General features: G+C 62.7%; 62 protein-coding genes and 5 pseudogenes. 53 read left to right on the top strand and 14 right to left on the bottom strand.

Annotated elements, in window-relative coordinates:
* The 5 genes and pseudogenes from VFB05_RS12955 to VFB05_RS12935 all read left to right on the top strand — a co-directional run.
* Positions 1-154: pseudogene (locus VFB05_RS12955) on the top strand (Fe-S cluster assembly protein SufB); the annotation flags it as partial.
* A gap of 34 nt (positions 155-188) precedes the next feature.
* On the top strand, positions 189-947 hold the full coding sequence (sufC, locus tag VFB05_RS12950; protein WP_325012919.1) for a Fe-S cluster assembly ATPase SufC: 759 nt from the start codon (positions 189-191) through the stop codon (positions 945-947).
* A gap of 5 nt (positions 948-952) precedes the next feature.
* A complete protein-coding gene (gene sufD, locus VFB05_RS12945; RefSeq protein ID WP_325012917.1) occupies positions 953-2275 on the top strand; it encodes a Fe-S cluster assembly protein SufD in 1323 nt (440 codons plus the stop codon).
* Positions 2276-2279: 4 nt separating this feature from the next.
* Positions 2280-3521 (top strand): cysteine desulfurase, encoded by a 1242-nt coding sequence (locus tag VFB05_RS12940; RefSeq protein ID WP_325012914.1) that lies wholly within the window; start codon positions 2280-2282, stop codon positions 3519-3521.
* Positions 3518-3853 carry a nitrogen fixation protein NifZ gene (locus VFB05_RS12935; protein WP_325012912.1) on the top strand — a complete coding sequence of 112 codons (336 nt, stop codon included), beginning with the start codon at positions 3518-3520 and terminating at the stop codon, positions 3851-3853. Before VFB05_RS12940 ends, VFB05_RS12935 begins: the two co-directional genes overlap by 4 nt.
* A 39-nt stretch (positions 3854-3892) precedes the next feature.
* Here VFB05_RS12935 and VFB05_RS12930 read toward each other — a convergent pair whose 3' ends face one another.
* Positions 3893-4336, bottom strand: coding sequence for a SufE family protein (locus VFB05_RS12930; RefSeq protein WP_325012909.1), 444 nt, complete (start codon positions 4334-4336; stop codon positions 3893-3895).
* Between the two features lie 387 nt (positions 4337-4723).
* Between VFB05_RS12930 and nifD the strand changes: the two genes are divergently transcribed.
* The 8 genes from nifD (at position 4724) to fdxB (ending at position 12456) form a co-directional block, all read left to right on the top strand.
* Complete coding sequence (gene nifD / locus VFB05_RS12925) at positions 4724-6226, top strand: nitrogenase molybdenum-iron protein alpha chain (RefSeq protein ID WP_325012906.1); 1503 nt, start codon at positions 4724-4726, stop codon at positions 6224-6226.
* A gap of 72 nt (positions 6227-6298) precedes the next feature.
* Positions 6299-7858, top strand: a complete 1560-nt coding sequence (nifK, locus tag VFB05_RS12920; RefSeq protein WP_325012904.1) for a nitrogenase molybdenum-iron protein subunit beta — start codon at positions 6299-6301, stop codon at positions 7856-7858.
* Positions 7859-7962: 104 nt separating this feature from the next.
* Entirely contained in the window at positions 7963-9642 is a 1680-nt protein-coding gene (gene nifE / locus VFB05_RS12915) for a nitrogenase iron-molybdenum cofactor biosynthesis protein NifE (protein WP_325012902.1), read from the top strand.
* Between the two features lie 5 nt (positions 9643-9647).
* Positions 9648-11030: a nitrogenase iron-molybdenum cofactor biosynthesis protein NifN gene (nifN, locus tag VFB05_RS12910; protein ID WP_325012900.1), complete on the top strand. Its 1383-nt coding sequence runs from the start codon at positions 9648-9650 to the stop codon at positions 11028-11030.
* A 29-nt stretch (positions 11031-11059) separates the two neighbouring features.
* Entirely contained in the window at positions 11060-11455 is a 396-nt protein-coding gene (nifX, locus tag VFB05_RS12905; RefSeq protein ID WP_325012898.1) for a nitrogen fixation protein NifX, read from the top strand.
* A gap of 7 nt (positions 11456-11462) precedes the next feature.
* On the top strand, positions 11463-11933 hold the full coding sequence (locus tag VFB05_RS12900) for a NifX-associated nitrogen fixation protein (RefSeq protein WP_325012896.1): 471 nt from the start codon (positions 11463-11465) through the stop codon (positions 11931-11933).
* Between the two features lie 7 nt (positions 11934-11940).
* Positions 11941-12141, top strand: a complete 201-nt coding sequence (locus VFB05_RS12895) for a CCE_0567 family metalloprotein (RefSeq protein WP_325012894.1) — start codon at positions 11941-11943, stop codon at positions 12139-12141.
* A gap of 15 nt (positions 12142-12156) precedes the next feature.
* Complete coding sequence (gene fdxB, locus VFB05_RS12890; protein ID WP_325012890.1) at positions 12157-12456, top strand: ferredoxin III, nif-specific; 300 nt, start codon at positions 12157-12159, stop codon at positions 12454-12456.
* A 145-nt stretch (positions 12457-12601) separates the two neighbouring features.
* On the opposite strand, the gene VFB05_RS12885 is transcribed toward fdxB, so the two are convergent.
* Both VFB05_RS12885 and VFB05_RS12880 read right to left on the bottom strand, forming a co-directional pair.
* A complete protein-coding gene (locus VFB05_RS12885) occupies positions 12602-12916 on the bottom strand; it encodes a hypothetical protein (protein WP_325012888.1) in 315 nt (104 codons plus the stop codon).
* A 5-nt stretch (positions 12917-12921) separates the two neighbouring features.
* A complete protein-coding gene (locus tag VFB05_RS12880; protein ID WP_325012886.1) occupies positions 12922-13380 on the bottom strand; it encodes a hypothetical protein in 459 nt (152 codons plus the stop codon).
* A gap of 240 nt (positions 13381-13620) precedes the next feature.
* On the opposite strand from VFB05_RS12880, the gene VFB05_RS12875 reads away from it, so the two are divergent.
* On the top strand, positions 13621-14037 hold the full coding sequence (locus VFB05_RS12875; RefSeq protein WP_325012884.1) for a Rieske (2Fe-2S) protein: 417 nt from the start codon (positions 13621-13623) through the stop codon (positions 14035-14037).
* Positions 14038-14052: 15 nt separating this feature from the next.
* Here the strand turns inward: VFB05_RS12875 and VFB05_RS12870 are convergent, their stop codons facing one another.
* On the bottom strand, positions 14053-14643 hold the full coding sequence (locus VFB05_RS12870; RefSeq protein ID WP_325012882.1) for a hypothetical protein: 591 nt from the start codon (positions 14641-14643) through the stop codon (positions 14053-14055).
* A 286-nt stretch (positions 14644-14929) separates the two neighbouring features.
* Here VFB05_RS12870 and VFB05_RS12865 point away from each other — a divergent pair, with 286 nt between their 5' ends.
* The 20 genes from VFB05_RS12865 (at position 14930) to VFB05_RS12770 (ending at position 25706) form a co-directional block, all read left to right on the top strand.
* Positions 14930-15250, top strand: a complete 321-nt coding sequence (locus VFB05_RS12865) for an iron-sulfur cluster assembly accessory protein (protein ID WP_325012880.1) — start codon at positions 14930-14932, stop codon at positions 15248-15250.
* A gap of 19 nt (positions 15251-15269) precedes the next feature.
* Positions 15270-15563 (top strand): NifU family protein, encoded by a 294-nt coding sequence (locus VFB05_RS12860; protein ID WP_325012878.1) that lies wholly within the window; start codon positions 15270-15272, stop codon positions 15561-15563.
* A gap of 69 nt (positions 15564-15632) precedes the next feature.
* Positions 15633-16766, top strand: coding sequence for an aminotransferase class V-fold PLP-dependent enzyme (locus tag VFB05_RS12855; protein WP_414643193.1), 1134 nt, complete (start codon positions 15633-15635; stop codon positions 16764-16766).
* A complete protein-coding gene (gene nifT, locus VFB05_RS12850) occupies positions 16763-16987 on the top strand; it encodes a putative nitrogen fixation protein NifT (RefSeq protein WP_325012874.1) in 225 nt (74 codons plus the stop codon). Before VFB05_RS12855 ends, nifT begins: the two co-directional genes overlap by 4 nt.
* Positions 16984-17847, top strand: coding sequence for an SIR2 family protein (locus VFB05_RS12845; protein ID WP_325012872.1), 864 nt, complete (start codon positions 16984-16986; stop codon positions 17845-17847). Before nifT ends, VFB05_RS12845 begins: the two co-directional genes overlap by 4 nt.
* A 284-nt stretch (positions 17848-18131) precedes the next feature.
* Positions 18132-19691 (top strand): nitrogenase cofactor biosynthesis protein NifB, encoded by a 1560-nt coding sequence (nifB, locus tag VFB05_RS12840; protein WP_325012870.1) that lies wholly within the window; start codon positions 18132-18134, stop codon positions 19689-19691.
* Positions 19692-19710: 19 nt separating this feature from the next.
* Complete coding sequence (locus VFB05_RS12835; RefSeq protein ID WP_325012868.1) at positions 19711-19935, top strand: 4Fe-4S binding protein; 225 nt, start codon at positions 19711-19713, stop codon at positions 19933-19935.
* A gap of 12 nt (positions 19936-19947) precedes the next feature.
* On the top strand, positions 19948-20274 hold the full coding sequence (locus tag VFB05_RS12830; RefSeq protein WP_325012866.1) for a HesB/IscA family protein: 327 nt from the start codon (positions 19948-19950) through the stop codon (positions 20272-20274).
* A 14-nt stretch (positions 20275-20288) separates the two neighbouring features.
* The gene (locus VFB05_RS12825) at positions 20289-20822 is read left to right on the top strand and encodes a hypothetical protein (RefSeq protein ID WP_325012864.1); all 534 of its coding nucleotides are present in this window, start codon (positions 20289-20291) and stop codon (positions 20820-20822) included.
* A complete protein-coding gene (locus tag VFB05_RS12820; RefSeq protein ID WP_325012861.1) occupies positions 20815-21588 on the top strand; it encodes a 4Fe4S-binding leucine-rich repeat protein in 774 nt (257 codons plus the stop codon). The genes VFB05_RS12825 and VFB05_RS12820 overlap by 8 nt, the downstream gene beginning before the upstream one ends.
* Positions 21585-21905, top strand: a complete 321-nt coding sequence (locus VFB05_RS12815; RefSeq protein ID WP_325012859.1) for a nitrogen fixation protein NifZ — start codon at positions 21585-21587, stop codon at positions 21903-21905. The genes VFB05_RS12820 and VFB05_RS12815 overlap by 4 nt, the downstream gene beginning before the upstream one ends.
* Positions 21902-22141: a nitrogen fixation protein NifZ gene (locus tag VFB05_RS12810; RefSeq protein WP_325012857.1), complete on the top strand. Its 240-nt coding sequence runs from the start codon at positions 21902-21904 to the stop codon at positions 22139-22141. Before VFB05_RS12815 ends, VFB05_RS12810 begins: the two co-directional genes overlap by 4 nt.
* Positions 22142-22155: 14 nt before the next feature.
* A complete protein-coding gene (locus tag VFB05_RS12805; protein WP_325012854.1) occupies positions 22156-22512 on the top strand; it encodes a hypothetical protein in 357 nt (118 codons plus the stop codon).
* A 45-nt stretch (positions 22513-22557) separates the two neighbouring features.
* Positions 22558-22827, top strand: a complete 270-nt coding sequence (locus tag VFB05_RS12800) for a DUF6129 family protein (RefSeq protein WP_325012852.1) — start codon at positions 22558-22560, stop codon at positions 22825-22827.
* Positions 22824-24017, top strand: coding sequence for a DegT/DnrJ/EryC1/StrS family aminotransferase (locus VFB05_RS12795; RefSeq protein ID WP_325012850.1), 1194 nt, complete (start codon positions 22824-22826; stop codon positions 24015-24017). Before VFB05_RS12800 ends, VFB05_RS12795 begins: the two co-directional genes overlap by 4 nt.
* Positions 24018-24050: 33 nt before the next feature.
* Positions 24051-24359: a 2Fe-2S iron-sulfur cluster-binding protein gene (locus VFB05_RS12790; protein WP_325012848.1), complete on the top strand. Its 309-nt coding sequence runs from the start codon at positions 24051-24053 to the stop codon at positions 24357-24359.
* Positions 24360-24376: 17 nt separating this feature from the next.
* A complete protein-coding gene (locus VFB05_RS12785) occupies positions 24377-24604 on the top strand; it encodes a hypothetical protein (RefSeq protein ID WP_325012846.1) in 228 nt (75 codons plus the stop codon).
* Between the two features lie 27 nt (positions 24605-24631).
* On the top strand, positions 24632-25081 hold the full coding sequence (locus VFB05_RS12780; RefSeq protein WP_325012844.1) for a Rieske (2Fe-2S) protein: 450 nt from the start codon (positions 24632-24634) through the stop codon (positions 25079-25081).
* A 5-nt stretch (positions 25082-25086) separates the two neighbouring features.
* Complete coding sequence (locus VFB05_RS12775) at positions 25087-25254, top strand: hypothetical protein (protein WP_325012842.1); 168 nt, start codon at positions 25087-25089, stop codon at positions 25252-25254.
* A gap of 8 nt (positions 25255-25262) precedes the next feature.
* Positions 25263-25706: a group II truncated hemoglobin gene (locus VFB05_RS12770; protein WP_325012841.1), complete on the top strand. Its 444-nt coding sequence runs from the start codon at positions 25263-25265 to the stop codon at positions 25704-25706.
* A gap of 21 nt (positions 25707-25727) precedes the next feature.
* Here the strand turns inward: VFB05_RS12770 and VFB05_RS12765 are convergent, their stop codons facing one another.
* The 3 genes and pseudogenes from VFB05_RS12765 to VFB05_RS12755 all read right to left on the bottom strand — a co-directional run bounded on the left by VFB05_RS12765 (position 25728) and on the right by VFB05_RS12755 (position 27188).
* Positions 25728-25973 carry a hypothetical protein gene (locus tag VFB05_RS12765; protein ID WP_325012839.1) on the bottom strand — a complete coding sequence of 82 codons (246 nt, stop codon included), beginning with the start codon at positions 25971-25973 and terminating at the stop codon, positions 25728-25730.
* 160 nt (positions 25974-26133) lie between these two features.
* Positions 26134-26775 (bottom strand): annotated as a pseudogene (locus VFB05_RS12760) (dienelactone hydrolase family protein); the annotation flags it as partial.
* Positions 26776-26816: 41 nt separating this feature from the next.
* Complete coding sequence (locus VFB05_RS12755; RefSeq protein WP_325012837.1) at positions 26817-27188, bottom strand: DUF59 domain-containing protein; 372 nt, start codon at positions 27186-27188, stop codon at positions 26817-26819.
* A gap of 295 nt (positions 27189-27483) precedes the next feature.
* On the opposite strand from VFB05_RS12755, the gene VFB05_RS12750 reads away from it, so the two are divergent.
* Positions 27484-27717 carry a BolA family transcriptional regulator gene (locus VFB05_RS12750; RefSeq protein ID WP_325012835.1) on the top strand — a complete coding sequence of 78 codons (234 nt, stop codon included), beginning with the start codon at positions 27484-27486 and terminating at the stop codon, positions 27715-27717.
* Positions 27718-27763: 46 nt separating this feature from the next.
* On the top strand, positions 27764-28117 hold the full coding sequence (locus VFB05_RS12745) for a (2Fe-2S) ferredoxin domain-containing protein (RefSeq protein WP_325012833.1): 354 nt from the start codon (positions 27764-27766) through the stop codon (positions 28115-28117).
* A 4-nt stretch (positions 28118-28121) separates the two neighbouring features.
* On the opposite strand, the pseudogene VFB05_RS12740 reads toward VFB05_RS12745, so the two are convergent.
* Positions 28122-28226, bottom strand: a pseudogene (locus VFB05_RS12740) (arsenate reductase family protein); the annotation flags it as partial.
* A gap of 8 nt (positions 28227-28234) precedes the next feature.
* Entirely contained in the window at positions 28235-28669 is a 435-nt protein-coding gene (locus VFB05_RS12735) for a response regulator (protein WP_325012831.1), read from the bottom strand.
* Between the two features lie 410 nt (positions 28670-29079).
* Here VFB05_RS12735 and nifH point away from each other — a divergent pair, with 410 nt between their 5' ends.
* The 11 genes and pseudogenes from nifH to VFB05_RS12680 all read left to right on the top strand — a co-directional run bounded on the left by nifH (position 29080) and on the right by VFB05_RS12680 (position 37851).
* Positions 29080-29964, top strand: a complete 885-nt coding sequence (nifH, locus tag VFB05_RS12730) for a nitrogenase iron protein (RefSeq protein ID WP_325012829.1) — start codon at positions 29080-29082, stop codon at positions 29962-29964.
* A 68-nt stretch (positions 29965-30032) separates the two neighbouring features.
* On the top strand, positions 30033-30767 hold the full coding sequence (locus VFB05_RS12725) for a nitrogen fixation protein NifQ (protein WP_414643192.1): 735 nt from the start codon (positions 30033-30035) through the stop codon (positions 30765-30767).
* A gap of 12 nt (positions 30768-30779) precedes the next feature.
* Positions 30780-31304: a Fur family transcriptional regulator Irr gene (irr, locus tag VFB05_RS12720; RefSeq protein ID WP_325012827.1), complete on the top strand. Its 525-nt coding sequence runs from the start codon at positions 30780-30782 to the stop codon at positions 31302-31304.
* A 153-nt stretch (positions 31305-31457) separates the two neighbouring features.
* Positions 31458-32648, top strand: coding sequence for a homocitrate synthase (gene nifV / locus VFB05_RS12715; RefSeq protein ID WP_325012825.1), 1191 nt, complete (start codon positions 31458-31460; stop codon positions 32646-32648).
* 7 nt (positions 32649-32655) lie between these two features.
* The gene (gene cysE / locus VFB05_RS12710; RefSeq protein WP_325012823.1) at positions 32656-33420 is read left to right on the top strand and encodes a serine O-acetyltransferase; all 765 of its coding nucleotides are present in this window, start codon (positions 32656-32658) and stop codon (positions 33418-33420) included.
* Between the two features lie 12 nt (positions 33421-33432).
* On the top strand, positions 33433-33780 hold the full coding sequence (gene nifW / locus VFB05_RS12705) for a nitrogenase stabilizing/protective protein NifW (RefSeq protein WP_325012821.1): 348 nt from the start codon (positions 33433-33435) through the stop codon (positions 33778-33780).
* 197 nt (positions 33781-33977) lie between these two features.
* The gene (locus tag VFB05_RS12700; protein ID WP_325012819.1) at positions 33978-34820 is read left to right on the top strand and encodes an electron transfer flavoprotein subunit beta/FixA family protein; all 843 of its coding nucleotides are present in this window, start codon (positions 33978-33980) and stop codon (positions 34818-34820) included.
* Between the two features lie 13 nt (positions 34821-34833).
* On the top strand, positions 34834-35943 hold the full coding sequence (locus tag VFB05_RS12695; protein WP_325012817.1) for an electron transfer flavoprotein subunit alpha/FixB family protein: 1110 nt from the start codon (positions 34834-34836) through the stop codon (positions 35941-35943).
* A gap of 22 nt (positions 35944-35965) precedes the next feature.
* Entirely contained in the window at positions 35966-37273 is a 1308-nt protein-coding gene (locus VFB05_RS12690) for an FAD-dependent monooxygenase (protein WP_325012815.1), read from the top strand.
* 35 nt (positions 37274-37308) lie between these two features.
* Positions 37309-37605, top strand: a complete 297-nt coding sequence (locus VFB05_RS12685) for a ferredoxin family protein (protein ID WP_325012813.1) — start codon at positions 37309-37311, stop codon at positions 37603-37605.
* Positions 37606-37645: 40 nt separating this feature from the next.
* Positions 37646-37851: pseudogene (locus VFB05_RS12680) on the top strand (TOBE domain-containing protein).
* On the opposite strand, the gene VFB05_RS12675 reads toward VFB05_RS12680, so the two are convergent.
* Genes VFB05_RS12675 through modA form a run of 4 tightly spaced genes read right to left on the bottom strand, consistent with a single transcriptional unit; the run spans position 37835 to position 41070 of the window.
* Entirely contained in the window at positions 37835-38428 is a 594-nt protein-coding gene (locus VFB05_RS12675) for a DUF2478 domain-containing protein (protein WP_325012811.1), read from the bottom strand. The pseudogene VFB05_RS12680 and the gene VFB05_RS12675 sit on opposite strands and share 17 nt — an antisense overlap.
* Before the next feature lie 24 nt (positions 38429-38452).
* On the bottom strand, positions 38453-39625 hold the full coding sequence (modC, locus tag VFB05_RS12670; RefSeq protein WP_325012809.1) for a molybdenum ABC transporter ATP-binding protein: 1173 nt from the start codon (positions 39623-39625) through the stop codon (positions 38453-38455).
* A complete protein-coding gene (gene modB / locus VFB05_RS12665; protein ID WP_325012807.1) occupies positions 39622-40308 on the bottom strand; it encodes a molybdate ABC transporter permease subunit in 687 nt (228 codons plus the stop codon). Before modB ends, modC begins: the two co-directional genes overlap by 4 nt.
* Before the next feature lie 6 nt (positions 40309-40314).
* A complete protein-coding gene (gene modA / locus VFB05_RS12660; RefSeq protein ID WP_414643191.1) occupies positions 40315-41070 on the bottom strand; it encodes a molybdate ABC transporter substrate-binding protein in 756 nt (251 codons plus the stop codon).
* 235 nt (positions 41071-41305) lie between these two features.
* Here modA and modD point away from each other — a divergent pair, with 235 nt between their 5' ends.
* The gene (modD, locus tag VFB05_RS12655; RefSeq protein WP_325012805.1) at positions 41306-42190 is read left to right on the top strand and encodes a ModD protein; all 885 of its coding nucleotides are present in this window, start codon (positions 41306-41308) and stop codon (positions 42188-42190) included.
* Between the two features lie 713 nt (positions 42191-42903).
* Here modD and VFB05_RS12650 read toward each other — a convergent pair.
* Positions 42904-43320 carry a hypothetical protein gene (locus VFB05_RS12650; protein ID WP_325012802.1) on the bottom strand — a complete coding sequence of 139 codons (417 nt, stop codon included), beginning with the start codon at positions 43318-43320 and terminating at the stop codon, positions 42904-42906.
* Positions 43321-43416: 96 nt separating this feature from the next.
* Here VFB05_RS12650 and VFB05_RS12645 point away from each other — a divergent pair.
* The 5 genes and pseudogenes from VFB05_RS12645 to VFB05_RS12625 form a co-directional block, all read left to right on the top strand.
* Positions 43417-44482, top strand: a pseudogene (locus VFB05_RS12645) (IS630 family transposase).
* 95 nt (positions 44483-44577) lie between these two features.
* Positions 44578-45240 (top strand): phosphoribosyltransferase, encoded by a 663-nt coding sequence (locus VFB05_RS12640; RefSeq protein WP_325012800.1) that lies wholly within the window; start codon positions 44578-44580, stop codon positions 45238-45240.
* Positions 45241-45265: 25 nt separating this feature from the next.
* Positions 45266-46621 carry a nicotinate phosphoribosyltransferase gene (locus VFB05_RS12635; protein WP_325012798.1) on the top strand — a complete coding sequence of 452 codons (1356 nt, stop codon included), beginning with the start codon at positions 45266-45268 and terminating at the stop codon, positions 46619-46621.
* A 24-nt stretch (positions 46622-46645) separates the two neighbouring features.
* Positions 46646-47758 carry an alanine dehydrogenase gene (ald, locus tag VFB05_RS12630; RefSeq protein ID WP_325012796.1) on the top strand — a complete coding sequence of 371 codons (1113 nt, stop codon included), beginning with the start codon at positions 46646-46648 and terminating at the stop codon, positions 47756-47758.
* Between the two features lie 78 nt (positions 47759-47836).
* On the top strand, positions 47837-48340 hold a 504-nt coding region (locus VFB05_RS12625), incomplete at its 3' end, for a helix-hairpin-helix domain-containing protein (protein WP_325012794.1).

Raw genomic sequence — 48340 nt, 5'->3', positions numbered from 1 at the left:
GTTCTACTGCACCCAGCGGGGCTTGAGCCAAGAGGAGGCCGTCGGCCTCGTCGTCAACGGCTTTGTCAAGGACGTGCTGCAGCAGCTGCCGATGGAGTTCGCCGTCGAAGCGCAGAAGCTCATCTCGATCTCGCTCGAGGGCAGCGTGGGCTGATGATCATCAATCGAGTGAGGCAAGGAGATTTGTGATGGCGGCTCTGCTGGAAATCCGGGATCTTCAGGCCGAGATCGACGGCCGGCAAATCCTCAATGGGCTGACGCTGACTGTCAATCCCGGCGAGATCCATGCGATCATGGGGCCGAACGGCGCCGGCAAGTCGACGCTGTCCTATGTGCTCGCGGGCAGGCCGGGTTATGAGATCACGGGCGGCCAGGTTCTGTTCCGCGGCGAGAACCTGCTCGCGATGGAGCCGGATGAGCGCGCCGCCAGGGGGGTGTTTCTGGCCTTCCAATATCCGCTCGAAATTCCTGGTGTGGCAACGCTCACGTTCCTGCGCACAGCGCTCAACGCCCAGCGTAAGAAGCGTGGCGAGGTGGAGATATCTTCGCCCGACGTCTTGAAGCGTGTGCGCGAGCTTGCGAAGGAGCTCAGCATCGACGCCGAAATGCTGCGGCGTCCGCTCAATGTCGGCTTCTCCGGCGGCGAGAAGAAGCGCAACGAGACGCTGCAGATGGCGCTGTTGGAGCCAAAGCTCTGCGTGCTCGACGAGACCGATTCGGGCCTCGATATCGATGCGCTAAAGGTTGTCGCGACCGGCGTCAATCAGCTGCGCTCGCCGGAGCGCGGCATGATCGTGATCACCCATTACCAGCGGCTGTTGGACTACATCGTGCCTGACGTGGTCCATGTGCTCTCCGCAGGCCGCATCGTGCGCACCGGCGGCAAGGAGCTGGCGCTGGAGCTGGAGGCGACGGGTTACGCACAATATCAGGGAGAGGCGGCCTGACGGTCATGAACGCCACGCTTCGCCCCATCAAGACCAAGGCCGAATTGGGATTGGCCGAACAGTTCGCCGCCGCCGGACCAACGCTGCCTGGGGGACCTGCGATTTCGAAATTGCGCACGGTTGCCTTCGACAGGTTCGCTGCGGCAGGGCTACCGCATTCGCGCGTCGAGGCGTGGAAATACACCGATCTGCGCCGTCTGATGGCGGATGCCAAGCCGCTCGCTTGTGCGCCCGATGCGGCGGCGAGGGCGGGTGCGGCTGGCACGGGCTCATTGTTTACGGGTCTCGGCTTTCGACGGCTTGTCATCGTCGATGGATCGTTCATTCCCGAATTGTCCGACCTCGCCGATGTGGAGTCCGGGCTGACCATTCAGACCATGGCGAGTGCATTCGCCAGAGACGACTTCGTCCAGGCACAGCGGCTGAGTCCCGCGGCCGACGGTGGCGTTGCGGTTTCGCTGAACGCCGCGCTCGCTGCGGATGGCGTCGCGATCGAGATCGCGCCCGGAACGAAGGTCGAGCGCCCCATCCATCTGGCTTTTGTCACCACAACGGAATCTGCGGCTTTCGTCAAATCGCTGGTCGTGATCGGCGACAGTGCCCGCGCGACTCTGGTGGAGAGCCATGAGGGGCCTGATGGCTGCGGCTATCAGGTCAATAGCCTCCTCGAGCTGCTGGTCGGTGACCGCAGCGTGGTCGAGCATATCAAGGTGATCCAGGAAGGCGACGCGGCGCTTCACGTCGGCACCTTGTTGGCGACCGTTGGTGCCCAGGCGGTTGTCCGCAAATTTGGCCTTGTCACGGGCGGCGCTGTCGTCCGTAACGAGCTGACATTGCGGCTTGCCGGCGAGGGCGCGACGGTTGCGGCCCATGGGGCGAGCCTGTTGGCCGGCCGGCAGCATGCCGATACGACGCTTTTGGTCGATCACCAGGCGCCTCACGGCGAGAGCCGGGAGATCTTCAAAGCCGTCATCGATGACGAGGCGCGCGCCGTGTTCCAGGGCAAGATCACAGTGCAGCCCGGCGCCCAGAAGACCGACGGAAAGATGATGGCGCGCGGGCTGTTGTTGTCTGATACGGCCGAATTCGACTGCAAGCCCGAGCTCGAGATCTTTGCCGATGATGTCCAGTGCGGCCACGGTTCCACCACCGGCGCCCTCGACGGCGAGCTCAAATTCTATCTGCAGGCGCGCGGCATTCCGGAAAAGCAGGCCGAGGCGCTCCTGATCCATGCGTTTGTCGGCGAGGTGTTCGAAACCGTTGCACATGACGGCAGTCGCGACGCGCTGCTTGCTGCCATGACGGCTTGGCTCGACGGACGAGGGTAGGGGTATGCATCCGGCGGTCGTTAACGGCGGCTACGACGTCCATCGTGTCCGGGAAGATTTTCCGATCCTGTCGATGCGGGTGCACGGCAAGCCGCTGGTCTATCTCGACAGTGGTGCCTCGGCGCAGAAGCCGAAGGCGGTGCTCGAGCGCATGATGCAGGCCTATACGTCCGAATACGCCAACGTGCATCGCGGGCTGCATTACCTCGCCAATGCCGCGACCGAGGCCTATGAAGGCGCGCGCGCCAAGCTCGCGGGCTTTCTGAACGCCGCACGCAGCGAGGAGATCGTCTTCACCCGCAGCGCGACGGAAGCGATCAATCTGGTGGCCCAGACATTCTGGCGGGCGCGCATCCAGCCCGGCGACGAGATCGTGCTGTCGATCATGGAGCACCACGCCAACATCGTCCCCTGGCATTTCCTGAGGGAGCGCCATGGTGCCGTGATCAAATGGGCGCCGGTGGACGACAACGGCAATTTCCTGCTCGATGAGTTCGAGCGGCTGCTGACCGATCGCACCAGGACGGTTGCGATCACGCAGATGTCGAACGTCCTCGGCACCATAGTGCCGGTCAAGGACGTGGTGCGGATGGCGCATGCGCGTGGCATCCCGGTCCTGGTCGATGGCTCTCAGGCCTGTGTCCATCTCGACGCCGATGTCCGCGACATCGACTGCGATTTCTATGTGGTGACCGGCCACAAGCTCTACGGCCCGACCGGTATTGGCGTGCTTTATGGGAAATACGAGCATCTTGCTGCAATGGCGCCGTTCAACGGCGGCGGCGAGATGATCCGCGAGGTTTCGTGCGAGACCGTCACCTATGGCGAGCCGCCTCACCGGTTCGAGGCCGGTACGCCGCCAATCGTCCAGGCGATCGGACTCGGTGCCGCCATCGACTATGTCAATTCGATCGGCAAGGGGCGGATCCGCAAGCATGAGAGCGCGCTGCTGGCCTATGCCCACGACCGGCTGCGCGGCATCAATTCGCTGCGGATCATTGGTACGGCCGAGGAGAAGGGCGCAATCATCTCCTTCGACATGAAGGCCGCGCATGCGCACGACTTTGCGACCGTCATCGACCGGTCCGGCATTGCCGTTCGTGCCGGCACCCATTGCGCCATGCCGCTGCTGCAGCGCTTTGGCGTGCCGGCGACCTGCCGGGCGTCCTTTGCTCTCTACAACACCCATCAAGAGGTCGACGCGCTCGCGGAAGCGCTGGTGAAGGCACAGGAGCTGTTTTCATGAGCCGACAAGCAAGCGTAAGAACGACGACGCGCATTGCCCATGACGTTCGGTTGCGCAAGGCGGCCGGCCGCCCCGAGCCGCATGCCGGCCGCGAGTTTCGCGCCGGCGAATGGGTCCGGTCGGTGACGCTGATCAGGAACGACGGGGTGTATCCGCACAAGGATATCGGCGAGCCGCTGGTCTATCCCGGCGATACCGGCACCGTCCAGCAAAGCTGGCGCTTCCTGGGCGATGTCTACTACACCGTCGAGTTCATGGCGCGCGCCGTCTTTGTCATCATGCGTGGCCGCGAGATGGAGAGTGCCGCCGAGCGTGTCGACCTGAGCGCGTGACAAAGGCGCATCGGGCAAGGGGCGAGTCCGTCGGATCGGCTATTGCGTCAACGCCGCCTCCGCATCTGCGCGCATACGTGCGACCATGGAGCGGAAGCCGTTGGAGCGCTGCGGTGTGAGGTGCTCGCGCAGGCCGAGCGCCTCGAATATGGCAACAGGATCGGCGGCAACGATTTCGCTTGCCGGCCGGTCCGACAGCATTGCGATCAGGATGGCGACCAGGCCGCGAACGATGTGCGCGTCGCTGTCGCCGATAAACGTCAGAACCGTCTGCCCGCCGCGCCGCTCCACTGACGTCGCGAGCCAGACCTGGCTGACACAGCCGGGCACCTTGTTGGCATCCTTGCGCGCGCTGTCGGGAAATGTGCCGAGGCCCCTCCCGAGCTCGATCACATAACGATAGCGCTCGTCCCATTCCTCGAGCAACGAAAAGTTCTCGATGATGTCGGCCATCGATGGCGCGATCGCGACGAACTGGTCCATCGGTTTACCTCTGCCGGCGATGAGCCCGGTAGGCTCGTTGACATGGATCAATTCAAGCAAGCTTCGTACCGGATGCGAAAGCTGCGCTGGCAGCCTGAATTCGTGCCGCGTCATTCGGCGGCGGGGCAGACATTGTTTTATTTCGAACAGGAACGGGGGCGGACGACGCGTGTCACATTGTGATGTCGGCTTTGCAACATCGCCGTATTGCGTGGCTATCTATTTCAAAAGACGCCGATTTTTGCGCCTGATCGGCGCTGGCATGGTCGTTGCAAAACTCTTACGCGAAAGGCGCGGGTGCTGATCTCTGCTGTCGCGAAGACGCGAACGCAAGCCACTGCTCCGCGGGAGACGAACGAGGCAACAGGAAGATCGAGGACAACAGCAATGAGTCTCGCCACGACGCAGAGTGTCGCTGAAATCAAGGCCCGCAACAAGGAGCTCATCGCGGAGGTCCTGAAGGTCTATCCGGAGAAGACCGCCAAGAAGCGCGCCAAGCACCTCAACGTGCACGAATCCGGCAAGTCGGATTGCGGCGTCAAGTCCAACCTCAAATCCATCCCCGGCGTGATGACCATCCGCGGCTGCGCCTATGCGGGCTCGAAAGGCGTGGTCTGGGGGCCGATCAAGGACATGATCCATATCAGCCATGGCCCGGTCGGTTGCGGTCAGTACTCATGGGCGGCGCGTCGCAACTACTACATCGGCACGACCGGCATCGACACCTTCGTGACCATGCAGTTCACCTCCGATTTCCAGGAAAAGGACATCGTGTTCGGCGGCGACAAGAAGCTCGCCAAGATCATCGACGAGATCCAGGAGCTGTTTCCGCTCAACAACGGCATCACCATCCAGTCGGAATGCCCGATCGGCCTGATCGGCGACGACATCGAGGCGGTGTCGAAGGTGAAGTCGAAGGAATATGACGGCAAGACCATCGTGCCCGTCCGCTGCGAGGGCTTCCGCGGCGTGTCGCAATCGCTCGGGCACCACATCGCCAACGACGCGGTGCGGGACTGGGTGTTCGACAAGGTCAAGCCGGACGCCAAGCCGAGCTTCGAGCCGACCCCTTACGATATCGCGATCATCGGCGACTACAACATCGGCGGCGACGCCTGGTCGTCACGCATCCTGCTCGAAGAAATGGGCCTGCGCGTGATCGCACAATGGTCCGGCGACGGCTCGCTTGCCGAGCTCGAGGCGACACCGAAGGCCAAGCTCAACGTCCTGCACTGCTACCGCTCGATGAACTACATCTCCCGCCACATGGAAGAGAAGTTCGGTATTCCCTGGTGCGAGTACAACTTCTTCGGTCCCTCCAAGATCGCGGAATCGCTGCGCAAGATCGCCGGCTATTTCGACGACAAGATCAAGGAAGGTGCCGAGCGGGTGATCGCGAAATATCAGCCGCTGATGGATGCGGTGATCGCCAAGTACCGGCCGCGGCTGGAGGGCAAGACCGTGATGCTGTTCGTCGGCGGCTTGCGCCCACGGCACGTCATCGGGGCCTATGAGGACCTCGGCATGGAGGTGGTCGGCACCGGCTACGAGTTCGGCCACAATGACGACTATCAGCGCACTGCCCAGCATTATGTCAAGGACGGCACGCTGATCTACGATGACGTCACCGGCTACGAGTTCGAGCGCTTTGTCGAGAAGATCCAGCCGGACCTGGTCGGCTCCGGCATCAAGGAAAAGTACGTCTTCCAGAAGATGGGTGTGCCGTTCCGCCAGATGCACTCCTGGGACTATTCGGGTCCGTATCACGGCTATGACGGGTTTGCGATTTTCGCTCGCGACATGGACATGGCGATCAATTCGCCGATCTGGAAGAAGACCAAGGCGCCCTGGAAGAACGTTCCGAAGCAGACGCTGCTGGCTGCCGAATAGCCGGACACCGGCCCGGCTCTCGGCAAGAGAGCCGGCGCCGCCATCGATCACGAGATTTGAAAGGGTACTACCATGGCGCAGAATGCAGAGCACGTGCTCGATCATTTCGAGCTGTTCCGCGGTCCGGAATACCAGCAGATGCTGGCCAACAAGAAGAAGCTGTTCGAGAATCCCCGCGATCCCCAAGAGGTCGAGCGCATCCGTGAATGGGCCAAGACGCCCGAATATCGCGAAAAGAACTTTGCGCGCGAGGCGCTGACCGTGAATCCGGCCAAGGCCTGCCAGCCGCTCGGCGCCGTCTTCGTCGCGGTTGGGTTCGAGGGCACGATCCCCTTCGTCCACGGCTCGCAGGGGTGCGTCGCGTACTATCGCAGCCATCTGTCGCGGCACTTCAAGGAGCCGAGTTCCTGCGTATCCTCGTCCATGACCGAAGACGCTGCGGTGTTCGGCGGCCTGAACAACATGATCGACGGGCTTGCCAACACCTACAACATGTACAAGCCCAAGATGATCGCGGTCTCCACCACCTGCATGGCGGAAGTGATCGGTGACGACCTCAACGCCTTCATCAAGACGGCGAAGGAGAAGGGCTCGGTGCCCGCTGAATACGACGTGCCGTTCGCTCACACGCCCGCTTTCGTCGGCAGCCACGTCACCGGCTACGACAACGCCATGAAGGGCATCCTGGAGCATTTCTGGGACGGCAAGGCCGGCACGGCGCCGAAGCTCGAGCGCAAGGCCAATGACAAGGTGAACTTCATCGGCGGCTTTGACGGCTACACTGTCGGCAATATCCGAGAGATCAAGCGCATCTTCGGACTGATGGGCATCGATTGCACCATTCTCGGCGACAATTCAGAGGTGTTCGACACCCCGACCGACGGCGAGTTCCGCATGTATGACGGCGGCACCACGCTGGAGGACGCTGCCAACGCGGTCCACGCCAAGGCGACGATATCCATGCAGCAATGGTGCACGGAAAAGACGCTGCCGTTCATCGCAGCCCACGGCCAGGAAGTGGTGGCTTTCAACCATCCGGTCGGCGTCTCCGCGACTGACGAAGTGCTGATGGCGCTGTCGCGCATCACGGGCAAGGAAATCCCGGAGGAGCTGGCACGCGAACGCGGCCGTCTGGTCGATGCGATGGCCGATTCCGGTGCGCACATCCATGGCAAGAAGTTCGCGATCTATGGCGATCCCGATCTCTGCTATGGCCTCGCAGCATTCCTGCTCGAACTCGGCGCGGAGCCGACCCATGTGCTGGCGACCAACGGCAACAAGCACTGGGAAGAGAAGATGCAGGCGCTGTTTGCCAGCTCGCCGTTCGGGGCGAACTGCCATGCCTATCCGGGCAAGGATCTCTGGCACATGCGCTCGCTGCTGTTCACCGAGCCGGTCGACTTCCTGATCGGCAACACCTACGGCAAATATCTCGAGCGCGACACCGGAACGCCTTTGATCCGGATCGGCTTCCCGATCTTCGATCGCCACCACCATCACCGCTATCCGGTCTGGGGCTATCAGGGCGGGATGAACGTCTTGGTGAAGATCCTCGACAAGATCTTCGACGAGATCGACAAGAACACCAACGTTCCGGCCAAGACCGACTACAGCTTCGACATCATCCGTTGATGAGCACAAGGACCATCGCCGGCCTGGCAACCGCCTGGCCGGCGATGGAGGCGGCGCGGCTTTGGGCCGATCTACGGCAACACCTCGGTTGAGAGGAGAAACAGATGAGTTCGCTTTCCGCCACGATCCAGGACGTCTTCAACGAGCCGGGCTGCGGCAAGAACGCGAACAAGACCGAGGCCGAGCGCAAGAAGGGCTGCACCAAGCAGCTGCAGCCGGGCGGGGCGGCCGGCGGCTGCGCCTTCGACGGCGCCAAGATCGCGCTGCAGCCCTTCACCGACGTCGCCCACCTCGTGCACGGCCCGATCGCCTGCGAGGGCAATTCCTGGGACAACCGCGGTGCGGCGTCCTCCGGCTCCAGCATCTGGCGCACCGGCTTTACCACCGACATGAACGAAACCGACATCGTGTTCGGCGGCGAGAAGCGGCTCTACAAGGCGATCAAGGAGATCATCGAGAAATACGATCCGCCGGCGATCTTCGTCTATCAGACCTGCGTTCCCGCCATGATCGGCGACGACATCAACGCGGTCTGCAAGGCAGCGTCGCAAAAACTCGGCAAGCCCGTGATACCCGTCAATTCACCCGGCTTTGTCGGCCCGAAGAACCTCGGCAACAAGCTCGCGGGCGAAGCGCTGCTCGATCATGTCATCGGCACCGTCGAGCCGGACTATACCACGCCCTACGACATCAACCTGATCGGCGAATACAACCTGTCCGGCGAGTTGTGGCAGGTGAAACCGCTGTTCGACGAGCTCGGCATCCGCATCTTGTCCTGCATCTCGGGCGACGGCAAATACCGCGAGGTCGCCTCGTCGCACCGGGCGCGGGCTGCGATGATGGTGTGCTCGAAGGCGATGATCAATGTCGCGCGCAAGATGGAGGAGCGCTACGGCATTCCGTTCTTCGAGGGTTCGTTCTATGGCATCCAGGATTCCAGCGACTCGTTGCGCGAGATCGCACGGCTCCTGATCGAACGGGGCGCGCCCGCCGAGTTGATGGAGCGGACGGAGGCCGTCATCGCCCGTGAAGAGGCGCGCGCCTGGGCTGCGATCGAGCCGTACAAGCCGCGCTTCAACGGCAAGAAGGTGTTGCTGATCACCGGCGGCGTCAAATCCTGGTCAGTGGTGGCCGCGTTGCAGGAAGCCGGGCTAGAACTGGTCGGCACCAGCGTCAAGAAGTCCACCAGGGAGGACAAGGAACGCATCAAGGAGCTGATGGGGCAGGACGCCCATATGATCGACGACATGACGCCGCGCGAAATGTACAAGATGCTGAAGGACGCCAAAGCGGACATCATGCTGTCCGGCGGCAAGTCGCAGTTCGTCGCGCTGAAAGCGGCGATGCCTTGGCTCGACATCAATCAGGAGCGCTGCCACGCCTATATGGGCTATGTCGGCATGGTGAAGTTGGTCGAGGAGATCGACAAGGCGCTGTTCAATCCGATGTGGCAGCAGCTGCGGACGCCGGCGCCGTGGGACAATGACGGCGACAGCTGGCAGGCCAAGGCAATGGCGCAAATGGACGCGCAGGCCGCAGAGATTGCTGCCGATCCCGTTCTGGCCGAAACGAACCGCCGCGCCAAGAGGATCTGCTTCTGCAAACAGGTCGACCTTGGCACCATTGAAGATGCGATTCGGAGGCATGGGCTGGCCAGCGTCGATGCCGTCAAGCAGCACACCAACGCCTCCGGCGGCTGCGGCGCCTGCAAGGGACGGGTCGAGGACATCCTGGCTGCGATGCCGATCCCAGAGCCGACCACCATGCTGCAAGCTGCGGAATAGCCGCCATGGCCATCGTCACCACGCCAAAGAAAGCCTGTGCGGTCAATCCGCTGAAGATGAGCCAGCCGATCGGCGGTGCCTTCGCCTTCATGGGACTGCGCGGCGCCATGCCGCTCCTGCACGGCTCGCAGGGTTGCACATCCTTTGGCCTCACGCTGTTCGTGCGGCATTTCAAGGAGGCCGTGCCGCTGCAGACCACCGCCATGAGCGAGGTCGCGACCGTGCTCGGCGGCTATGAGAATGTCGAGCAGGCCATTCTCAACATTTATAACCGCACCAAGCCGGAGATCATCGGCATCTGCTCGACCGGCGTCACCGAAACCAAGGGCGACGACGTCGACGGCTTCATCCGGTTGATCCGCGAAAAGCATCCGCAGCTCGCAAGAGTCCCACTGGTCTATGTCTCGACGCCGGATTTCAAGGATGCGTTCCAGGACGGCTGGGAAAAGACCGTGGTGCGAATGGTCGAAGGGCTGGTGGAGACGCCGGCCGCGGACGTCGTGCGCGATCCGGCGCGGGTGAATGTGCTCCCCGGATGTCATCTCACGCCTGGGGACCTCGATGAGATCAGGACTATCGTGGAGGATTTCGGCCTGAAGCCGTCGTTCCTTCCTGATCTCGCGGGCTCGCTGGACGGCCATATCCCCGATGAATTCACGCCGACCACGATCGGCGGCATCGGCGTCGACGAGATCGCAACCATGGGTCAGGCCTCATGGACCATCGCGATCGGTGCGCAGATGCAGCGGGCGGCGGAGACGATGCAGGCCAGGACCGGCGTCCCGTTCCGCCTCTTCGAGCGGCTGTGCGGCTTGCTGCCCAATGACCAGTTCATGTCGTTCCTCAGCGAGATCAGCGGCCGGCCCGTGCCACTTAAATACCGGCGCCAGCGCGGTCAGCTCGCCGACGCCATGCTGGACGCGCATTTCCACATCGGCGGCCGCAGGCTTGCGATCGGCGCGGAGCCCGATCTGCTGTTCGATTTATCCAGCATGCTGCATGAGATGGGCGCACAGGTGGCGGCTGCCGTGACGACGACGCAATCGCCGGTGCTGGAGCGGATCAAGATCGATGAGGTGCTGATCAGCGATCTCGAGGATCTCGAGGAGCGCGCCAAGGCGAGGGATTGCGACCTTCTGATCACGCATTCACATGGCCGGCAGGCGGCGGCGCGGCTGAACATTCCGTTCTACCGGGCGGGCTTTCCGATGTTCGATCGGCTCGGGGCAGGGCACCTTCTGTCGGTCGGCTATCGCGGCACCCGAAACCTGATCTTCGATATCGCCAATCTCGTCATTGCCGATCGCGAGCAAAACCATCAGCCGACGCTGGATAGCTGGCGGACCACCGACGCCGGCCTGCAGGTCAGACCGCCGCAGTTGCACTGACGCGGGACAGCACAGAGAGGTCGCTTCCGATGAAGGTCGCATTCGCCACCCAGGACTTGAAACGTGTCGATGCCCATTTCGGCTGGGCCAAGAACATCGCCATCTACGACATCAATCCCGACGGGCACAAATTCGTCGAGGCGATCCAGTTCGACGGCGATCTCAGGGAAGACGGCAACGAGGACAAGCTCGCGCCCAAGATCGAGGCGATCAAGGACTGCGCCATCCTCTATGTTGCCGCGATCGGCGGCTCGGGTGCCGCACGGGTGGTCGCCAACAATATCCATCCCATGAAGGTCAACCAACCCGAGGACATCCTGAGCCTGGTCGAGAAGCTCGAAGGCGTCCTGAAGGGGACGCCGCCGCCCTGGCTGCGCAAGGCCCTGGCCAAGGGCCAGGAGCGCAGCCTCGATTTCGATGAGTGAGGACCAGATGGCCGAAGCCGCAGACCTAGTTCAACCCGATAGCGCGCTCGACGCGCCCTTTGTCCGGGAGCTCGTCAAGATCTGGCGCGCCCAGGACAGCCACGGCGCCTGGGAGAGCAAGAGCGATTTCGATCTGCTCGAGCCTTACATCCTGGACAAGGAGAAGCGCCGGGCCTTGCCGATCGTAGGCGATCCCGACCCTGATACGATCTGGCGGCTGGAGCTGTTCTTCAACGCGGTCGCGCTCTCGATCGAGAAGGCGACGGGGGTGATGATCCAGCCGATGCTGAAGATGCATCACGAAGGCTTTGGCCGCATGGTGCTGATCGGCGGGCGGTTGATCGTCGTTAACAAGCAGCTGCGCGATGTCCATCGCTTCGGCTTCGACAATCTCGCCAAGCTCGCCGCCGAGGGCGACAAATACGTCAACGGCGGCGTCGAGATGATCCAGAAATTCCCCGACGTGGCGAACTATTGAGGCTGACATGAGCGATCTCGAAACCCTGAAAACGGAAATCAAGAAGCTGTCGGCCAAGGCGACCCAGGCCAAGATGGATTTGCACGACCTGTCCGAAGAGTTGCCGATCAATTGGACCACGATCATGAGCGTGGCCCAGAAAGCGCATGACGCCTTTGCCGAGCTCGAGCGCAAGCGCGAGGACTTGAAGACGCTGGAAAAGGCCTGAGCAGCAGGACGGAACATGTCGACTGCAACGCGCGATGGGCGCAACTGGACACCCGATTACCTGGTCTCGATCGATCCGAAGAAGTGCATCGGCTGCGGCCGCTGCTTCAAGGTGTGCGGCCGCGATGTCATGACGCTGAAGGGCATCAACGACGAGGGCGATCTGATCGACCTCGATGACGACGAGGACGAAGAGGTCGAGAAGAAGGTCATGGTGATGAATGACGAAGGCGCCTGCATCGGCTGCGGCGCCTGCGCCCGGGTCTGCCCGACCAACTGCCAGACTCACGCGCCGGCGGCTGCGGAAGCGGCTTGACGGATTGTGGGAGGCGGGTGGCGAAATTGTAGGGCGGGCAAAGGCGCTGAAGCGCCGTGCCCACCATCTATCTCGATGACGCCGACCAATGGTGGCCACGCTGCGCTCTGCCCACCCTACGGTCCTTCTTAGGAATCTTAAGAATTTATTCAATCCCCTGTTCGCGGGCCTTCCTCATCGCAGCGATACGAAATCGCTCGTTGATAGCAACTGGATTGGCGAGGATCTCCGACTCAGCCCTGCTGAACGCACTATTGACGATATCGGCTTCCGCTTGCGTCAGCGGGACCCGGCCGGCGATGTGCGTGGCGTCTGGCACCGCAGCCCAGATTGCGCGCCGGTTTGGATGCGCCTTCACCTCGATGAGCTCGAAAGCCTCCAGCTTGCCGTCGAGGCAGATGGCGAGCCCGACCACTTCGAGGCGCCGCCCGTCTGCCGTGGTCTTGACCAATGTCGTCATGGCAGTCAAGGAATCATCGGCATGGCAAAGCCCGGCCGCGGATGGCTGTCGTAATACTCGGGGCGCTCCGGCCAGCCGCCCTCGGCGTCGAATCGGAACGAAACGATCTTCACCGGGGCGCCCTGCGAGCAGGATACTTCGGCAAACTTGACCTCGCGATTACCGGGGCCTGCCGAAAAGTCCGCAACCGTGGTGCCGTCGGCCCGGCGGGCGCGTGCAAACCCGGGTGTGCCGACGCTGACCCCGGCAACGGAGTTGGCGGCGAACACCGGCGTCTCCTTGCCCTCCGCCGCAGGACCGAATGCCGGCGTGGCAAAGGTGAACGTCGCCAGGACTTCGCTGCGATCGACCGCATGGTCGGCGCTGATTGGACGCGCGACCGAATAGACGGTCAACGTGCCACCATCGAGCAACGCCTTGATGTCATCAAGCGAACAGCCGGCGAATTCGGCCGCAACGTTCATGCGTATCTCCATTCCTGAATGTGCCGCTAGGAAGACATCAAATTCCGTGCCAAAACGAGCAGCGCGTTTTCAACGCTTCCGACAGGCTTTACGCGCGAATTTCGCAGCTTGGCGCATGCCTTGTCCGTGAGCCGGTGCGGTCGCGACGCCCTCCACGTCGGATTTCGTACAAGAGGCCGCTTCCTGCGGTTTGCGCGATTCTTGCAGGGCTTGAGGAGGTAGCGACAGAAGGCCTTTGTCATGACTGAGGAAAGCACCGCGCCGGATACCGCCTACGCCATCTGCGGCTTCAATGACATTCCGAGCCGCCGCGCAGTCGGCTTTCACTTGGTGATCCAGGATGAGGACGGCACGCATCGGCCCTGGCCAATCATCGTGGTCCGCTGGGGCAAGCAAGTGTTCGGCTATCTCAACCGATGCCCACACAACGACGTCAATCTCGACTGGGAGCGGAACCAATTCCTGGATCCGAACGGACTGCGGCTGATGTGCGGCAAGCACGGCTCGAGCTTCGAGATCGGCACCGGCCGCTGCGTCGACGGCCCGTGCAAGGGCAGCGGCCTCACGCCGGTTGCGCTTGCCGTGCTCGACGGCGACATCTGCGTGACCGGCGTGACATTGGTCGAGGATGACCAGAACTCGCCGGAAGAAGGCTGAAGCCGGGCCGGGCGCTCAGACCGGCCGGTTCTCGTTGCGGTTCTTCACGGGCTCCATCTTGGCGAGCCCCTCCTCATAGCTGATCTCGGCATAATCGGCATCCACGCCCTTCGCGGCGTCCAGTAGATAGTCGAGCTTGCCGGCGGTATCGAGCTTCTTGATGTCGTTCTTGTCGACACTGACCAGGTCGAGCATCTCCTTCCACACGGTGGATTCGTCGCAAGGCAGCACATGGAAGGTGATGTTGCCGAGCTTGGTGCGGTATTTCGCGAGCAGGTCGATATTGTTGCAGAACATGAAGTAGCTGCCGTCAGGGCTCAATGCACCATCGAGCACGGTTGCGACATCGGCGAGATAGGCAAAGGAATGCAGGTAACCGGCCAGCACGGGGATCGTGTTTTCGCCCTCCTGCGCGACCGTCAGCACCTGCTCGATCGAATAGTCCGGCGGCCGCTTTTCATCGGCGACCTGGGTCTGGAATTTCAGCGCAATATCGCCGCGAAAGCCGAACCGCCCAGGTTTCGTCGTCTCGCTCTTGAGCACGGCGTTGAGGAGGCGCCCCTCTTTGTCCAGCCGGCCAAGCGCGGTGTTCTCGATTGTAGTCATTCGTCGTCCTCGATTGTGACAATCACCGGACGTGTTTGCCGGCCAGGCCAGTGATGCAAATTTTCTGCCGCCGCACCGGCGCAGCCGAACACGCTGCCATCCGTGCATTTTTTTTGAGAGCAGCCCGATCAGACGCCGGCGTCCGCGAGGCGCTTGTCGGAAACCCGACAAGCGTCCGAAAGCCAACAGGGGTGGTTTGGAAAGGCCAACATTATCAAATGCCTATTGGCTGGCATGCGATTTGCCAATTCCTCTCGCAACGGACGAAGGACATGAAGGGTGAGCCATGATCAACCTGACGGACAGCGCGGTGAATGCAGTCAAGAGCGCGATTTCAACATCGGCGCAGCCGGCGAGCGGGCTGCGCATCATGGTCGAAGCGGGCGGCTGCGCCGGGTTCAAATACATGATGGGCCTCGCCGATGAAGCCAAGCCCGACGACACCGTGATCGAGCGCGACGGCGTCAAGGTGTTCGTCGACAACAAGAGCCACGAGCACTTGGCCGGTACCACCATCGACTTCGTGGTCGCGCTGGAGGGATCAGGCTTCACCTTCGACAATCCCAATGCCCGCTCGAGCTGCTCCTGCGGCAAGTCCTTCAGCTGATCAAGAGAGATACAAGCGCATGCTGGTTGAAACCGGAGATTTGAAACAACTGCCGGCCGTCGAACAAGATCGCGAGCAGGTCATTCGCGCCGTGATCGACGAGGTCAGGCCCAACCTGCAGCGCGACGGCGGCGACTGCCAGCTGGTCGAGATCGATGGCAACAAGATCATGGTCAAGCTGACCGGCGCCTGCGTGTTCTGCAAGCTGGCAGGCGCTACGGTCGAAGGCATTCAGGCGCGGCTGATCGAAAGGCTCGGCGAGTTCGTCCGCCTGATTCCGGTTGCCGGCCCGGCCAAGCCGCGGCCGAGCTGAACGAGGCGCGGAGTGATCTATCTCGACAACAATGCGACGACGCGCACGGATCCTGCCGTGGTCGACGCGATGTTGCCGTTTTTCTCCGAGCAGTTCGGCAATGCCTCCTCATCCCACGCCTTCGGCAGCGAGGTCGCGGGCGCAATCCGTCAGGCGCGACGCAGCCTGCAGGCGCTATTGGGGGCAGCGTTCGATCATGAGATCGTCTTTACCTCCGGCGGCACCGAATCCAACAACACTGCCATCCTGTCAGCGCTCGCGACCCAGGACGGCCGGAACGAGATCGTGACCACCGCGGTCGAACATCCGGCTGTCTTGGCGCTGGTCGAGCAGCTCGCAAGCAGCGAAATCAAGACGCACCTGATCCCGGTTGACTCACTCGGCCGGCTCGACATCGAGGCGTTTCGCCACGCACTCGGGCCGCGCACGGCGATCGCCTCCGTGATGTGGGCGAACAACGAGACCGGAACGCTTTTTCCAATCGCATTCCTCGCCAAAATGGCGCGCGCCGCCGGCGCGCTGTTTCATACCGATGCCGTCCAGGCCGTGGGCAAGGTGCCGATCGACCTGAAGGACAGCGAGATCGACATGCTGTCGCTGTCCGGACACAAGCTGCATGGTCCCAAGGGTATCGGCGCGCTTTACCTGCGCAAGGGGACCAGGTTCAAGCCACTGATCTCCGGCGGGCCACAGGAGCGCAGGCGCCGCGGCGGCACGGAGAATGTGCCTGCCATCGTGGGCCTAGGGAAAGCCGCCGAGCTCGCGGCGGCTGCTCTTCAGGTCGAGCGGGGTCGGGTCAGCGCCTTGCGCGATCGCCTGGAGCAGGGCGTGTTGCGACTCGGCCAATGCGTCGCGCTGGGCGACATCCGCAATCGCCTGCCCAACACCGCCAATATCGCGTTCGCTCATCTCGAAGGTGAAGCTATCGTCCATCGCCTCAACCGCGCCGGCATTGCCGCCTCGCTGGGCTCGGCCTGCAGCTCGGGCTCGATGGAGCCTTCGCATGTGCTGCGCGCCATGAACGTGTCGGCGGAGTGCCTGCGGGGCGCCGTGCGGTTCTCATTGTCGCGCGAGACCACGCCAGAGGAAATCCACCGGACCGTGCGCGAGCTGTCAGACATTGTCCCCGGCCTGCGAACGATGTCGCAGGAGAAGGCGGCGCCACTTTCTCATTCGTCCCGATCCACGGAGTTGATCTCATGAAAGTTATGATCCGGCGCTCTCCGGAGGCGGGCCTGTCGATCTATGTGCCGAAGAAGGATCTCGAGGAGCCGATCGTGGAATCCGAGCATGAGACCCTGTGGGGCGGCTGGATCAAGATCGCCAATGGCTGGGTGCTCGACCTGCCGCAGATGGCAAGCGACACGCGTCTGCCGATCACGATCAATGCCAGGAAGCGCGGCGAGGAGGATGACGAGCGATGAACGCCATTCCCAAGATCGATTTTGTGAGCGCAGCGGATGCCGAGGCGACGCTCGCCGCCGTCGCCGCACGGCTGCGAGAGGGCCACGTCGTGCCCTACCTCGGACCCGGTCTCGCCGAGCTGTCGAAGCCGGATGTCCCGATGACGCCGGAGGCGCTGGCCGCGTTCTTCGGCACCAAGGTCGCGCTGCCGCGACGCACCAGGGGCAATGCTTGGGCGTCGGCCCAGCACATCGAGAGCAACAAGCACCGCTCGACCGTGACGGCACTGATGGCGCAAGCCTTCGGCTCGCCGGTCGCGGCGACCGCGCTGCACCGGCATCTCGCCGAGATGCGGCTGCCGATGATCATCGACACCTGGTATGACGGCGCCATGCGTTCGGCGCTGGAAGGCCGCGACAATTGGGGCGAAGTCCAGGGCATCACCCGCGCCGGGATTGGCGAGGACCGCTGGTATCGCTTCTACGACGGGCAAGGAAAAGAAGTCGATCGTGCCGCAGCAAAGGACTGGACGACGCTCCTTTACAAGCCGCACGGCAGCGTCGTGCCTACGAAGAACTTCCTGATCTCCGACGCCGACTATGTCGAAGTCCTGACCGAGATCGACATCCAGACCCCGATTCCCGACATCGTCAAGGAGAGACGAACAGGCCGAAACTTCCTCTTCATCGGCTGCCGTTTCAACGACCAGCTGCTGCGGACCTACGCGCGGCAGATCAGCAAGCGGTCGGCGGATGCGCATTATGCGCTGGTCGAGCCCGACGCGCTTTCCAAGAATGAGCTGCGCTTCCTGGTCGAGCAGGGCTTGACGCCGCTGGCGGTTGCGCTGCCGCGTGCAGTGGAAATCCTGCTCGCAAGCTGAGACGTTGTCCTCGCATCTTGACAGACGCGCAGCGTTCGCGCCACGCGTTACATTCGCATGTCAATAGGCAGCACGGAAGAAGCACATCACGACTGATGTCGGGGTCGCGACGCCTGTCATATTTCGAACATTTCCAAACACCGCAACGCCGGCGCCTTGAATTGAAGTCGTATCAAGGAGTGCAGCTAACTCCTTGAGCTTAGCCGCAAATGTCGACGGCGCCGATCATGGCATATGAGTTGCTAATCGTTCTCCATGACGCGGTCTCGCATGGAGAACTGAACATGGACAGCCTGGCGCAGCACGAAATCACCTCGGGGAATGCCGTCGACGTCGGCGAGATCATGCAGGCGATTGCCGAGCACAAGGGTTGCGGCACCTCGGGCGGCAGCGGCAAGGCGAGCTGCGGGTCGGCGGCGGGGCAGGGCGACCTGCCGACCGAAATCTGGGAGAAGGTCAAGAACCATCCCTGCTACAGCGAAGAGGCGCATCATCATTACGCCCGCATGCATGTCGCGGTCGCACCCGCCTGCAACATCCAGTGCAACTACTGCAATCGCAAATATGACTGCGCCAACGAATCCCGGCCGGGCGTCGTCAGCGAGAAGCTCACGCCGGAGCAGGCGGCAAAGAAGGTGCTGGCGGTCGCCTCGACCATTCCGCAGATGACCGTGCTCGGCATCGCCGGCCCCGGCGATCCCCTGGCGAACCCGGAAAAAACCTTCAAGACCTTCGAGCTGGTGGCGCAGACCGCACCCGACATTAAGCTGTGCCTGTCGACCAATGGCCTGGCATTGCCTGATCATGTCGACACCATCGCCCGCTTCAACGTCGACCATGTCACCATCACCATCAACATGGTCGACCCCGAGATCGGCGCCAAGATCTATCCGTGGATCTTCTACAAGCACAAGCGCTACACCGGGGTGGAGGCCGCGAAGATCCTGACAGATCGCCAGCTGCAGGGGCTTGAGATGCTGACCGAGCGCGGCATTCTCTGCAAGATCAACTCGGTGATGATCCCCGGCGTCAATGACCAGCACCTCGTCGAGGTCAACAGAGCCGTCAAGTCCCGGGGTGCCTTCCTGCACAACATCATGCCGCTGATCTCCGCGCCCGAGCACGGCACCGTGTTCGGGCTCAACGGCCAGCGTGGCCCGACCGCGCAGGAGCTGAAGGCGTTGCAGGATTCCTGCGAAGGCGAGATGAACATGATGCGGCATTGCCGGCAGTGCCGTGCTGATGCCGTCGGCTTGCTCGGCGAGGACCGCAGCGCGGAGTTCACCACCGAGAAGATCATGGAAATGGAGGTCAAATACGACCTCGAGACGCGCCAGGCCTATCAGGCCAAGGTCGAGGAGGAACGCGTCGCCAAGGTCGCCGCCAAGCAGGAGGAGCTTGCCGATCTTGCCGGCGAGAGCAGCGACATCAAGCTGCTGGTTGCCGTGGCGACCAAAGGCTCGGGCCTCATCAACGAGCATTTCGGACACGCAAAGGAATTCCAGGTCTACGAACTCTCGACGTCCGGTGCCAAATTCGTCGGCCACCGCCGCGTCGATCTCTATTGCCAGGGCGGCTATGGCGAGGAAGACAGTCTTGCGACCATCATCCGCGCCATCAACGACTGTCACGCCGTGTTCGTGGCCAAAATCGGCGGTTGCCCGAAGAGCGATCTTGTTCAGGCCGGCATCGAGCCGGTCGACCAGTACGCCCACGAGTTCATCGAGAAATCGGCGATCGCCTGGTTCAAATCCTATCTCGACAAGGTCAACAGCGGGGAGATCCAGCACGTCGAGCGTGGCGACGCGGCGATCCGTCAGGGCGCGCTGATTTCAGCCGCCTAAGAATTCATGGAGACGATCAATGCCGTTCAAGATCATAGCCTCGCAGTGCACCAGCTGCTCCGCCTGCGAGCCCGAATGCCCGAATGTCGCGATCTTCGAGAAGGGCGGGACATTCGTGATCGATCCCAAGAAATGCACCGAATGCATCGGCTATTTCGACGAGCCGCAGTGTGTGGCCGTGTGCCCCGTCGACAACACTTGCGTCGTGGATGCGTCGCTGCCGCGCTATCAGCCGCGGGCCTAAAGGGAGAGATCAATGAATTTCACACTGACCCCGGCTGCGGAAAAATTCATCCGCTTCATGCTTCGCGCGGACGGCGCGGCGGGCTCGGGCTTCCGACTCGCCGTCACTCCGGGCGGATGTTCTGGCCTGTCGGCCGATATCGCTGTCGCCGCCACGCCAGCTCCTGGCGAAGCGATCGTCGAGCGCAACGGGCTCAAGCTGTTCCTGAACGCGGAAAGCCGGCTTCTGCTCGATGGCGTCACCATCGATTTCGCTGACAGCGCCGCCCACACCGGCCTGGTGTTCAATGACCCGAAGCAGGTGTGCTGCTCGAGCCAGCCAGGCAGAAGCACGCATTAGACCGGAACACGCCGATGACTCCTGATGTGCAGGACAATCCGCTGTCGGCCGCAGAGGGGGCGCTGATCGCGCATTCGCTGCTCGGTGAGAGCCTGCCGCCGGAAGCCGAGGACCATCTCTGGCAGGCCGGGCTGTCCTACCATCTGGATGAGATTGCGGAGAGGCATCTGCACGAAGCCGAGGTGCTGGCGCCCGGGCATGCCGCGGTGCTGATCGGGCTCTATCGCTTCTATTTCTACAAGGGGCGGCTCAAGGAGGCGCTCGAGATCGCGGAACGCTGCATCGCGAAGGCGGCGCAAGAGAATGGGCTTGCGAGTGATTGGCGTCTGGTCGCGGCGAGTGACGCGCCTTTCGGCCATTACGAGAACATCCTGCCGCGTTTCTTTCTGTTCTCGCTCAAAGGCTACGCCTACCTGCAGATGCGGCTCGACCGCCTGGAAGAGGGACGGCAGGCCGCGGCCAAGCTCTTGGAGCTGGACCCCTCCGACAAGATCGGCGCCAAGGTCCTGCTCGACGTGCTCTCGCGGATGGGGCAGGACGATGAGTGACGACATCGACGAGGCCCGGGACTGGAGAGGTAACGAGGTCGATTGCGTCGCCTGCGCGCATGTCGAGCTCAGAAACGCAGGCGGTTGCCGGTTGATGCATGCCTGTGTCAACGACCGCTATGCCCGCCGCATCGACCGCTTCTTCAACTGGCATCCGGAGCTGGCGGACGGCTATGTCGCTCATCCGCATTTCGAGGTGCGCGCGATCGCCGCCAAGCACGCCAATCTGTTTGTGTTGCCGCCGCTGCTCGATGACCCAGAGGAAACCGTCCGCTGGAATGCGGCACGCCGCCTGCCCAAGCGCTTCGTGTTGCGGCTGCGCAACGATCCGCATCGGGAGGTGCGAATACGCGTAGCGACCCTGCTCGAGGGCGAGGAGCTGCTGCCGATGGTGGCGGATCAGGACTACTACGTTCGCCTGGTGGTTGCCCGTCGCATTGCGCCGGCGCTGCTCGGCCGCCTGATGACGGACGAGGAGGTGGAGGTGCGCCGCGTTGTTGCGCGCCGCATTCCCTATGACTGGCTGCTCGGCATGGCCACGGACGCCGATGCGACGGTTCGTATCGAGGTCGCGAAACGGCTGTCCCCGAATTCGCTCGCCGTGCTCCGCCGCGACCCGGATTGGCGCGTCCGCTACGAGGTTGCGAGCCGGATCGCAGCCGGCGAACTGGCCGGCCTCACCGAGGACCAGGACAGCATGGTCCAGGAAGTGGCCCGCGCCCGCGTGGCCGTCAGGCCCGAGCGGCCGAGAGGGAGTGGCGCATGAGCAATATCGTTCGCGACAGCGACGTGGTCGAACTGAGCGGCCCGCCATTCTTCAGCTTTGGCGAGAAGGTCCGCGCCAAGCGCACCATCCGCAACGACGGCACCTATGCCGGCAAGGAGATCGGCGACATCCTGGCCAAGAAGGGCGAGGTCGGCTACGTCGTCTCCATCGGCACCTTCCTGCAGCAGTTCTACATCTATGGCATCGAGTTTCTCGAAAGCGGCAACCGGGTCGGAATGAAGCGCAAGGAGCTCGATCCGGTCAATGCGCGCGACGAGCTCGAGGACCTGCCGTTGCCCGAGGAGGCCGCACCATGATCGAGCCGAGGCTGCCGAAGTACCAATGGGGCCAGCGCGTGAAGGCCGCGATCGACCTGCGCAACGACGGCTCGTTCCCCGATGCGCCGACCGATGGACTCCTGGTCGGGGTCGGCGGCATCGGCGAAATCGTCCAGGTCGGAACGCATACCGAAGCCAACCTGCCGGTCTATCTCGTCGAATTCGGCGAGCGGCTGGTGGTCGGTTGTTTTGAAGAAGAGATCACGCCGCTCTAGGGAAGCGATGCAGGATGAATGCCGCGGTGCTGAAGAGACCGGTCGGGATGCCCGCCCATCCCAACGAGCTCGACCTCAAGCGCATCGAACGGGCGCTTGCTGCGCGCAAGCGCTATCGGTACGTCTCGCCCGACGTCAGGGCGGTCACCGGCGGCTATCTGATCCAGAGCCCATGCTGCTCGCGCAATATCGACGCGGACGGCGGCGTGATCGATATCGCGCTGCTGCACCACGACGCCATGGGCGGCACCTGGAAGCTGTTTTGCAAGGATCACAAGCGCGGAACCTGGGAGTTTCATAGCGTCCATCAGCGGCTGAATTCGGCCACCGACGAGCTGAACGCCGATCTCGAGCGGGTGTTCTGGCAATGAGGCGCTTCTGATGGTTTCGAGACACGGACAACGACAGGATCTGTCATGGCACTCGGCGCAGACGAACTGACGGAAATCGAACGCATAGTCGCAGCAGCCGAGGCTGGTGCGAGCCCGCTGGCCGGGCTGCGCCAGCGCTTTCCGCATTTGGCATGGACGCGCTGCGACGCCTCCGACGTGAGTGAGGTGCCGTTCAAGAGCCTGCCGCGGTTCGATCTGCACCTGATCGATGGCTCCGATCATTGCGTCCAGATCACATCTGATCTGGAGCGGGCGACCGGGGTCGTGCTGGCGGCGCGGAGCACAAAGCCATGACCGGCCTTGCGCTCGCGGCGGCTGATCCGGACGATGGCGACGCCGTAGCGTCGTTTATTCCGCTGTCCGATCCTGATATCACGCTGGCGGAGATCGGCGCAGTCGAAGCGGTGCTGCGGTCGCCGCGGCTGTCGACTGGGTCATTGGCCGAGTCGTTCGAGGCGGCATTCGCCGGCTATATCGGCCGCAAATACGCGATCGCAGTTCCGAGCGGCACGATCGGACTTCTGCTCGCACTGAGGGCGGTCGGCATAGGTGCCGGAGATGAAGTCATCGCCTCGTCGTACGCGTTCCGCGAGACGGTCCATGCGATCAGCCTCGCTGGCGCACGGCCGGTCTTCGCCGACATCGATTATTGGTCCGGCGCGCTGGCTCCCAGCAAGGTCGAGGCGCGCATCACCACGAACACGCGCGCGATCGTCGCCGGCAACCCCAACGGCCATCCGGCGCCCTGGTCGGAGCTGCGTGAGATCGCGCAAGCGCATCAGCTGCCGCTGCTGGAAGATTCCACCGAGGCGATCGGCTCGCGATACAAGGGCGTGCTGGTCGGCAGTTTCGGCGATGTGGCCGTGTTCGACTTCGCCCAGCCTGCGGCACTGACCTGCGGCGAGGGCGGCATGGTGGTGACCGACGATATCGACATTGCGGTGGCGTTACGCCGCCACCGGTCGCACCGGCTGGATGAGCGGGCCTCCGTCGTGGTCAGCAGCGCGGCCGCCTTCCAGGCGTCCATGAGCGATCTTTCGGCCGCGCTTGGCCTGGCGCAGCTTCGGCGGCTCGACGAGATCCTGGAGCGGCGGCGGCTGACCGAGCAACTCTACAACGCACATGTTCAGTCCTTCGAGGGCATCAAGCCGCCTTATGTCGCCCCCGATGTGACCGAGGTGAACTGGTTTCTCTATCTCGTCCATCTCGGGACCCGCTTCGCGCGCTCCAGCCGCGATGCGATCGTGGATGATTTGCGTGTCGAGCAGGTCGAGGCCGCCGCCTACTGCAATCCCCTGCATCTGCAGCGGCATTATTTCGACCTCGGCTATCGGCATGGCGATTTTCTGGTGACGGAGAAGATCGCCGACCGGGCCGTGGCGCTGCCGTTCCACACCCATCTGACTGACGACCAGATCGCCTTCATCGTGGAGACGATGAAGGACGCATCCATCAATGTCGGTGCGGGTGCTGCGATCTATTGAGGACAACCGAAGCTGACACCAAAGGAGGGTTGAATGTCGACACTAACAGTTCTGCCGGCAGGCAAGACGATCGAGGTAGGCGAGGGCACGACGATCTTGGCTGCCTTGCTCGGGGCAGAGATCGGCATCCTGCATAAATGCGAGGGCCAGGCCAAATGTGGCTCCTGCCACATCTTCGTGCAGGAAGGCCGCAAGGGGCTTTCCAAGATCGCGCGCGAGGAGAACGAGAAGCTCGACAGCATTGTCGGCGTCAGCTCGAAATCGCGGCTCGCCTGCCAGGCCAAGGTGCTCGGAACCGAGAACATCACAATCGAGCTCCTGGGCTTCGGCTCAGGTCTCTGACGCGAACGGGGAAGGACATGGAGACAGAAAAAGACAGGGTGATCATTCACGCCCGCTTCGCGCCGAACGGTGCGGTGGTCGAGATCAGCGAGCGGCCGGCCGCACTGACGCCGCAGGACTGGTTCAATTTCCTGAGCGAAAAAGCTGGCGACGTCTATCAGACGCTCGCCGGCGGCCGCGGCGTATTTCGGCTGAGCAGGGCCAGGGTCGACGCCTTGAAGCAGGAAACGGCCACGGCGGCGTAAGCGAGAGCAAGGCCGGAGGGCCACCACATGGCACAGGATGGCATTGAGGTGTTTGCGATTTGCGCAACCGACGCCATCGAACGCGGAGGCGCCAGGGGCTTCAGCCTGTCGCGCATCGACGAGGCCGGCGAGACCCGGCCTTTTCCCCTCGTCGTGCTCAGGACCTTTGCCAACGACTACCTCGGCTATGTCAACCGCTGCCCGCATGACGGCGTTTGGCTCAATATCGGCGCGGGCGAGTTCTTCTCGCCCGACCGGGCCTTCCTAAAATGTGGACGCCACGGCGCGATCTTCGAGATCGAGAGTGGTGCCTGCCTTGATGGTCCCTGCAAAGGCAAGGGTCTCGAGCCGGTCGCACTCGCCGTGATCGACGGCGATGTCTGCCTGTGCGGGGTGCGGCTTCTGGAGGACAGCGGCATGCCGGATCCGTTCGCGGATGCCGAGGAGACCATGGACATCATGATTCATCCGGACTAACAGGCATGACCGTCGCCCAGCTGCTCGAAGCGCTGCGAAGTTTGCCGGAGAATGCCGTCGTGCTGATGGAAAATGGCGCGGGCTTGTCGCGCGTGGCTGGGTTGGAATATGTGAGAGAGCAAGGACCGGGCGCGCCGGCGGAAGTTGTCCTTTCGCCCAGCATGGATGAATGAGAGACGCGATGACGGATGCAGCAGTGACGGAACACGCGACCATTTCGATGTTCGAGCGGATCGGGGGCATGGTCACGATCGACCGGCTGGTCGAGAGCTTCTATCAGCGGATGGACACCCTGTCGGAAGCCAGGATCATCCGCGATATGCATCCGGCCGACCTGTCGTCGACCCGGCAGCTGCTCAAGCGCTATCTGACGGAATGGACGGGTGGACCCAAGCTCTATTCGCCCGAGAAGGGCCACCCGCGGCTGCGCCAGCGGCATCTTGGCTTTTCGATCGGCAATGCCGAGCGGGACGCCTGGCTGACCTGCATGCGCGGCGCGCTCGACGAAACCATTGAGGACGCCGCTGCGCGGGCCGAGCTCGATCTTGCGCTATCCAAACTCGCGGACTGGATGCGCAACCAGGCGGGCAATCCGCACGACCTGCGGGCCGCAGCGCATCCTTGAAGGCAAGCGCGTGACGGGAAGTCAATCCAGGAGCGGCAAGCCGAAGAAGTCTTCGTCCGTACCGCCCCAGGCCCGGTGCAAGGCAAGTCCCTTGTGCCATTTGACGGACTCGGTCTCGTTTGCCTGACGATGAGTAACCTTGCCGTCCGGCTTGTCGGCCAGCAGATACGTCTTGCCATTGCGCAGGAAGCGGTGGAGATCCTTGTTGTCGGTCGGGCGTACCACGCACCGCGGCACGTCGTCGATCAGGATGGTGGTTGGAAGCATCGCTGGAATCCTTGCCTCGGCTATTGACCTCCCGCATCGGCGGTCCCATGTCGTCGCTGCCACTCTTTTTCTTCTTGGCCTTGCGATCGGTTTTCGCCTGGGCATAGGCGCCGGCGTTCTTCAAGAGGATGGGAGGCTGGCCCTCGACATATTGTGAAATCCAGAACAGGGTGCGGTCGAGCGCCTTGTCCGCGGCTTCTTCCTGAAAGCCGTCGCGCGCGTCGCAATCAAATCCATGCGCGGCACCGGGATAGGTGAAGGCGCTGACGTCGGGCCGGTAGCTGCGAAACTGCGCGATCTGCTCGAGCGGGATCAGGACGTCGTTCTCGCCGAAATGTAACAGCGTCGGCACCTTGCGCTTCTCATGATAGGCGTTGACGGTAGCCGAGCCACCATAGGCGACGACACAGGCAACGCCGTTGACGCGGTTGGCTGAGGCGTAAGCGAGATCGCCGCCCCAGGAATAGCCGACGATGGCGATCTTGCCCTTGTCCTTGATCGCCTCGACCACGGTTTGGATATCGACCAGGGCCTGCTCGATCGCGACCTGCCGGCTCACGTCGGTACCCTCTGCAAGACCAGTCTCGTCGTAGCCGAAGCTTGCACCCGGCTTCACCCGATCGAACAGCGAAGGCGCGATTGCGACATAGCCCTTGGCGGCAAAGCTGTCCGCGACCTTGCGCAGGTGCGGGTTGATCCCGGCCTCGTCCTGCAGGATGACGACAGCCCCCTTTGGCGCGTCAGTAGGATCGGCGCGGTAGGCGGAAAAGCTGTGTCCGTCGCTTGCCGTGAGTTCGATCATGTAAAACCTCCATTCGAGAGACATGGGTGGATGAGCGCCCGCTACAACAGGCCAAGTTCGAGCTGGACTTCTTCCGACATGCGTGACTTGTCCCAGGGCGGATCAAACACCAGCCGCACCTCTGCTTCGGTGACGCCGTCGACATCGCCGACCGCTTTCTGCACCCAGCTCACCATCTCGCCGGCGACCGGGCAGCCAGGTGCAGTCAAGGTCATATCGATCTCGACCAGGCCCGCCGTCTTCGGCTCGATACGGTAGATCAGGCCGAGATCGTAGATGTTCACGGGGATCTCCGGATCATGCACCGTGCGCAGCGCGGCGATGATGTCGCCAATCAGCACCTCCTGCAGCGCCGGCGACAGCACTTCTTGAGTTGGCGCAAGCAGATTGAGCGGATCGTCCGCTTCTGTCATGGAAGATCTCCGAATCGGCGCTTGATCCAAGGAGATGCAACGGCAATGCCATGGTGCAGACGCACGCGATCAGGCCGATCTCAAAGCATTTCGGCGCCAAACGCCGTCCCGGCCCGATGCCTCGCGCGACGTTCGTCATGTCCGCAACAGAGCAAGGCACCGCTGTCGCAAAGCTGACAATGAATGGCAGTTGCAGCACCCCGGACTGGGAGAAAAGCACGAAAGGTGGTGCCGGCTGATGGTGCAAAAATGGTTTGCCGCTTGCATAGAACGTCAAAACGATGGAGCAGGCGACATGGCAATGGCGGGACCTGATATCGAGGCAATGATCAGAGAGGCCTTTCCGGATGCGGACGTGGTCGTCACGGATCTGGCCGGCGATGGCGATCATTTCGGTGCTCGCGTGGTCTCACAGGCATTCGCAGGAAAGAGCCGGATCCAGCAGCATCAGATGGTCTATGCCGCACTCAAGGGCCGGATGGGCGGTGAGCTTCACGCGCTTGCGCTTGAAACCGCGGTGCCCGCGTGATGACTGACAGCAATCAGTTGATTCGAATGCAAACAAGGGCAGGGGTATGGACGCTGAGACAGAAGCTGAATTCGAACTTCCGCAACTCTACAGGCATCACGTGTTTGCCTGTTACACCCAGCGACCGCCCAGCCATCCGCGCGGCAGTTGCGGCGCGTCCGGCGCGGTGGCCTTGTGGGACCGGATGGGCAAGGCGCTCGAGGCGCAAGGCCTGACCGATATCGGCTTCACGGCCGCCGGCTGTCTGGGCTTCTGCAGCGCTGGGCCGCTGATGGTGGTCTATCCTGACGGGGTTTGGTACCGGCCGACCACGACGGAGGACATCGACGAAATCGTCGAGTCCCATCTTAAGCAGGGCCAGCGCGTCGATCGCCTGGTGATGGTGCTGAAGCGAAACTAGGGTTCAGCAGATCCTTCGCGATGACATTGTGGCCGGCGGCTTCGAGGGGGCGGATCTGGCGGGCGTTGGTCGCGCAGCCCGGCTTTTGATAAAACACGACCGTGGTCATGGGATTGCCTATTTCAATACGCTGAGCTGAACGATCGGCGCCGCGCCGCCACGGCCCAGAATGGTATCCACTTTCCTGCGGACGGATTCCAGCGTGAGCGGCTTGACCAGGGCGCCATGCGCGCCGGCCTTGATGCCTTCGACCGCCGTCACCTCCTCGGATTTGTCGCAGACAATGAGGATGCGAACGCCGGCAAATTTCGCGGCAAGTTCGCCTATCAGCGCCGGGCCTCGTTGCTTCAGGAAGGAAACGCCGAGCAGGACCACGTGTGGCTGCAGCCAGTCGACGCCCTTGACATAGGCGTCCTCCGGCGTCGCCAGTTCATGCGTCTCGATTTCGTCGTGCAGCATGAACTGCAACGCTGCGCGGGTAACATCGTCCTCGTCCACCACGAACACGCGTCGCTGGTCCACGGCTTTGGCTGTCTCGACGCCGATCTGCATCACCATTCTCCTCACTTCGCCCAACAGGCGCTGTTCGAGGGTGTAGCAATTTCCGTTCCGTCAGCGGCACGACGCAAATGTCATGCACATCGGCGTCCGCAGCCGATATCGCCGCCGATGCGTGTCCGGTTCCTGACAGAGCTTCGAACTCTGTCAGGTTCAAAACACCGCTGCGATTCTCGATCCGCGAGTTTTCCGAAGGCCAATCAAGCGGTTAAAGCGTGCGATCAGCGCTGGCACGGCCGTTGCTAATCAGATGCAGCAACACTGAGTGAGGGCTGAGAGCACGCCGACGCGCTAGACGAGCGTTGCTCTCCTTCCCGTAACCCGTGTGCCCCGTTTCTGAGAGAGAAACAAGCTCGCGCGGAAACGCCCGCGCAATCTTTGGCAATCGGTTCATGGAGAGCAACATGTCTTCACTGAGACAAATCGCATTCTACGGCAAGGGCGGCATCGGCAAGTCGACGACGTCGCAGAACACGCTGGCTGCGCTGGCCGAAATGGGTCACAAGATCCTGATCGTCGGCTGCGACCCCAAGGCGGACTCGACCCGTCTGATCCTGCACGCCAAGGCGCAGGACACCATCCTGAGCTTGGCTGCGAACGCCGGCAGCGTCGAGGACCTCGAGATCGAGGACGTGATGAAGGTCGGCTACCAGAACATCCGCTGCGTGGAATCGGGCGGTCCGGAGCCGGGTGTCGGCTGCGCCGGCCGCGGCGTCATCACCTCCATCAACTTCCTGGAGGAGAACGGCGCCTATGAGGACATCGACTACGTCTCCTACGACGTGCTGGGCGACGTCGTGTGCGGCGGCTTTGCCATGCCGATCCGCGAGAACAAGGCGCAGGAGATCTACATCGTGATGTCCGGCGAGATGATGGCGATGTATGCCGCCAACAATATCTCCAAGGGCATTCTGAAATACGCCAACTCCGGCGGCGTGCGGCTCGGCGGCCTGGTCTGCAACGAACGGCAGACCGACAAGGAGCTGGAGCTGGCGGAAGCTCTCGCCAAGAAGCTCGGCACCCAGCTGATTTACTTCGTGCCGCGCGACAACATCGTGCAGCACGCTGAGCTGCGCCGCATGACGGTGCTGGAATATGCCCCCGATTCCAAGCAGGCCGACCACTATCGCAACCTCGCGTCCAAGATCCACAACAATGCCGGCAAGGGCATCATCCCGACCCCGATCACGATGGACGAGCTCGAGGACATGCTGATGGAGCACGGCATCATGAAGGCGGTCGATGAGTCCGTCGTCGGCAAGTCCGCCGCCGAACTCGCAGCTTCCTAAGCGACGCCAAGGTGCCGGCCCCCCGGTTGGAGGCCGGCACACCTTCCTCGCCGAGATGGGAGCGTGATTTGATCGCAGCGGGTACGCAAAGGACTGTGCAGGACAACGCTGCCGGACTGCTTGCCCCGGCGTCGGCCGAGCTTGTCGAACATTTGGGGATTGCGACCTATCGCCTGTTGAAGGGTTGTGATCCCGCGGATGCCAAGATCACGGACGATGACGCGTTTGACCGCCACGTTCTGGCGTCGATCTTGGCTGCCGCTGCCATGGATGGCGGACCGATTGCGGCCCGCGCGGGTCTGAATTCGCAGGATCTTTCTGCTCTCGTTGCGGAATATTTTCCAAACGCTCTGATCTATCTCTCATCGTGGTGCAGCGGCACCGAGGCAGCCGAGGATGACGAAGTCGGCATGGTGCGCGAACTCCTGCTCGGACAGCGTTCGACGTCGGGCGATATCAGCCTCTGGCTGGCTGCAATGGTCGCCCGGCGCGCGGTCGAGCCGAACCATTTGTGGGAAGACCTCGGCTTGCGCGATCGCAATGAGCTGTCGCGCCTCTTGATGCGCCATTTTGCGCCGCTCGCCTCGCGCAACACCAGGAATATGCGCTGGAAGCGCTTCTTCTATCGCATGCTCTGCGAGGATGACGGCTTCGTCATGTGCACGACGCCGGTCTGCACCCAGTGCAACGACTTCGAGCTGTGCTTCGGGGAGGAGAGCGGCGAAAGCCGCATGGCCGAGCGTCGGCGGGATGTCCTGATCGAGGCGGTCGCTTCAGCCGTTCCGTCGAGCCCGCTCGCGTGACCGGAGCTTCCCATGGATAGCTTACAGACGGACAGTTTAAAGGCGCGTTTTTCGATCCATGAGCCGGCGGATCTGACAGCTGTCGAGGACGCGCGGCCGGAGTTGGCAGAGCCGGATGAATGCGTTGCCTGTCCCGACGCGGGCTGCAAGGCCATGCTGGTCGCGGCCGGGCTGCGGCCGACCCGACAGCGCGTTCTGTTGAGCCATCTTCTGTTCTCAAGGGGCGACCGCCACGTCACAGCGGATATGCTCTTCACCGAGGCCTGCGATGCCGGCTGTCCAGTGGCCCAGGCGACGGTCTACAACACGCTGAACCAGTTCACCCAGGCTGGCCTGTTGCGCCGGATCGGACCTGACGGGTCGCGCTCCTTCTTCGACACCAACACCACGCCGCATCCTCACTACTACCTCGACGGCGAAGACATGCTGCTCGACATTCCCGAGCAGGATGTCGCGCTGTTGAACATGCCGGATGTTCTGCCGGGCCATGAGGTGTCGCGGGTGGATCTGATCATCCATCTGCGCCGCAGACGCTAGCGCGCGCCTGACGCGTCGGCTTTGCGACGCTGTCGGATTTGCGACATTCGCAAGCCAGCAAATAACTTCATCATTTCAATTGTTTATCGCGATCTATGCCGTGGCATGCGCGTTGCTGAACCTGAGCTGACCAAGAAGAAAACGGAGCTTCGCATGATTGCCGCCGATAACCGCGCCAAATCGTCCTGGCTTGATCGCGCAGCGACTGATCCGGTCGTGCTGAACGACACCACCTTGCGCGATGGCGAGCAGGCGCCCGGGGTGGCCTTCACCACGACCGAGAAAGTCTCGATCGCGAGCGCATTGGCACGGGCCGGCGTCACGGAAATCGAGGCCGGCACGCCCGCGATGGGGCCGGAGGAAATCTCGGCCATCCGCGCCATCGTGGAGGCCGGCCTTCCGCTCACCACCATCGGCTGGTGCCGCATGCGCAAGACGGACGTCGATGCAGCGATCGAGGCCGGTGTCTCCATGGTCAATGTCTCGATCCCGGCCTCCGACGTGCAGATTGCGGCCAAGCTCGGCGGCGACCGCAGCGCTGCGCTGGACCAGGTCAGGCGTGTGGTCGGCTACGCGCGCGAACGCGAGCTGGAGGTCGCCGTCGGAGGCGAGGATTCCTCGCGCGCCGATGTCGACTTCCTGATCGAGCTGATCGCAACTGCAAAGGCGGCAGGCGCCAAGCGCTTTCGCATTGCAGATACGCTGAGCGTACTCGATCCCGACACCTCCTATGCGCTGATCGCTCGCCTGCGCGCGACCACCGATCTCGAGCTCGAATTCCACGGCCATGACGATCTGGGTCTTGCCACCGCCAACACGCTTGCCGCGATCAAGGGCGGTGCGACGCATGCGTCCGTCACTGTCATCGGGCTCGGCGAGCGCGCCGGAAACGCGCCGCTGGAGGAAGTCGCGGTCGCGCTGAAACAGCTTTACGGTCGCGACACCGGCGTTGTCCTGTCGGAGCTCGACAATGTCGCTGCCGTGGTCGCGGCTGCAGCCGCGCGAGTCATCCCACTCAACAAGGCGATTGTCGGCGAGCACGTCTTCACCCATGAGTCCGGTATCCATGTCGATGGGCTGCTGAAGGATCAGCGGACCTATCAGTCGCTGGACCCGCATTTGCTCGGCCGCTCCAACCGGATCGTGATCGGCAAGCACTCCGGCCTGTCGGCGATCAATGCGCTGCTCGCGGAGCTCGAGCTGTCTGTCAGCGCCGACGAGGCGAGGGGCATCCTGTCGCGTGTCCGAAAGCATGCGGTCGAGAACAAGGGGCCGGTGGCGCGCGAGACCGTGATGGCGATCTGGCGCGACGTCTGCCGGCGTCCACTCTCCAACTGGGCCTGAGTGCGATATGTCCAGCATCGTAACCGTCGATCCGGTCCAGGCTGCGGACGCCAAGGCGCGCGAACCCTCGCTGCTGGCGCGGATCAGGGAGGATATCGCCTGCGTCCGCCTGCGCGATCCAGCGGCGCGCAGCCAATTGGAGACGTTGCTGACCTATCCCGGCATCCATGCCGTTATCTGGTATCGCCTCGCACACCGCCTCTGGATCACGGGCTGGCGCTTTCCGGCGCGGCTCCTGTCGTGGTTTGGCCGCTTCCTCAGCAATGTCGACATCCATCCCGGTGCGACCATCGGCTCGCGCTTCTTCATCGATCACGGCGCCTGCGTCGTGATCGGCGAGACCGCCGAGATCGGCAATGACGTGACGCTGTATCACGGCGTGACCCTCGGCGGCGTGTCGTGGTCGTCAGGCAAGCGCCATCCGACGCTGGAGGATCGCGTGGTGGTCGGCGCCGGCGCCAAGATATTGGGTCCGATCACGATCGGCAGCGGGGCGCGGGTCGGCGCCAATTCGGTGGTGATCGAGAGCACGCCGCCCGAGGTCACGGTCGTCGGCGTGCCGGCCAAGGTGGTACGGCCGCAACGCGGCCACCATCGCTTTGTCGGTCATATCGACCTCGACCATCATTTGATGCCAGATCCCGTGGGCGACGCCATCGCGGTGCTGCTCGACCGCGTCGAATTTCTGGAGGCGCGGCTCGGCCATCTCCAGCAGCGTTTGCGCGAGGGGCAGGCGGCGTCCATTCCCGATCGCGGCCAAAGCCGAGCCTGAAGGAGATTATCGATGGATCACGCGAATGCTAACTCGACCGGCATCCTGGAGCGCTTGCACAAGGCCTCCTCGGCCGAGGACTTCTTTTCGCTGCTCGGCGTTGCCTACGATTCCCGGATCGTCAACGTAGCGCGCCTGCATATCCTCAGGCGCATGGGGCAGTATCTGGCCGCGGAAACTTTCGACTGCACCGCGGAAGCCGACATCGCCGCGCGATGCAAGAGCGTGCTGGAGCAGGCCTATGCCGATTTCGTGGTGTCCTCACCGATCGACCAGCGGGTGTTCAAGGTGCTGAAGGATGCGGTCGCGCAACCGGCGAAGCCAGCGCCTGCTTTCGTTCCCCTGAGCGTGCTGAAGTGACAGCGCATCGGCTCTGTCGCATTTCCGACGCATGTCGGAATCACGCCGGGACCGGATTAAACGAAAATCATCAGCAATTCCGCCAAGGCATTGGATTGACGCGTGATTTCTGAAGTGACGGCAAACTGGTACGGCGCTTGCTGTTCTCGTCTCAAGCTCAATTGCTCCGTCGCCAACCTAAAGTCCTGGAGAAGCGCATGCACAGTGTCGTCTGCATCAAGCAGGTCCCTGATTCCGCGCAGATCCGCGTGCACCCGGTCACGAACACCATCATGCGCCAGGGGGTGCCGACCATTATAAACCCCTACGATCTGTTCGCGCTCGAGGCGGCTCTTGAGCTGCGCGACAAGTTCGGCGGCGAGGTCACGATTCTGACCATGGGGCCGCCATCGGCCGAGGACAGCCTGCGCAAGGCACTAACTTTTGGCGCCGACCGCGCCGTGCTGTTGACGGATCGCTTCTTCGCCGGCGCCGACACACTGGCAACAACCTATGCGCTCGCCACCGCAATCCGCAAGATCGGTCAGGAATACGGTAAGCCGGACATCATCTTCACAGGCAAGCAGACCATCGATGGCGACACTGCACAGGTCGGCCCTGGTATCGCTAAGCGCCTCGGGCTGCTGCAACTGACCTACGTCGCCAGGATCGGTGCGCTGGATCTGCAGGCGCGCTCGCTCGAGGCCGAGCGCCGCGCCGAGGGCGGCGTGCAGGTGCTGCGGACCAAGCTGCCGTGCCTGATCACCATGCTGGAAGCGACCAACCAGATCCGCCGCGGCGCCATGGCCGACGCCCTGCGTGCCGCGCGCGCCGATATCGTGAAATGGAGCGCGCAGGACGCTGGCGTGGAAGACATTTCCAAATGTGGCCTCAGGGGCTCGCCGACCATCGTCAAGCGCGTCTTTGCGCCCTCGGCGCGGGCCGAGAAGGCGGCATTCGTGGAAGCCGCCGAGCAGCCTGCGGACGCCCTGATCGAGGCCATCTTCAAGCGCCAGCCCACGTTAGAGGCCGATCTTGCGGCGCTGGCGCGCGGATTCTGAAGGGAGTTGAGCGATGAGCAATGCAGCCAAAACTCCCGCGCCGGCCGCGGGCGGACGCGCCGCCACCAAGAAGGAGCTGCCCGAGCATTTCAAGGCCTATAAGCACGTCTGGGTCTTTGTGGAGCAGGAACGCGGCCAGGTGCACCCGGTGTCGTGGGAGCTCATGGGCGCGGGGCGCAAGCTTGCCGACAAGCTCAAGGTTGATCTCGCCGCCGTGGTGATCGGTCCTGAAGGCGAGGCGACGCGCAACGCCGCCGTCGAGTCATTCTGCTACGGCGCTGATCTCGCCTATGTCGTGGCCGACCAGGTGCTCGCCGATTACCGCAACGAGTCCTACACCAAGGCGCTGACCGACCTCGTCAACACCTACAAGCCCGAGATCCTGCTCTTGGGCGCGACCACCTTGGGGCGCGATCTCGCGGGCTCGGTCGCCACCACGCTCCTCACCGGACTGACGGCCGATTGCACCGAACTCGATGTCGACGCCGACGGCTCGCTCGCCGCGACGCGCCCTACGTTCGGCGGATCGTTGCTCTGCACGATCTATACGTTGAACTACCGTCCGCAGATGGCGACCGTGCGCCCGCGCGTCATGCCGATGCCGGAGCGGATCACGTGCGATCCTGGGCGCATCGTCATTCATCCGCTTGGCCTGGTCGAGGATGACATCGTCACCAAGGTGTTGTCGTTCCTGCCGGATCGCGAGTCCGCAAAGTCCAATCTCGCTTATGCCGATGTGGTCGTCGCCGGAGGCCTCGGGCTTGGATCGCCGGAAAACTTCCAGCTGGTGCGCCAGCTCGCCTCTGTGCTGGGCGCCGAATATGGCTGCTCGCGGCCGCTGGTGCAGAAGGGCTGGGTCACCTCAGATCGCCAGATCGGCCAGACCGGCAAGACCATCCGGCCCAAGCTCTATATCGCCGCCGGTATCTCTGGCGCAATCCAGCATCGCGTTGGCGTCGAGGGCGCGGACCTGATCGTCGCCATCAACACCGACAGGAACGCGCCGATCTTCGATTTCGCCCATATCGGCATCGTCAGCGATGCGATCCGGATGCTGCCGGCACTGACTGAGGCATTCCGTGCACGGCTGTCGCCGCACTCGCGTGACCGCATCGCAAGCTAGCGTCAAAACCAGGGAGAGCCCTATGATCGAGGAAAAGTTCGACGCCATCGTCGTCGGTGCCGGCATGGCGGGCAACGCCGCCGCGCTCACCATGGCCAAGCGCGGCATGAAGGTGCTGCAGCTCGAACGCGGCGAATATTCCGGATCGAAGAACGTGCAGGGCGCGATCCTTTATTCGGACATGTTGGAGAAGCTGATCCCGGATTTCCGCGAGGATGCGCCGCTGGAACGCCATCTGGTCGAACAGCGGTTCTGGATGATGGACGACCGCGCCCATATCGGCTTGCACTACCGCTCCGACGACTTCAACGAGGAGCGGCCGAACCGCTACACCATCATCCGCGCCCAGTTCGACAAATGGTTCTCATCGAAAGTGCGGGAGGCCGGCGCGACGGTTCTGTGCGAAACCACCGTGACCGAGCTCGCGCAGGATGCCTACGGCCGCGTGATCGGTGTCCGCACCGATCGCCGCGACGGCGAGATCCATGCTGATGTCGTCGTGCTGGCCGAAGGCGTCAACGGCCTGCTCGGCACGCGCGCTGGGCTGCGCCAGACGCCGAAGCCAGACAAGGTCGCGCTCGCCGTCAAGGAAATGCACTTCCTGCCGCGCGAGACCATCGAGGCGCGATTTAATCTAAAGGGTGACGAAGGCGTCGTGATCGAGGCCGCCGGCACCATTTCCCGGGGGATGACCGGGATGGGCTTCATCTATGCCAACAAGGAGTGCATCTCGCTCGGGATCGGCTGCCTTGTTTCCGACTTCCAGCGCACCGGCGAGACGCCCTATGGCCTGCTCGATCGCTTCAAGCGCCACCCGTCGGTCGCGCCGCTGATCGAAGGCTCGGAAGTGAAGGAGTACGCGGCGCATCTCATCCCCGAGGGCGGCTTCAAGGCGATCCCGCAGCTCTATGGCGATGGCTGGCTTGTGGTCGGCGATGCCGCGCAGCTCAACAATGCCATTCACCGTGAGGGCTCCAATCTTGCAATGACCTCGGGCCGAATTGCCGGGGAAGCCATCTTCCAGGTCAAATCGCGCCGCGATCCCGCGACGGCCGCGAACCTCTCGCTCTACAAGAAGATGCTGGATGACTCCTTCGTCATCAAGGATCTGAAGAAGTACAAGGACATGCCGACCTTGATGCACACCAATTCGCAAAACTTCTTTCTCACCTATCCGCGGCTGGTCTCGAAGGCGATGCAGAATTTCGTCCGCGTCGATGGCACGCCGAAAATCGAAAAGGAGAAGCTGACATTGAAATCCTTTGTCAGCGCCCGCTCCTGGAGCGGGTTGTTCGGCGATGCGTTCCGCCTGGCGCGCGCCTGGCGATGATGGCCGCGAATCATTCTAACGATGGAGGCTGAAACATGAGCGTCGAGACAGCAGTGCGCGTCGAGGACAAGCTGTTCTACAACCGTTATCTGGTCGATGTCGGTCGTCCCCACATCAAGGTGAGGGCGCATACGACGCCGTCGCCGCAGCTGCTCGCTCTTCTGAAGGCTTGTCCGGCTCGCTGTTATGAGCTGAACGACAAGGGCCAGGTCGAGGTCACCGTCGACGGCTGCATCGAGTGCGGAACCTGCCGGGTCATCGGCGAGCCGTCCGGCGACATCGAATGGAGCTATCCGCGCGGCGGCTATGGCGTTTTGTTCAAATTCGGCTGATGATCAAAAAGCTGGAGCAAGGCGCCGAAAGGGATACGAAATGAAACTCAGCGCACGCAATATTTTGCCCGGCCGCGTCATCGCGGTCACCAAGGGAACGACGACGGCCCATGTCAAAGTCGAGTTGGGGCCCGGATTGACCGTTCTGTCCGCGATTACCAAGAGGCAGTCGACGATCTCGACCTGAAGGTTGGTGACAGCGTGTCTGCGGTGATCAAATCATCGGACGTTATGATTGGAAAATAGCTGGAGAGCGCGCCGCCGTCGCTGACCGTGCGCGTACCCGAGCAATGCGCGCGGACAGATCGCGCCACCAGCCCTCTACAACCGATCGGTCGCAGAGCAGGGTGGTGCCGATATCGCCGGTGAAGGCGCGCCAATCGGCGAGACATTTTTCAGGAACAGCGGTGAGCAGCGGGACGCCCGCCATGATCGCCTCCGCGAACTCCGCGCGCAGGCCCTTTCCCGAGGCCTCCTGCTTGGAGAATTTGTTGATCACGAGCAGGTCGACCTCTGCGCTGATCGCGCGTGCAACGGCGACCGCCGCTTCGGCAAGGCCGCCGGCGTCGAGCTTGCAGGCCATCGCGCCGCTGCCGAGCGGCTGGCAGATGGAGATCTCACGGCCGGTCATGAGGTCGACCGCGAGCATGCCGGTCTTGCCGTTCGCACCCTTAAGATTGCGCTGGGCGACACCGCCGACGCGTACGCCCTCCCGCGACAGGCTTTCGGCGATATCGGCCAGCAGCGTGTCGACGTCGTCCTGCGACCGGTAGAGGACCGCGGCCACCCAGTTGGGATCGATCTCGGCGATATTGGCAATCATGGCTTGATCCTCATCCTGCTACTCTCATGCTGCAGCGCTCACTTGTCCAGCGTCTCGTTCCGGCGAAGGCGACGCCTCCGAGGGCGCTTCCAACGGTCGGTCGGAGGCTGCGACCAGCGAGACGCCCTTGACTTGAGCGAAGACGTCGAGACCGTCGCGAAAGCCAAGTGCATCCCACGATCGCCGCGTGATGCGCGCCAGAATCTGCGTGCCCGAGCCGCCGGTGCCGAGTGCAAGGACGACGGTGACCTCGCCGTGGCCGAGCGGGGCATGCGATCTGATGCGGGCGGGGAAAACGTTGAGAATGGAGCTCGCGTATGGCGCCTCCAGCGCCAGGCTCACGTCGCTCGCGGCAATCCTCAGCCGCTGGCGCACACCTGGTGCGAGCGGCGACGCTGGCACCAGCAGGCGCGCACCTTTGAGGCGGAGTGCGAGCAGGCCGTAGCGGCCGTCATAGCCGCTGACCACGGCCTCGCAGCTCACCGCGGAGTCGCGGCTTGCAGCGAGCGGCAGCGCCGGGTTGCTCTGCAGCGTCGCCAGCGGCCCAGCCGCCGCAACCGTGCCACGCTCCATCAGGACGAGATGATCGGCAAAGCGCTCAATCTCCGCCATATCATGGCTGATATAGAGCATCGGCAGCGCAAGCTTTTCATGGAGCCGCTCGAGAAAGGGGAGGATCTCGCCCTTGGCCGAGCGGTCCAGCGCCGCCAACGGCTCGTCCATGACCAGCAGCTTCGGTTGCGACAACAGCGCGCGGCCGATCGCCACCCGTTGCCGCTCGCCGCCGGAGAGATGCGCGGGCGCGCGGGTCAGCAGATGCGCGATGCCGAGCAGCTCCACGACCTCGTCAAAGCCGATCGGCACCGTGTCACGCTTCGGGGCCCCAAACAGCAGATTACGCTTGACCGACAGATGCGGAAACAGGCTCGCTTCCTGGAACACATAGCCGATCGGGCGCAGATGCGGCGGACGGAACGTCGTGTCATCCTGCCAGATCTCGCCGTCCACGGCGCAGAGGCCACCCGCAAGGCGCTTGAGCCCGGCGATGCAGCGCGCCACCGTCGTCTTGCCGCATCCGGAGGGGCCGAAGACGGCGGTAACGCCTTTGGCCGGCACGCTGAATTGAGCGTCCAGCGAGAATGTCCCCAGAGTGCCATTGAATGCGATCTCGATTCGGCCGGGCTTGGCTGTCCTCACGCGCGGGCCCTCGCATTGCGCTTGTCGATGAGCGCGACTGTCAAAATGACGGCGAAGGCAAAGATGACCATGCTGCCGGCAAGCCAGCTCGCCTCGCGCCAGCGCGCTTCCTCGACATAGTCGAAGATCGCGATCGACAGCACACGCGTTCGCCCGGGGATGTTTCCGCCAATCATCAGCACCAGGCCGAATTCACCGATGGTGTGCGCGAAGCCGAGCACCCCCGCCGTGAGGAAGCCCGGGCGCGCCAGCGGCACGGCAACGGTCCAGAACGCGCGGGCCGGGGAGGCGCGCAAGGTGGCGGCGACCTCGAGCGGGCGTTCACCCATGGCGACGAAGGCATTGCGGATCGGCTGCACCACGAAGGGCATCGAATACAACACCGAGCCGACAATCAGCCCCTCAAAGGTGAAGGCCAGCGTCCGCCCGCCCCAGAGCGAGGCGATCCAGCCGCCGGGGCCGTTGGGACCAAGCAATACCAGGAGATAGAAGCCGAGCACCGTCGGCGGCAGCACCAGCGGAAGCGCGACGATGGTCGCCACCGCTTCGGTCCAGATCGCCTTCGATCGCGCCAGCCACCACGCGAGCGGCGTGCCGATGATCAGCAGGATCACGGTGGTTGCGCTTGCGAGCTCGACCGTCAGCGCAACCGATTGCCAGATTTCTCCCGAAAGCCCGTCCATCGTGGTTTAGCTCTCGCCGTCCAGCACATAGCCATAGCGCTTGATGATGGTGCGGGCTTCCGGTCCCCTCAGGAAGTCGATGAAGGCGTGCGCCGCCTCGCTCTCGGCTCCGCTCTTCAAAAGAATGGCATCCTGCCGAATCGGCGCATAGAGCTCCTGCGGCACCAGCCAGCGCGAGCCGGTGTCGTCGGGCCCGAGCTGCGACAGCGCGACAAAGCCGAGCTCGGCATTGCCGGTCTCGACGAACTGATAGGCCTGGGTGATGGTCGCGCCCTCGACCAGCTTGGGTTGCAGCGTTTGGTAGATGCCGAGCGATTTCATGGCTTCGACAGCGGCTGCGCCATAGGGGGCGGCCGCCGGGTTGCAGATCGACAATTTGGCAAAGGACGCGGCCTTCAAGGTCTCCGCGCCTTTGACGAGGCCCGCGGTCTTGCTCCACAGCACCAGCTTTCCGATCGCATAGGTGAAGCGACTTTCTCTGATCGCAAGACCGTCCTCGATCAGCTTCTTGGGACGCGCATCATCGGCGGAGAGAAGCACCTGAAACGGGGCTCCCTGCGTGATCTGGCTGTAGAACTGCCCGCTCGCCCCAAAACTCAACACGGCTTGATGGCCTGTCTTCTCCGTAAAGCGCGCTGCGATTTCCTTGGCCGGCTCGGTGAAGTTGGCGGCAACGGCGACATTGATGTCGGCACCCCACACCTTGCCAAGCATGAGCAGCAGCAAGGCCGCATTGACCAGGATCAATCGAGCAAGTTTCATTTGCAAACTCCGTAAGGCCCTCGACGGTGCAGCCTCGCCGTCGCTTGAAAGGCCTTTCGACACCATCTCAGCAATCGGCATGCCGCGCGCGAAATCTGGTGCGCGCCTTGCTTAACAGCAGAAAACAACGTGCTTTCCTTCTGCGCTGGCGGAATGGCCACGCCGCCTTGTCGGGTTTGCGACATCGCCGTCTTCAATCGGACAGGGATGGCACGACAGGATGGAGATCAGGACGATGCCGGTCGCCTCACGTGCCGAGCTTGAGAGATTGCTTGCCGATGATGTGCCTTATGGCGACCTCACCACCGAGGCGCTCGGCATTGGTGCCGCGCGCGGCATCATGCGCTTTGTCGCGCGCGATCCGATGGTGCTGGCGCTTGCCGAAGACGCGGCCGCCATCATCGAGCTTGCAGGCTGCCGGGTCGAGCTGTTGGCCAGAACCGGCGACCGCCTCGCGCCGGGGTCGCCGATCCTCACCGCCCATGGCGAAGCAGCCGCGCTGCTCAAGGCCTGGAAGGTGGCGCAGACGCTGATCGAGATCTGGTCCGGCGTTGCGACCTCGACGTGCGCCATCGTCGATGCGGCGAGGGCGGTGTCGCCCGATATTGCAGTTGCCTGCACGCGTAAGACCATTCCGGGCACCAAGCCGTTTGCCGTTGCCGCGGTGAAGGCCGGCGGCGCCGTCATGCATCGGCTCGGCCTGTCGGAGACCGTGCTGGTCTTTCCCGAGCACCGCGCCTTCCTGGAGAAGGTCCCGTTGACGGAGATCGTCGAGCGTTTGCGCCGTGCGGCGCCGGAGAAACGACTGGTCGCCGAAGTGACCAGCTTCGCAGCCGCCGTGGAACTCGCGGTCGCCGGCTTCGACGTCATCCAGGCCGAAAAATTCGCGCCGGCCGAAATCGCGACCTTGGTGGCGCGCATGAAGGCGATGTCATCCGTGTGGAACCGACCCATCGTCGCCGCCGCCGGGGGCATCAATGTCGGCAACGTCGCGGCCTACGCGCAGGCCGGTGCCGACATCGTGGTGACGTCATCGCCATATTTGGCAAAGCCATGCGACGTTCAGGTGCGAATCGCGCTGGCCGAACCGGGCAAGCATCTGATGACTGAAGCGGCGTAGTGATTGAACAATTGCTGGCTATCCGGCGCCTTGCAATCGATCGCGTGAGATCAAGTAGATCTCAGCTGTCAATGCGGATCCTTGCGACGGCGAAAGCTTCCTGACACGTAGCGGTTCTTGCGCGGGCCCGACCTGACGCGCCAGTTTCCGGATGGCAACGGAGTGAACGTGGCCATGGCCGTGTGCACTCCCTATTTCGTATGCGCTACGTGTGCACTGAAAGGCCAAAACGGGTACAAACGTGTGCAAATTCGGTTAGTTTGGAGTGCACAGGTTCATGCGTCATCCTATTGAGAGACATAGAGTAAACGATTGAAATCGCAAGACTATCGCTTTTCCGTCGCCCCCATGATGGATTGGACTGATAGTTCAGGGTTTTCAATTCGTTAGAAGGCGGCGTGTGCACGATGTGTGCACCGAGAGATCAAGAAAAATCTTGTTACATCCGATCTGAGTAAGGGAGACGGAATGCATTGGACAGACCGGCACTGCCGACCGTGGGAGACGTGTCCAGCCGCGAAGACCTCAAGTGTCGGAGGTGGAGTCCTTCGGGTTCTTCTTCACGCCCTGACGGAGTGCTGCCGGCTCTATTCGAGATTAAGATTCCGAGCGGCACAGGCTAGTAGCGCTCGTCGCCCAAGCGGCATCAGTAGCTATCCGGCTGGTCACGAGCAGCGCGCCATATTCGTCCTTACCGCGAAGCGTTCTGCTCTTCAGGGTAAGGCTAGAATAGTCGGGGGTTCGAGTCGCTCCCCCGCTACCACGCGTGACCCATTATGATATCGGGCCTCCGGAAAGGCCCCTCCACCGACCAGCGCAGCTAACCGGCCTTTCACTTCGACCTCAAGGCGTTGCCCGGGTCCCCTCGGGTGAACGATGACGCTGTGGACGAGCGCTCGGAAATCGTCGATCAAAGGTCCACGATCGTCCTCCGCGCCGGCGTGGCCGGCCATAGTTTCGGCCAGCGTGTTGACGATCTCTATGTAGCGATCCAGGGTCGCTGGATGCAGCGCGATCGGGACGGGTGCCTCTTCGAGAGCAGCCAGTTCTGCCTCCACACGCAATCGTTCTTCCTTTAGCTCCGTGATCCGTCGCTTAGCGTCTTCCTCGGAAATCACGTATTTGATCACGAGGTCAATATTGCGTTGTCGCTCGCCTTCGATCCGATCACGTTTCGCCTCTAGTACCCACTTTCCTTGGATCGTGAGTCGAGATTCAAGATATGGATGATTCCTGAGGCAAGAGAAGTCCACCTTTCGCGGAAAGATCGCAAGGTGCTTGAGGCGTGTTGCCGCTCGCCGGTGACATTGCAGCGCGATTTGAAGCGGGCGCGGATAGTTCTGTTGACGGCGGACGGGCGCAGCACCCGGTCGATCGCCAAGGAAGTCGGGGTCCAGCTGCGGATTGTCAGCCTTTGGCGGCATCGCTATGCCGACCATGGCCTTGAAGGGCTGCAAGACAAGCCGCGGCCCGGCAAGCAGCCGGTCTATACGAAGGACACCGACAAGCGGATTCTGCAGCTGCTGGATAAGCCGGCCCCGCAAGGGCTTGCGCGCTGGACCGGCCCTCTGCTGGCCGAGGCCCTGGGCGATGTTGACGTCCAATATGTCTGGCGATTCCTGCGCAGCCACAAGATTGACCTCGGGGCTCGCAAGTCCTGGTGTGAGAGCAACGACCCGAACTTTACGGCCAAAGCCGCCGATGTCGTTGGCCTTTACATTGCCCCGCCGGCGAAGGCCATTGTGCTATGCGCGGACGAGAAGCCCTCGATCCAGGCCTTGGAGCGAGCGCAGGGCTATCTGAAGTTGCCCAATGGCCGCGCCTTGACCGGCCAGAGCCACGATTACAAGCGGCATGGCACCACAACATTGTTTGCGGCGCTCGAAGTCGCCACCGGAAAGATCATCGCTTCGCATTCAAAACGCCGTCGCCGTGTCGAGTTTCTCGGTTTTATGAACAGCCTCACCGCGGCCTTTCCGGGCCGAAAGCTTCACGTCATCCTCGACAACCTCAACACCCACAAGAAGAATGAGGACTGGCTCAAGGCCCATCCCAATGTGCAATTCCATTTCACGCCGACAAGTGCGTCCTGGCTCAACCAAGTCGAGGTATGGTTCTCGATCCTGCAGGGGCAGTCACTTAGCGGCACCTCCTTCACAAGCCTCACGCAGCTTCAGGAGCACATCGACGCCTACGTCGATGCGTACAACGACAAAGCCGAGCCCCTTCGTTTGGACCAAGAAAAAGGTCCGTCAACGCCGTTTCAAAGGCCGCCGTATCACTCAGCTCTGATTCCGGGTACTAGTCAAGACCACCAACTGCTTGATGCGGATCAACAGTCGGCCTCGTTCGTGGCGATAGTCTTCAAAAACATTGAGGTCGCCGCCATGCTGTTCCAGAATCGAATAGACGCCGGCCGGAGGCTTGCCGAGGCGTTGCTCAAATACAGGGATCGTGATCCGGTTGTGCTCGCGCTCCCGCGCGGAGGAGTGCCGGTTGCGGCCGAAGCGGCCCAGGCCCTGGATGCTCCGCTTGACCTTTTGCTGGTGCGCAAGATCGGCGTGCCCATCCAGCCGGAATTGGCCATGGGTGCCGTCGCCGATGGCGAACCGCCTAGTATCATTCGCAATACCGACGTGATCGAGGTTTGCGGCATCACCGCCGAGGAATTTGACGTCGTCTGCAACGAGGAGCTTGCCGAGATCGAGCGACGGCGCAAGCGCTATCTCGGCGATCGGGTGCGAGCTGAGATCAAGGGGAGGGTTGCGATCATCATCGACGACGGGATTGCGACCGGCGCCACGACGCTTGCGGCCATCCGGGCTGTTCGCGGGCGTGATCCGAAGGAGATCGTGCTCGCCGTTCCGGTTGCGCCGCTCGAAACCGTCAAAAGGTTGCATCCAGAAGTTGACGCGGTGATCTGTTTGGAAACACCTGAGGATCTCGGTGCGATCGGCTACTTCTACCGGGATTTTCATCAAATCAGCGATGACGAGGTGATCGCCACCTTGAAGCGATTCCCTGCGGAAAAGTCAGCGCATACCTCCTGAGACTCGCTGGAAGACAAGGTACCAGATGGAAGCTTCGGTCAGCCCGCTGCTGACGGATCTGTATGAACTGGCCATGATCCAGGCCTATCTGGAGTCCGGCCAGACCAGTACCGCGGTCTTTGAGTTCTTCGTGCGAAAGCTGCCGCCACAACGCGGGTTCTTGATCGCAGCAGGATTGGAGCAGGCGCTCGATTTTCTGCAGAACTTGCGATTCTCGGACGAAGAGCTGGGCTGGCTCGCACGAACCGGGAAATTCAGCACAAGGCTGGTCGATTATCTCGCCAATTTCCGCTTTACGGGCGAAGTGCATGCGATGCCGGAAGGAACCGCATTTTTCGAGAATGAGCCGATCCTGCGCGTGACCGCGCCCATGCCCGAAGCGCAGCTTGTCGAGACACGGCTGATCAACATCCTGCATTTTCAAACGCTGATCGCCTCGAAGGCGGCGCGCATGGTGCTGCTTGCACCCGACAAGCTCCTGGTCGATTTCGGCCTGCGCCGCGCCCACGGCGCGGAGGCCGGATTGCTGGCCGCCCGGGCCAGCTACGTCGCAGGTTTTGCTGGCACTGCGACCCTGCTTGCCGAGAAGTCGTTCGGCATACCAGCCTACGGCACGATGGCTCACTCGTTCGTTCAATCCTTCGATGACGAAGCTACCGCGTTCGAGGCCTTCGCGCGTGTTCGCCCCGCAAACCTTGTTCTCCTGATTGACACCTACGATACGGAAGCGGCTGCGAGGAAGGTGGTCACGCTGGCGCCACGGTTGAAGATATCGGGAATTGCCATAAGTGCGGTGCGGATTGACAGCGGCGATCTGGCCGCGCTGGCCAGGAATGTGCGCGACATTCTGGACGCGGGCGGTCTCAAAGATACCGGAATCTTTGTAAGCGGGGGCATCGACGAGCAAAGCTTAATCGCTTTTGCGCAGCTCAAAGCGCCCATCGATGGCATCGGCATTGGCACGAGCTTGACCACGTCTTTCGACGTGCCGGCGCTCGATTGCGCCTATAAGCTGCAGGAATATGCCGGTCTGCCGCGGCGCAAACGCTCGACGGGAAAGGCGACCTGGCCCGGCCGCAAGCAGGTCTGGAGGCGCTGTGAAAGCCAGGGCCGCATGATCGCGGACACGCTGTCGACCGAGGACGACCGGCACGAAGGCGACATTCTGATCCATCCGGTGATGTCGAGCGGCCGGCGCATCGCTCCACAGCCGTCGCTCAAGGACATTCGAGAGCGCGCACGCCGGGAACTGGAGCGGTTACCGCTGGAGCTCAGGACCACAAGAGCGTCGGTACCTTATCCGGTGCAGATCTCACCGGGACTTCAGCAACTGGCCACTATTTCGGACCGGCGAATGAACATGCCGGGGCCGAGGAATTGAAAGCTCTGACGTTGCGAGGTCATCATGCTGATCGGTGTGCCCAAGGAGATCAAACCGGAGGAATATCGCGTCGGGCTGGTGCCGACTACCGTGCGCGAGCTCGTCGACCGCGGCCATAGCGTTGAGATCGAAACACGTGCCGGCGAGGGGGCGGGCATTTCCGATGATGACTATGAGGCGGCCGGTGCGCGGATCGTTGGCAGCCCGGAGCAGATCTTCGCGAAGGCCGAACTCGTCGTGAAGGTGAAGGAGCCGCTCTCCGTCGAACGCCGGCAGCTTCGTCGCGACCAGACGATTTTCACCTATCTGCATCTGGCACCTGATCGGTCCCAGGTCGAGGACTTGCTCCGGTCCGGTGTCACTGCAATCGCCTATGAGACGGTGACCGATGCGGCCGGCAAACTCCCGCTGCTTGCGCCAATGTCGAAAGTCGCCGGCCGGATGGCTCCGCAAGTCGCGGCGAATGTACTGCAATATTTCCACGGCGGGCGCGGCATCCTGCTCGGCCCCGTCGATCGCGTGCCCCCCGCCAACATTCTGATCCTCGGCAGCGGCACTGTCGGGACCAGCGCGGCAGAGGTCGCGGCGGGCATGGGCGCGAACGTCACGGTAGCCGTGCGCAGTGCCGCTTCGGTCGAGAAACTCGCACGGCGCTTCGGCGACCGGATCGGTGTCGTAGTGGCAGAAAAGGACTCGATTGCGGAGCTTTGCCTATCTGCCGATGTCGTGATCGGCGCGGTCCTGATTCCCGGTGCGTCGGCGCCCAGGCTCATCTCGGCACAGACGATTGCGGCCATGAAGCGCGGCGCGGTCCTGGTCGACGTTTCCATCGACCAGGGCGGCTGTGCCGACACATCGCGGCCAACCACCCATGGGCGGCCGACCTATGTCGTCGATGACGTCGTGCACTATTGCGTCGCCAATATGCCGGGCGCAGTGCCGCGCACGTCGACCTTCGCCCTTAACGATGCCACGCGTCCTTTCGTGCTTGCCCTTGCAGACAAGGGAATTACGAGGGCGCTTCGGGACGATGCTGGTCTCCGCAACGGGCTCAACGTGCATAATGGCAGGATTACCTGCCGTCCCGTGGCCGACGCCCTTGGGTTGCCCTGCGCCGCACCCGAGGCCGTGCTCTAAGCCGCCGCGGACCTCTGATCTGCGTCAAAGGCGAGACGTCGATCCGTCCCTAGTTTGGAACGAGACGGAGATGCATCGATGCCGGTTCAGAACGCCGAAATTGCAGAGATGTTCGACCAGACCGCCGAGCTTCTCGAGATCAAGGGGGACAATCCCTTCCGCTCGCGAGCCTATCGAAACGCTGCGCGAGTGATCGAGCGGCTTCCAAAAAGTATCATCAACCTATTGAAGGCGGGCGAGGACCTGTCCGAGTTGCCGGGTATCGGCAAGGATCTGGCGGGCAGGATTGCTGGCATCGTCGCCACGCATCATTTCGATGTGCTGGATCGTCTCAAACGCGAATTGCCCGGAGATCTCGGCGAGATCGCAGCGCTTCCCGGCCTCGGCCCGAAACGGGTCAAGCTGCTCTACGACAAGCTCGGCGTCCGGACGCTGGAGGACCTCCGGCGGGCCGTAAAATCCGGTCGGTTAAGGGAGCTGCGCGGGTTCGGCGTGAAGAGCGAGCAGAAGCTCGCGGCAGCTCTTGCCAAGCCTCAGGCCGAAAGACGTTTCAAGTTGTCCGAGGCGGAAGCGGAGGCCGAG

Source organism: Bradyrhizobium sp. (genome assembly GCF_035652035.1).
Classification (GTDB): domain Bacteria; phylum Pseudomonadota; class Alphaproteobacteria; order Rhizobiales; family Xanthobacteraceae; genus Bradyrhizobium.
Note: the sequence above shows the minus strand (reverse complement) of the source record. Positions and strands in the feature narration are given on the sequence as shown.

Coding starts and splice junctions, on each gene's coding strand:
- sufC (WP_325012919.1), top strand. CDS start 189: ATGGCGGCTCTGCTGGAAATCCGGGATCTTCAGGCCGAGATCGACGGC.
- sufD (WP_325012917.1), top strand. CDS start 953: ATGAACGCCACGCTTCGCCCCATCAAGACCAAGGCCGAATTGGGATTG.
- VFB05_RS12940 (WP_325012914.1), top strand. CDS start 2,280: ATGCATCCGGCGGTCGTTAACGGCGGCTACGACGTCCATCGTGTCCGG.
- VFB05_RS12935 (WP_325012912.1), top strand. CDS start 3,518: ATGAGCCGACAAGCAAGCGTAAGAACGACGACGCGCATTGCCCATGAC.
- VFB05_RS12930 (WP_325012909.1), bottom strand. CDS start 4,336: ATGGACCAGTTCGTCGCGATCGCGCCATCGATGGCCGACATCATCGAG.
- nifD (WP_325012906.1), top strand. CDS start 4,724: ATGAGTCTCGCCACGACGCAGAGTGTCGCTGAAATCAAGGCCCGCAAC.
- nifK (WP_325012904.1), top strand. CDS start 6,299: ATGGCGCAGAATGCAGAGCACGTGCTCGATCATTTCGAGCTGTTCCGC.
- nifE (WP_325012902.1), top strand. CDS start 7,963: ATGAGTTCGCTTTCCGCCACGATCCAGGACGTCTTCAACGAGCCGGGC.
- nifN (WP_325012900.1), top strand. CDS start 9,648: ATGGCCATCGTCACCACGCCAAAGAAAGCCTGTGCGGTCAATCCGCTG.
- nifX (WP_325012898.1), top strand. CDS start 11,060: ATGAAGGTCGCATTCGCCACCCAGGACTTGAAACGTGTCGATGCCCAT.
- VFB05_RS12900 (WP_325012896.1), top strand. CDS start 11,463: ATGGCCGAAGCCGCAGACCTAGTTCAACCCGATAGCGCGCTCGACGCG.
- VFB05_RS12895 (WP_325012894.1), top strand. CDS start 11,941: ATGAGCGATCTCGAAACCCTGAAAACGGAAATCAAGAAGCTGTCGGCC.
- fdxB (WP_325012890.1), top strand. CDS start 12,157: ATGTCGACTGCAACGCGCGATGGGCGCAACTGGACACCCGATTACCTG.
- VFB05_RS12885 (WP_325012888.1), bottom strand. CDS start 12,916: ATGACGACATTGGTCAAGACCACGGCAGACGGGCGGCGCCTCGAAGTG.
- VFB05_RS12880 (WP_325012886.1), bottom strand. CDS start 13,380: ATGAACGTTGCGGCCGAATTCGCCGGCTGTTCGCTTGATGACATCAAG.
- VFB05_RS12875 (WP_325012884.1), top strand. CDS start 13,621: ATGACTGAGGAAAGCACCGCGCCGGATACCGCCTACGCCATCTGCGGC.
- VFB05_RS12870 (WP_325012882.1), bottom strand. CDS start 14,643: ATGACTACAATCGAGAACACCGCGCTTGGCCGGCTGGACAAAGAGGGG.
- VFB05_RS12865 (WP_325012880.1), top strand. CDS start 14,930: ATGATCAACCTGACGGACAGCGCGGTGAATGCAGTCAAGAGCGCGATT.
- VFB05_RS12860 (WP_325012878.1), top strand. CDS start 15,270: ATGCTGGTTGAAACCGGAGATTTGAAACAACTGCCGGCCGTCGAACAA.
- VFB05_RS12855 (WP_414643193.1), top strand. CDS start 15,633: ATGTTGCCGTTTTTCTCCGAGCAGTTCGGCAATGCCTCCTCATCCCAC.
- nifT (WP_325012874.1), top strand. CDS start 16,763: ATGAAAGTTATGATCCGGCGCTCTCCGGAGGCGGGCCTGTCGATCTAT.
- VFB05_RS12845 (WP_325012872.1), top strand. CDS start 16,984: ATGAACGCCATTCCCAAGATCGATTTTGTGAGCGCAGCGGATGCCGAG.
- nifB (WP_325012870.1), top strand. CDS start 18,132: ATGGACAGCCTGGCGCAGCACGAAATCACCTCGGGGAATGCCGTCGAC.
- VFB05_RS12835 (WP_325012868.1), top strand. CDS start 19,711: ATGCCGTTCAAGATCATAGCCTCGCAGTGCACCAGCTGCTCCGCCTGC.
- VFB05_RS12830 (WP_325012866.1), top strand. CDS start 19,948: ATGAATTTCACACTGACCCCGGCTGCGGAAAAATTCATCCGCTTCATG.
- VFB05_RS12825 (WP_325012864.1), top strand. CDS start 20,289: ATGACTCCTGATGTGCAGGACAATCCGCTGTCGGCCGCAGAGGGGGCG.
- VFB05_RS12820 (WP_325012861.1), top strand. CDS start 20,815: ATGAGTGACGACATCGACGAGGCCCGGGACTGGAGAGGTAACGAGGTC.
- VFB05_RS12815 (WP_325012859.1), top strand. CDS start 21,585: ATGAGCAATATCGTTCGCGACAGCGACGTGGTCGAACTGAGCGGCCCG.
- VFB05_RS12810 (WP_325012857.1), top strand. CDS start 21,902: ATGATCGAGCCGAGGCTGCCGAAGTACCAATGGGGCCAGCGCGTGAAG.
- VFB05_RS12805 (WP_325012854.1), top strand. CDS start 22,156: ATGAATGCCGCGGTGCTGAAGAGACCGGTCGGGATGCCCGCCCATCCC.
- VFB05_RS12800 (WP_325012852.1), top strand. CDS start 22,558: ATGGCACTCGGCGCAGACGAACTGACGGAAATCGAACGCATAGTCGCA.
- VFB05_RS12795 (WP_325012850.1), top strand. CDS start 22,824: ATGACCGGCCTTGCGCTCGCGGCGGCTGATCCGGACGATGGCGACGCC.
- VFB05_RS12790 (WP_325012848.1), top strand. CDS start 24,051: ATGTCGACACTAACAGTTCTGCCGGCAGGCAAGACGATCGAGGTAGGC.
- VFB05_RS12785 (WP_325012846.1), top strand. CDS start 24,377: ATGGAGACAGAAAAAGACAGGGTGATCATTCACGCCCGCTTCGCGCCG.
- VFB05_RS12780 (WP_325012844.1), top strand. CDS start 24,632: ATGGCACAGGATGGCATTGAGGTGTTTGCGATTTGCGCAACCGACGCC.
- VFB05_RS12775 (WP_325012842.1), top strand. CDS start 25,087: ATGACCGTCGCCCAGCTGCTCGAAGCGCTGCGAAGTTTGCCGGAGAAT.
- VFB05_RS12770 (WP_325012841.1), top strand. CDS start 25,263: ATGACGGATGCAGCAGTGACGGAACACGCGACCATTTCGATGTTCGAG.
- VFB05_RS12765 (WP_325012839.1), bottom strand. CDS start 25,973: ATGCTTCCAACCACCATCCTGATCGACGACGTGCCGCGGTGCGTGGTA.
- VFB05_RS12755 (WP_325012837.1), bottom strand. CDS start 27,188: ATGACAGAAGCGGACGATCCGCTCAATCTGCTTGCGCCAACTCAAGAA.
- VFB05_RS12750 (WP_325012835.1), top strand. CDS start 27,484: ATGGCAATGGCGGGACCTGATATCGAGGCAATGATCAGAGAGGCCTTT.
- VFB05_RS12745 (WP_325012833.1), top strand. CDS start 27,764: ATGGACGCTGAGACAGAAGCTGAATTCGAACTTCCGCAACTCTACAGG.
- VFB05_RS12735 (WP_325012831.1), bottom strand. CDS start 28,669: ATGCAGATCGGCGTCGAGACAGCCAAAGCCGTGGACCAGCGACGCGTG.
- nifH (WP_325012829.1), top strand. CDS start 29,080: ATGTCTTCACTGAGACAAATCGCATTCTACGGCAAGGGCGGCATCGGC.
- irr (WP_325012827.1), top strand. CDS start 30,780: ATGGATAGCTTACAGACGGACAGTTTAAAGGCGCGTTTTTCGATCCAT.
- nifV (WP_325012825.1), top strand. CDS start 31,458: ATGATTGCCGCCGATAACCGCGCCAAATCGTCCTGGCTTGATCGCGCA.
- cysE (WP_325012823.1), top strand. CDS start 32,656: ATGTCCAGCATCGTAACCGTCGATCCGGTCCAGGCTGCGGACGCCAAG.
- nifW (WP_325012821.1), top strand. CDS start 33,433: ATGGATCACGCGAATGCTAACTCGACCGGCATCCTGGAGCGCTTGCAC.
- VFB05_RS12700 (WP_325012819.1), top strand. CDS start 33,978: ATGCACAGTGTCGTCTGCATCAAGCAGGTCCCTGATTCCGCGCAGATC.
- VFB05_RS12695 (WP_325012817.1), top strand. CDS start 34,834: ATGAGCAATGCAGCCAAAACTCCCGCGCCGGCCGCGGGCGGACGCGCC.
- VFB05_RS12690 (WP_325012815.1), top strand. CDS start 35,966: ATGATCGAGGAAAAGTTCGACGCCATCGTCGTCGGTGCCGGCATGGCG.
- VFB05_RS12685 (WP_325012813.1), top strand. CDS start 37,309: ATGAGCGTCGAGACAGCAGTGCGCGTCGAGGACAAGCTGTTCTACAAC.
- VFB05_RS12675 (WP_325012811.1), bottom strand. CDS start 38,428: ATGATTGCCAATATCGCCGAGATCGATCCCAACTGGGTGGCCGCGGTC.
- modB (WP_325012807.1), bottom strand. CDS start 40,308: ATGGACGGGCTTTCGGGAGAAATCTGGCAATCGGTTGCGCTGACGGTC.
- modA (WP_414643191.1), bottom strand. CDS start 41,070: ATGAAACTTGCTCGATTGATCCTGGTCAATGCGGCCTTGCTGCTGCTC.
- modD (WP_325012805.1), top strand. CDS start 41,306: ATGCCGGTCGCCTCACGTGCCGAGCTTGAGAGATTGCTTGCCGATGAT.
- VFB05_RS12640 (WP_325012800.1), top strand. CDS start 44,578: ATGCTGTTCCAGAATCGAATAGACGCCGGCCGGAGGCTTGCCGAGGCG.
- VFB05_RS12635 (WP_325012798.1), top strand. CDS start 45,266: ATGGAAGCTTCGGTCAGCCCGCTGCTGACGGATCTGTATGAACTGGCC.
- ald (WP_325012796.1), top strand. CDS start 46,646: ATGCTGATCGGTGTGCCCAAGGAGATCAAACCGGAGGAATATCGCGTC.